This window comes from Georgenia sp. SYP-B2076 (assembly GCF_003991205.1).
Lineage (GTDB): Bacteria > Actinomycetota > Actinomycetes > Actinomycetales > Actinomycetaceae > Georgenia.
Window position 1 is genome coordinate 1 of sequence record NZ_RXOZ01000011.1, and the last position, 54,984, is coordinate 54,984.

A 54,984-nucleotide genomic window follows, 5' to 3' on the forward strand; every position below is an offset into this window, starting at 1 on the left:
TTTCCACCACCCACGGGTGGGAAGGCCCCCAGCAGACCACTGGGTTGATAGGCCGGACGTGGAAGCGAGGACTAACGACTCGTGAAGCTGACCGGTACTAATTGGCCGACAACTTGCCACACACCACCAAGGTGGTAGGCATCAAAGAAAAGCTGCGTCCACTGTACGGTTCCCGAGATACGCCCCACACCCCTTCAAGAAGGGTTGGGCCGATATCTCCACAGAGTTACGGCGGTCATAGCGAGGGGGAAACGCCCGGTCCCATTCCGAACCCGGAAGCTAAGCCCCTCAGCGCCGATGGTACTGCACGGGAGACTGTGTGGGAGAGTAGGACACCGCCGAACACCCATCAACAGAAAGGCCCCCACCACCGGTGGGGGCCTTTCTGCATTCCCGGAACCCAAAACCCCCGAGCGGCGCCGACACACGACCGCCCGGCGGCGTCAAGACCCGACCGCCCCGCCCGTCAGAACTTGACCGCTCGGCGTGGTTAGGACTTGACCGCTCGGCGTTCTTAAGAGTTGGCTGGTCGGCTCCTCAACGCGGCGAGGGCGGGGGAGGCGTCGATGCCGTCCTGCTCGGCCACGAGCGCGAGCAGGGACTCCACCTCCTCGGCGCAGGCCGGGCAGCCGGCCACGTGGGCGCGCATCTCCGGGAACGCCGCGGTGCCGGGCTGGCTGAGAATCGCCTCGACGAAGTGGTCCATGCCGGCGAAGCAGTCCTCGCACGAGAGCCACGGTTCAGTGTCGAGGGTAAGGAGGCGAGCCGTCTCAGGGCTGAGCTGGCGGTGTGTCGCGGTCATCGCGCGCCGGTCCTGTTCTGCGTCGGGGAGAGGAAGCCGTCTGCGGCCAGGCGGGTCCTGAGCCTGCCGCGGGCGTCGTGCAGCGTCTTGTACAGAGCGCCGCGGGTGGTGCCCAGGCGGTCCGCGAGGACATCGATCGGGATGCCGTCGACGAGCAGAGCGACGGCGACGCGCCGCTGGTGAGCGGTGAGGACGTCATTCATGGCGGCGCGGATCGCGCGGGCGAGCTCGCGCGCCTCGGTGAGTTCGGCCGGCCCCGGGCCGGGATCGGCCCACCGGTCGGCGTCTTCCAGGCGGACGTCGCGATGCGCCCACGCGCGGCGGCGCATCTCGCTCGCGGCCTCGAGGATCGCGAACTTGTACGCCCAGGTCGTGAACCGGCTGCGCCCCTCGAAGGTGTCGAGCTTCGTCAGCAGGGCCGTGAGCGCCCCGTCAGCCGCGGCGGTGGCGATCTCGCCGAGGGCGTCACCGTTCGCGTCCGGGAGCATGGCGCGCATGCGCCGGACCTGGTGCCACGCGGCCCGGACCATGAGGGCGTGCAGCTGCCTGAGTGCGTCGTCCCGGGCGGCGCCGCGCAGGCGCAGCGCCTGGACCCAGTCGTCACCCGTGTGGGGACCGGTGTGTTCCGGGCCTTCCAACCCGAGCACGACGGCGTCTGCCTCACCGGGACCCGCGGCCCTCACCGCACCGGGACCCGGTAAGGATTCCGTCTCCGCCGACGCAAACCTTGGTGTCATGCCGCAGCGCCCCAGCCTCTCCCGGACCGCAGATCACAAAGGACAACTGAGATGAACCGTAGCCTTGCTCTCCCGAGGAAGCACCTGGTCACGACGGTCGGGCTGTTCCTCCTCGCAGTCCTCGTCGCCCTGGGCGCCTGGGGGTTGCCCCGCCTGAGCGCCGACGCCGCATCCCAGGCCCAGGATCTGCAGGTGTCGGCCCATGGCCACGGGCATGGCCACGGCCATGCGACCGTCCCGCGGACGGCCTCCCAGGTGGCCTTCCACGACCAGATGCGGAAGCTGTGGGAGGACCACGTCACGTGGACGCGGCTCGCGATCGTCACGTTCGCCGACGGCTCGCCGGCGTTCCCGGCGACCGCAGAACGGCTCCTACAGAACCAGGCTGACATCGGGGACGCGATCAAGCCGTACTACGGCACTGAGGCGGGCGACCAGCTCACTGCTCTCCTGCACGACCACATCACCATCGCGGTCGAGATCCTCCAGGCCGCCAAGGCGGGGGACACCGCCGGTCTCGCCGACGCCCGTGCGCGCTGGTCCGCCAACGGGGACGAGATCGGGAACTTCCTCGGGACGGCGAACCCTCGCTACTGGCCAGCCGCGGACATGCGAGCGTCGATGGCTACGCACCTCGAGCAGACCTTTGCGGAGGCGGCCGACGAGCTTGCCGGTAACTATCCCGCCAGTGTCACCGACTATGAGGCGGCGCATCTGCACATGCTGGACATGGCCGACACGCTCAGCAGCGGGATCATCGCGCAGTTCCCCAAGCAGTTCCGCTGATTCACGACCGCACGACGCACCTCCGTCCGGCCGGTCGCCACGGCGACCGGCCGGACCGACGCGTCCTCACCGCCGGTCCCCGGCCGCCGAAGTTCGCCGGTTTCCGGCAGTCGCCCGGCCCCGATCGGCCGGTATGCGCCCCACCGCCCGCCTCCGCCGTCGGCGCGGACGATCTTGAGCGGTTGTGTCGATGCCGGGTCAGCCCGATCGACGTACGGGTACGACCGCGTCCCGACCACGAGACGCCCTGACCCGAGGAGCACCGATGAGGAAGCTCGTGATGGCGGCGTTCGTCTCCCTGGACGGCATCGCGCAGGCGCCCGGCGGACCGGAGGAGGACCCCGAAGGGGGCTTCCAATACGGCGGCTGGCAGTTCCCGTTCGCGGACGACGAGCTGGGTGAGGTCACCGACAGATTGTTCGCTCGCACCGGGGCGTTCCTGCTCGGTCGCCGGACCTACGACATCTTCGCGGCGTACTGGCCCCAGGTCACCGACCCGAACGACCCGACCGCCTCGGCGCTCAACGCGCTGCCGAAGTACGTCGTCTCGACAACCCTCACGGACCCGGAGTGGCACAACACCACGGTGATCAGCGAAGACGTGCCCGGTGCCATCCGCGCGCTGAAGGAGGAGGACGGTGGGGACATCCTCATCTGGGGCAGCACCCAGCTGCTGCCCACCCTGCTGGCCCACGACCTCGTCGACGAGCTCGTCGTGGGCATCTACCCGGTGGTGCTCGGGCACGGTAAGCGGCTGTTCGCCGAGGGGACGTCGGCCCGCACGCTGCGACTGACGGACTCCACCCGGACCAGCTCCGGCGCGTTCTTCAACACCTACGAGCCCGTCGGTGACGTCAAGGTCGGCACGTTCGGCGTCGACGACGCGGGCGCCCAGACGGCGACGGCCGCGGACGCTCAAACCTGACGCACCGGGCGCCTCACCCCGACGGGTCGCCGTCCGGAGGGTGCCGCGGGCGGCCGTCCGGAGTGGGCCGACGGCGGTCTACCGGACGGCTCGGCATCGCCCGTCCCCGGGGGCGGGCGCAGTCGTCGCCGCGTAGCGTCGCCCCCGTGGACCCGGTCTCGGCGCTCAAGCGCGTGGCGTTCCTGCTCGAGCGCGAGCTCGCCGAGCCGCACCGGGTCAAGGCGTTCCGCAAGGCCGCCTGGCGGCTGGAGGCGCTGCCGGAGGGCGAGCTCGACCAGCGGATCGCCGCGGGCACGCTGGCCAAGCTGCCCGACGTGGGGCCCAGGACCGCCGCGGTCGCCACCGAGGCAGCGAACGGGCGGACGCCCGAGTACCTCGCCGAGATCGAGGCCCGCGCGGCGTTCCCGCTGGCGGGCGGCGGCGAGTCCGTCCGGGACTGGCTCCGGGGCGACCTCCACTCGCACTCGGACTGGTCCGACGGCGGCAGCCCGATCCGGGAGATGGCCGAGGCGGCCATCGATGCCGGTCACGACTACCTCGCCCTGACCGACCACTCGCCCAGCCTCACCGTCGCCCGCGGGCTGACGGCCGCCAGGCTGCGCACCCAGCTGGGCGTCGTCGCCGACCTCAACACCGAGCTCGCCCCGTTCCGCCTCCTCACCGGCATCGAGGTCGACATCCTCGAGGACGGTGAGCTGGACCAGGAGGACGACCTGCTCGCGGAGCTCGACGTCGTCGTCGCGTCCGTCCACTCCAAGCTGCGGATGGACGCGGCCACGATGACGCGGCGGATGGCCCGCGCGGTCGCGAACCCCCGTGTCGACGTCCTCGGGCACTGCACGGGCCGCCTCGTGACCGGCGGTCGCGGCACCCGGCCGGAGTCCCAGTTCGACGCCGAGCTCGTCTTCGAGGCGTGCCGGCGGTTCGACGTCGCGGTCGAGATCAACTCGAGGCCAGAGCGGCGCGACCCGCCGACGCGCCTGCTCGCGCTGGCGGACGAGATGGGCTGCCGGTTCTCCATCGACACCGACGCGCACGCGCCGGGCCAGCTCGACTTCCTGGACTACGGCTGCGCCCGCGCGCAGGCCCGGGGGCTGAGCCGGGAGCGGATCGTCAACGCCATGGACGTGGACGAGCTGCTGGCGTGGACGCGGTCCGGGTGACGCCCCGCCAGTGTCTTTCCGGCTGCCCCACGACCTCCGCGAGTAAGGCGGGTCTCCGCCGGTTTCTCGCCCACCAGAATTTCGGCCGAACCGTGGCTCTGCAACGACGGGCAGGACTAAGGTCCCAGGCCAATACGTGTCACGCACCGGAGGCAACCGTCATGGCATTCAAGGGTCCCCGCCGTATCAGGCCGTTCGTGCGCACCCGTGCGCAACGCGGGTGGGGGCTCCTAGGCGTAAGCATGCTCCTGACCTTCCTCCTCGCGGCCTCGGGCGTGGTGATTCCGTTGCTCGCCGCCGTGCTCGCAACCGCCATGGCGGTCGGGCTGCTGCTCGGCATCGCGCCGATGCTCACCGGGGCGCCCGCCGGTGCCGGGCCCGCCCGGCCTGTGTTCCTCGGACGGGTCCCGGCCTCGTGGGAGTACTACGAGACGTTCGGAAGGTAGGCGCCGACCCGGCCCGACGTCCTGCCCGTCAGGGCGTGCCGGTCAGGTTGCGCCCGTCACGTCGGGGTCGCCCGGTGCGCCGGCGGCACCGTGATGATGGGCAGGTCGCCGTCGGTCTCGATCGCGTCACCGCCCCCGTTGCGGCTGTGGTAGCCGGCGGAGAAGTCGCGGACCAGGTGCACCGTCGCGTCCGCCGAGGTCAGCGCGGACACGACGACGTCGCGCTCCTCGTCAGTGTTCTCGGCGATCTTGTGCGTGATCTGGAACGTGAACAGGGACAGGCCGACCTTGCGGTCGAAGGTGGCGGCGCCGACGAGGTCGACCTCGAAGCCCCCGGGCAGCTTCCACCCCGGCGGGCAGGCCCAGAACCGGGCGTGGTGCCGCTGCGCGGGACTGCCCTTCACCTCCTTCTCGAACGCCAGGGTCTGCTTACCACCGAAGAGGAAGAGCGGGCTGACCGGGGCCGCCGGGTAGCTGCGGCGGAACACCGACGCCACCGCGATGCGCATCGCGCTGTGGAACGTCACCGGGTCCGCGGCGCTCCACCCCGCCGAGAGCATCGCCGAGGTGAGCGCCTCCGGCGTGCCGATCACCGCGAGGTTGATGGGATCGCCCAGCAGCCCGTCGACGGTGCGGGCACGTCCGATGAAGTAGCTGGGGACGTAGATCCGGGTGAGCAGGCGGTTCAGGCGGGGGAGCAGCACGTAGGCGGCGAGCACCCAGATGACGAGAAACAGCCAGGGCTGGCGGGCGTCGTCGGCCACCTCCGTGACGATGAGGTCGTAGACGGCCCAGCCCACCAGCACCGTCGTGAGCAGGAAGAACAGCCGGTGGAGCACCAGCACGACGGTGGCTGCCACCCGCCGGTACCCGCGCGGAGGGCCCTTCGGCCCGGGACCGCCCGCGCCGGTCGAGCTGACACCCCCGCGCTGACCGCCCATCACCACATCATGACGGCTGGCACCGCGGCCGGCCGAGCGATGGACGCCGCCCGAGGACGACGCCGTTGCGCACCGGCCGGCATCTTCGCCACCCTGGGACCGTGAGCCAGCACGGCGCAGCTCCGGCGGGCGCGCCCCGCGTCCCCGGCCTGGCGAGGCGCCCGCGGTCGGGTCTCCTCGAGCGGGAGACGAGCGAGTTCGACCGCGGGCTGTCCTTCTTCGACGCGATCTACGCGTTCGCGATCACGCTGCTCATCACGAACGTCGACGTCCCGCCGGACGCGACGTGGGAGGACCCGGGCGCGCTGGTCGCCACCGGCGTGCTGCACCAGCTCGGCGGCTTCGTGCTGGGCTTCATCGTGATCGCCCTCTTCTGGCGCGTCAACGTCACGCTCGTCAAGCGCATCACGGCGATGGACCCCGCTACCACCACCGCGAACCTCGTGGCGGCCGCCTTCGTCATCCTCATCCCGTTCACGACCCAGGGCATGAGCGACCCCACGGCGGCCGCGTACGGCCTGCCGACGGCGATCTACGCCGCCAACATCGCGCTCGCGTCCTTGGCGCAGCTCGCCATGTACGAGGTGGCGAGGCGCCGCGGTGTCGAGGTGAGGCCCACGACGCGCCGCGAGAACGTCGCACACGTCCTCGACAGTCTCGCGACGCCGCTGATCTTCCTGGCGTCCATCCCGGTCGCGCTGGCCTGGGGCGGGTACGTCGGGAAGCTCAGCTGGCTCGTCCTGCTCCTCGTCGCACCCCTCGCCGAGCACCTCGCCTGGAGGGGCGTGCCGGCCCCGGGCCCGGCGACAGGCCCACCTGACGCCCTTGACAACCCCACATGACCGGGCTTGGATCAACGCTAGTCAACATTCGTTGTGGGGACGTGCGCGGTCCCTCGGACAAGGGCCCCATGTACGCACCGGAGCGGCATCAGGAAATCCTGCAGACGGCCCGCGCCCAGGGCAGGGTCGACGTCGCGGGCCTGGCCAAGGCGTTCGCCGTCACCACCGAGACCGTCCGGCGCGACCTCACCGCGCTGGAGCGCCGCGGCGTGCTGCGCCGTGTGCACGGCGGGGCGATCCCGGTCGAGCGGCTGAGCGTCGAGCCGGACGTCGCCCGGCGCGAGGGGCACGCCGCCGCGGAGAAGCGGCGCATCGCCCTCGCCGCCCTCGAGGAGGTGCCCGAGGGCGGCTCGCTCATCCTGGACGCCGGCACCACCACGGCCCGCCTGGCCGAGATGCTGCCCACCGATCGCGAGCTCACCGTCGTCACGCACTCCATCCCGATCGCCGCGCTCCTCGTCACGCGGCCCAACATCCACCTCCACCTGCTCGGCGGGTCCGTCCGCCCCCGGACGCTGGCGGCGGTGGGGGACTGGACCATCGCCCAGCTCGCCGACGTCTTCGCAGACGTGGTGTTCATGGGGACCAACGGCATCAGCGTCGAGCGGGGCCTGACCACGCCCGACCGTGCCGAGGCGAGCGTGAAGAAGGCCCTCATCGCCTCCGCCCGCCGCACCGTCGTCCTGGCCGACCACAGCAAGTTCGGCCGGGAGGAGTTCGCGCTCGTCGCCCCGCTCACGGCGGTCGACACGATCATCACCGACGACGGCCTCGACGCCGAGCTGGCGGCCGAGGTGGAGAACGCCGGCCCGCGGGTGGTGCTGGTGTGACCCCCTGGCCGCCGAGAGGTCAAGTACTCGCAGCCGGGCCCACGACGGCCCTGGCCGGCGCGCCGTCGCACCGGCCAGGGCCGCGGGGCGCCATGCCCCACCGGGGCTTGGGTGCGCGCCCCGGGTTACCGGACTAGGGCCGCAGCGGGTCGTCCCGGTCGGCGTCGGTCAGCGACGCGTCGGTGCCCCCTGCGTCGAGGTCGTCGCGCGGCACCAACGGCGTGGTCGTCTCGACGAACGTGCCCCCCGCCGGCACGTCCGGCGTCGCAGGCACATCGGCGACCGGCGTCGTCCCGGCCGGCGTCGCGTTGACCGGGGGCGTGACGACGTCCGACTCCACGACCACCGTCTCTGTCTCCAGCGGCATGCCGGCGACCGGCGTCGCCTCCTCGCTCTCGTCGGACCCGCTCTTCTTGGCCCCGGCGACGGCGGCTGCGGCTCCCGCGGCGGCCAGCCCGACGGCCGCGGCGGCGACCTTGCCCGAGACGCCCGCCTTGCCCTTGTCGCCGCGGGAGGCGGCGGCGTCGTCGACGCCCGGCGTGCCGACGGCGGCCCCCTCGCCCACGGACCCGCGCCACGCGCCGGTGGCGTAGCCCTCGGACTCGATGAACGCCTTGAACCGGTCCAGGTCCTTCTCGGCCTGGTTCTCGACGACGTTGAGCTTGTCGCCGACCTTCTCGACAAGGCCCTCGGGCTCGTACTCCAGGCTCAGGTGCACGGAGGTCTGGCCCCCGCCCACGTCCTCGAACGTCACCGCGCCGGCGTTGGTCGCGCCCTCGGTGGCGGCCCAGGCGACCTTGCGGTCGCGGACCTGCTCGAGGATCTTCGCCTCCCACTGGCGCTTGACCCCGGCGATCTCGGCGACCCACTGCAGACGGTCGTCGCTCAGCTGCGTGACGCTCTTGACGCCGCCCATGAACTGGGGGAAGTCCTCGAACTGTGTCCACTGGTTGTAGGCCGTGCTGACAGGGACGTTCACCAGGATGGACTTCTCGACCTTCGTGGTCATGACAGCTCCTCACGGGATGTGGACGACGAGGCGGAAGACGTCCTCGTCGGTGGCCCTCTCAAGGATGGTTGATGTCGCGTCGATCCGCCTGCGGACGGGGGAAGCCCCTGGTCAGCGTGGGGGCGACGGCGAACGACGGGCAGCCGCTAGGTTGGCCGAGGAGAGCCGTGCACCACGAGCAAGGATGCTGATGCAGACCATCGATTTCCCCCCCGACCACCTCGCGCAGGTCCGCGCCGGCACGAAGACGACGACGGTGCGCTACCGGGAGGACATCGCGCCAGGCCGGGTGACGCTCGTCTTCGTCGGCAAGGAGACCACGTCGAAGGTCGCCGCGACGGTCACCCGGATCCTGCCGGGTCGGCTCAGCGACCTGACCGACGCCGACGCGGAGGCCGCCGGCTTCGCGGACCGCGCGGAGCTGGTGGAGCAGCTCACCACCGTGCACTACCCCGGGATGCCCGAAGACGCCGAGATCGCCGTGGTGCACTTCGAGGTCTGAGGCCGTTCGGCTGCGCGCACGGCCGCCGCCGTCGGATCATGGGAGACACGGCGGCTCACGGCGGAGGGAACGACGACGATGTCGACATTCGAGGGCAAGGTCGCGATCGTCACGGGCGGGGGCTCGGGCCTCGGCGAGGCGATCAGCAAGGAGCTGGCGGCCAAGGGCGCCGGCGTCGTCGTCACGGACATCAACCTGGGTGCGGCCGAGCGGGTGGCCGCAGAGATCGCCGCCGCGGGAGGCACCGCCGACGCGATCGAGCAGGACACCGCCCGGGCGCAGGACTCCGAGAAGGTCGTCCGCCACGCGGTCGACACCTACGGTCATCTGCACCTGGCCGTCAACAACGCCGGCATCGGCGGCCCGCAGGCGCCCGTCGGCGAGACGGACCTGGCGGCGTGGGACAAGGTCATCTCCATCAACCTCTCGGGCGTGCTCTACGGCATGCGCTACCAGATCCCCGAGATGCTGAAGGCCGGCGGAGAGAACTGCGCCATCGTCAACATGTCGTCCATCCACGGCGTGGTGGCCGCCCTCGGCAACGGCGCCTACACCGCCGCGAAGCACGGCGTGATCGGCCTGACGAAGAACGCCGCCGCCGAGTACGGCCCGGAGGGCCTGCGCATCAACGCCGTGGGCCCGGGCTACATCGACACCCCGCTCCTCCAGAGCCTCCCGCCCGAGTTCCTCGGCGCCCTCATGGCCAAGCACCCGCTCGGGCGGCTGGGCACGGCGGAGGAGGTCGCGCACCTGGTCTGCTTCCTCCTCTCCGACGAGGCGTCGTTCATCACCGGCAGCTACCACCTCATCGACGGCGGCTACACCTCGGTGTGAAAAAGGCTCCAATCCCGTCCCCTACTTGTGCCACGATGGTGCCGCCGGGGGGATGGACGAGGAGTCGACGGGCGGGCCGTGAGCACCAACGTGGTAACCGAGCGGGCCAGGCAGGGTGATCCCGCACGCGAGGACGTGCTCCACGCCCAGGGGCTGGTGCGCCGCTACGGCGACCTCACCGCCGTCGACGGTGTCTCCTTCCACATCGCCGCGGGCGAGACCTACGGCCTCCTCGGGCCCAACGGGGCCGGGAAGACCACGACGATCTCGATGGTCGCCGGCCTGGTTCCCGCCGACGCCGGCACGGTCACCGTGGCCGGGTCGCCCATGGGGCCGGGCCAGGTGGACGTCAAGCGCCACATCGGCCTCGTGCCCCAGGACCTGGCGATCTACCCCGAGCTCTCGGCCCGGGAGAACCTCGCGTTCTTCGGCCGGCTCCAGGGCCTGCGGGGCGCCGGCCTGACGCGGCGCGTCGACGAGGTCCTCGACCTCATCGCCCTCGCCGACCGCGCGAAGGACGCCACGAAGGAGTTCTCCGGCGGGATGAAGCGCCGCCTCAACATCGGCATCGGCCTGCTGCACCAGCCCACCCTGCTGATCCTCGACGAGCCGACCGTCGGCGTGGACCCGCAGTCGCGCAACGCGATCCTGGAGTCCGTCGAGGCCCTCTCGGTCGAGGGCATGGCGGTGCTGTACACGACGCACTACATGGAGGAGGCCGAGCGCCTCTGCGACCGCATCGCCATTATCGACTCCGGCCGCATCCAGGCCGAGGGGACCCGCGACGAGCTCATCACGCTCACCGGCGGCGTGGACCACATCCGCCTCGCCGGCTCGGGTGAGACGGCGGCCGCTGCGGCGGCGGTGCGCGCGCTTCCCGCGGTCGAACGGGTCGACGCCGACCGTCACACCCTGGCCCTGACCGTGCGCGACGCGCCCACCGCCGTGGCCGCCATCGTCACCACCGCCACGGCCGCCGGGATGACCCTCAGCGACGTCGAGATCACCCGGCCGGACCTGGAGTCGGTCTTCCTGCACCTGACCGGCAAGGCGCTGCGGGACTGATGATGCGCCAGCTGTGGACCATGACGGCCTCCGACCTGCGCCAACGCGTCCGGGACAGGTCGGTCCTCATCTTCGGCCTCGTCGTGCCGCTGGCGCTGATGGCCGTCTTCAGCCTCACGCTCGGCTCGGACGACCTCGAGCTCCGGCCCGTCACCGTCGCGGCGTCCGCCCCGGCCGACGACGCGCTCGCCTCGGCGCTGGTCGCCGTGCTCGGCGAGGTCGACGGGCTCGACGTCACCGTCCAGGAGGTCGCCGCCGACCAGGCGCGGGAGCGCGCCCGGTCCGGGCAGGCCGAGCTGGCCGTCGTCATCCCCGAGGGATTCAGCGACAAGGTGATGCGCGGCGACGGCGCCGTCGTGGACGTGACGGAGGGCGACGGTGCCGGCATCGAGACCGACATCCTCCTCTCGGTCATGCAGGGGGTGCTGGACCAGTTCTCCGCCGGGGCGGTCACCGCGGCCGCCGGATCGGCGGCGGGCGTCACCGCGGACCGGCTCGGCGCCCTCGCGGAGGAGGCGGCCACCGGCGGCCCGGCCCTCACCCTGACCGAGGGACGCGCCGCCACCGAGCAGCTCGGCGCGACGGCCTCCCTCGTGGCCGGGCAGGCCGGCCTGTTCCTGCTGTTCACGGTCGGCTTCGGGGTCCTCGGGCTGCTGGCCGAGCGCGAGCAGGGCACCCTGGCGCGGCTGCGGTCGATGCCGATGCGGCCCGGGCTGATCGTGGGCGCCAAGGGCCTGGTCAGCTACATCCTCGGCGTGGTCGCCACCGGCGTGCTGCTGACCGTCGGCTCGCTGTTCTTCGACGTCTCGTTCGGTTCGCCCCTCGCGGTCGCCGTGCTCGTGCTGTGCGCCGTGGCGGCCGCGACCTCCCTGATGTTCGTCATCGCCCGGGTGGCCCGCACCGCCGAGCAGGCGGGCATGGTCCAGTCGATCCTCGCGATCACGCTCGGGGTGGCCGGCGGGGCCTTCTTCCCCCTCGCGGCCACCGGCCTGGCCGGCCGGCTGCTGGACCTCAACCCGATCGCCGCCTTCACCCGCGGCCTGGGCATCACCGCGGGTGGCGGCGGGCTCGCCGACATCGGGCCGCCCGTGGTGATCATGCTCGGCTTCGCGGTGGTCGTCCTGGCCCTCTCGCGGCTCGCGCCGGACCGGGGCCGGGACCTGTGAGGGCGGCGCTCGCGATCGCCGGCGTGGAGCTGCGCCGCTTCCTGCGCGACCGTTCCACCATCTTCTTCGTCTTCATCTTCCCGCTGCTCCTCGTCCTGGTGATCGGCGCGCAGTTCGGCGGCGACGGCGGCCAGGGCCGGGTGGCCGTCGCCGGGGCGGACGGCGCCCTGCGCGCCGCCGTCGTGAGCGAGCTCGAGGACGACGGCGTCGCCGTCACCCTCGCGGGCGCCGAGGCCCTGCGCGAGCAGGTGGCCCGCGGCCGCACGGACGTCGGCCTGCTCATCTCCCCGGCCGCGGCGGCCGCGTTCGACGCGGGCGACGACGCCCGGCTGGACGTGGTCCCCGGCGCCCAGCAAGGCGCGAGGGCGACGCTCCAGAGGGTCCAGACCGCCATCGCGCGCATCACCGCGGAACGGGGCCAGCTCGAGGCCCTGACCGGGGCGGGCGTGCCGGAGCCCCGGGCCAGGGCCGCGTTGGCGGACGCCTCGTCCGCGGCGACGCCGCCGAGCCTCGCGGTCACCGACGTCGACCGGGTCGCCCAGGAGCTCTCCGGGCTGGGCCAGTTCGACCTCGGCGCCGCCGGACAGACCCTGCTGTTCGTCTTCCTCTCCTCCCTGACGGGCTCGGCCACCCTCATCCAGGCGCGCCGCCTCGGCGTCATGGCGCGCACGCTGGCCGCCCCGGTCTCCGCCGGGCAGGCCGTCGCCGGGCAGGCGCTGGGGCGGTTCACCATCGCCATGTTCCAGGGCGGCTACATCATGGTCGCCACCGCGGTGCTGTTCGGCGTCAGCTGGGGCAACATCTGGCTGTCGCTGCTGGTGCTCGCCGCCTTCGCCGCCGTCGCCGCCGGCGCCGCGATGGTGATCGGCTCGCTGGTGGACAACGACGGGGCCGCGACCGGCGTCGGTGTCGGCCTCGGTCTCGTGCTCGCGGCCCTCGGTGGGTCGATGCTGCCCCTCGAGCTCTTCCCGGACACCCTGCGCGCCGTCGCCCACGTCACCCCGCACGCCTGGGCCTACGACGCCTTCGCCCAGATCCAGCGCCATGAGGGCGCCCTGGTCGACGTCCTCCCGCAGCTCGGCGTGCTGGCGGCCATGGCCGTGGCGCTCCTGGCGCTCGGCGCGTGGGTGCTCCGCCGCAGCCTCACGCGCGCGTTGTAGCGCCGACGGCACCCGCCGCAGGGCTTCGCCGTGACCGATGTCACAGGGCACCGCTAGGGTGTCCACCATCGGTGTTCCGAGCGAGTGCGTCTCCGATGGAGGAGCCATGAAGCGATCGATGCGCGTACGCCGGGCCGTCGCAGGAGCTCTGGTGGTGGGCCTGGCCCTGGTCGGGTGCAGCACGGGGAACGAGACGCCGACGGCGACCACCGGCAGTGCGGGCGGCAGCACGGGGGGCAGCGCCGGGAAGGCGGACTGCACGGTCGGCATGACGCAGATCAACCAGACCGCCGTCTTCTTCACGCAGATGAACGAGGGCGCGACCCAGGCGGCGAAGGACGCCGGGTGCGACCTCAGCATCGCGAACGCCAACAACGACTCCGCCAAACAGAACAGCGACATCGAGACCTTCGTGTCGCAGGGCGTCACGGGGCTGATCGTCGTCGCGATCGACGTCAACGGCGTCCTGCCCGCCGTCAAGGCGGCCCGTGACAAGGGCATCAAGGTCGTCGCCATCGACGCGAAGCTGGAGGAGGGGAGCGTCGACACGTTCGTCGGGGTCGACAACGCCAAGGCGGGGGAGGCCATCGGCAAGTGGGTGGTCGACAACGGCCTGGCCGCCGGCAAGAGCTACGGGGTGGTCGACGCCAAGAACTCCTTCATCCAGAACCAGCGCGAGGACGCCTTCCGCAAGACGGTCGACGCCGCCGGGGCGACGTACACGCAGAGCGTCAACGGTGACAACGTCCAGGAGAAGGCCGCGGCCGCGGCCCAGAACCTCGTGACGGCACAGCCGAACCTCGACTGGATCTACACCACCGGGGAGCCCGCCACGGTCGGCGCGGCGGCGGCGCTCAAGGGCAACACCGTCACGAAGATCGTCGGCTGGGACCTCACCAAGGAGGTCATCGGCGCGATCGACTCCGGGCTGGCGGTCGCCGTCGTCCAGCAGAACCCGAAGCAGGAGGGCGTGGAGGCGGTCCAGGAGCTGAAGAGCCTGATCGACGGCGGCACGGCGAAGGGCTTCATCGACGTGCCGATCACGATCGTCACGAAGGACAACGTCGAGCCGTTCCGGTCGGTCTTCCCCTGACGGAGGTCGCCGTGGCACAGACCGAGGGCGCCGGCGCGGCGCGCGCACCGGCCTACCGCGTCGAGATGCGCGATATCCGCAAGCGGTTCGGCGCGCTCGACGTCCTGAAGGGAGTCAACCTCGCGGTCGCGCCCGGCGAGGTGATCGGCCTCGTCGGGGACAACGGTGCCGGGAAGTCGACCCTGATGAAGATGCTCGCCGGCGCGGTGCGGCCGGACTCGGGGCGGATCCTCATCGACGGCGAGGAGATGTCGGACTCCGCCCCGCGCGCGGCCCGCCTGCACGGGATCGAGATGGTCTATCAGGACCTGGCGCTGTGCAACGACCTGGACGTCGCCGCCAACCTCTTCCTCGGCCGGGAGATGTACCACCCCGGCAGCCGGCGCCTGGACCACGCCGGCATGCACGCGAGCGCCTCCGAGCACCTCCAGCGGCTCCACATCCGCGTCACCAAGACCCGGCAGGAGGTGGGCACGCTCTCCGGGGGGCAGCGGCAGGCGATCGCGATCGCCCGCGCCGTGACCTTCGACCCCAAGGTGCTCGTGCTCGACGAGCCCACGGCCGCCCTGGCCGCGAAGGAGGTCGAGACGGTCCTCCAGCTCATCGCGGACGTCTCCGCCCGCGGGGTGAGCGTCGTGCTCATCACCCACCGCCTCCAGGACCTCTTCGAGGTGGCGGACCGCTTCGTCGTGCTCTACGAGGGGATCGTGTGGCGGGAGATGCCCCCCGCCGAGACCGACCTCGCCGGCCTCGTCACCGCGATGATGGGCAAGTGATGGCCGCCACCGGCCCGCCCGCCGCCGGCCCGCCGGCCGCCGGCCCGCCCGCCGCCGGCCCGCCCGCCCCCGCGCCCGCCGCGAGCGCCCCGCGCCGGCCGTCCGGGCGCACCGGCGCCGGCGGCGAGTTCCTCACCAACCACTTCGGCGTGGTCTCCATCCTCGTGGTCTTCCTGGCCCTGTTCGTGTTCTTCAGCGTCCGGGCCGACGCGTTCCTGACCCCGGACAACCTGGTGAACGTGCTCCGCCAGATCGCCCCCACGGTGATCGTGGCGATGGCGATGACCTTCGTCATCACGACCGGTGCGATCGACCTCAGCGTCGGCTCCATCGTGGGCCTGACGGCGGCGGTCCTGGCCATCATGGCGCGCACGGGCAACCCGTTGCTCGCCCTCGTCGTCACGCTCGCGATCGGCGCGGGCATCGGCCTGGTCAACGGCGCGCTGACCGCGTACGGCCGGTTGCCGTCCTTCATCGTCACCCTCGCCGCGCTCACGGCCGTGCGCGGCGTCGCCCTGCTGATCACCCAGGGGTACAGCACCCCCATCACGTCCACGGCGCTCCTCCCGCTCGGGCAGGGCACCCTGCTCGGGCTGTACACGCCCACGTGGATCGCCATCGCCGCAATCGCGGGGTGCTGGTACGTCTTCACCCAGACCCGGTTCGGGCGCTACGTCGTCGCCCTGGGCTCCAACGCCGAGTCGCTGCGCCGGTCGGGCGTGAACGTCCGGCGGGTCCAGATGTGGGCCCTCGCGATGAGCGGGCTGTTCGCCGCCGTCGCGGGCGTCGCCACAGCCACCCGCCTGGCCAGCGGCTCCTCGAACTCCGGGACGGGCTTCGAGCTCGAGGTCATCACCGCGGTGGTGCTCGGCGGCACGAGCCTCATGGGCGGCCGGGGCTCCATCATCGGCTCCGCGATCGGCGCGATGACCCTCGGCGTGATCTCCAACGGGCTCGTGCTGCTCCACGTCGACGTCTACTGGGTGCCGATCACCCAGGGCATCATCCTGGTCATCGCCATCATCCTGAACAGCAGGCTGTTCTCCTCCGTCTTCGGCCGGCGCACATGACGGCGGTGATGACGGTCCGCGGGCCGGTCGACAGCTCCGCGCTCGGACCGACCCTGACGCACGAGCACATCTTGGGCGACGTGATGTCCTGGTGGCAGCGCTCCACCTCGCCGGGGCTCGACCCGGACGTCTTCGCCGAGCAGCCGGTCTCCCCGCCGCTGCTCTGGGACCTCAAGCACGACCCGTTCGGGAACAAGGACAACTGCCGCCTCGACGACGTCGACGTCGCCGTCGAGGAGGTCCGGCGGTTCGCCGCACTGGGCGGGTCGACCATCCTGGAGGCCACCGGCCTGGGGATCGGCCGCAACCTCGCCGGACTCCGGGAGGTCAGCGAGCGCACCGGCGTGCACATCGTCGCCGGCACGGGCTTCTACCTCGAGGCCGCCCAGCCGGCGGCGCTCGCCGACCTCGACGAGACCGCCGTCGCCGACCTCATCCTCCGGGACATCGCCGAGGGCGAGGCCGGGATCCGCCCGGGCTTCATCGGCGAGATCGGCGTGGGCCAGGGCTTCACCCCCGCCGAGCAGAAGAGCCTCGCCGCGGCGTGCCTCGCCCAGCGCGAGGCGCTGCTGCCCCTGCAGATCCACCTGCCCGCCTGGTTCCGGCTCGGGGGAGAGGTCCTCGACTTCGTCGAGGCGCGGGGCGTCGAGCCCGCCCACGTGGTGCTGTGCCACATGGGCCCCTCCGGCGACGATCCCGGCTACCAGCAGGACCTCATGCGCCGGGGGGCGTGGGTGCAGTACGACATGATCGGGGCCGAGCTGTTCTACGCCGACCAGAACGCGCAGTGCCCCTCGGACGAGGACAACGCCCGGCACATCGCCCGCCTCGTCGGGGACGGGTGGGGCGACCGGCTGCTCCTGTCCTCCGACGTCTTCCTCAAGAGCCTGCTGCGCCGGTACGGCGGCCCTGGCTACGCCCACATCCTGCAGTACTTCGTCCCCCGCCTGGAGCGGTGGGGGATCGGTCCGGAGACCGTGAACCGCCTCCTCGTCGACAATCCCAGGTCCGTGTTCGAGAGCCTCTAGGAGCAGACATGGCGCGCGTCCTCCTCGCCGGTGAGTCGTGGATCTCCCAGGCGACGCACTTCAAGGGCTTCGACAGCTTCACGAGCGTGACCTTCGAGACCGGGGCCGACGAGTTCATCGCGGCGGCGGGACGGGAGGGGATCCGCGTCGAGCAGATGTACGCCCACGACGTCCCGCAGCGTTTCCCCCGCACAGTGGAGGCCATGGCGCCGTTCGACGTCATCATCCTCTCCGACATCGGGTACAACTCCTTCGTCCTCCCCTCGCAGACGTGGCTCCACGGGCAGGCGTCCGACAACCCCCTCACCGCCCTCTGCGAGTGGGTCCGGGCCGGCGGGGGGCTCATGATGGCCGGCGGGTACCTGAGCTTCCAAGGGTTCCAGGCGCGCGCCAACTTCGCCCGCAGCCCGCTCGCCGACGTCCTGCCGGTCTCGATGCTCGACTGCGACGACCGGGTCGAGGTGCCCCAGGGCGCCGGGCCCGTCGTCACGCTCCCGGACCACGACATCGGCCGGCGCTGGCCCGGCGGCGCCCCGCCGCTGCTCGGCTACAACAAGGTGGAGGCGAAGCCGGGGGCCGACGTCGTCGCCACCGTGAACGGCGACGTGCTCATCGCCACCGCCCAGGTCGGGCAAGGGCGGACGCTGGTGTGGACCTCCGACATCGGCCCGCACTGGTGCCCGGAGGACTTCCTCCGCTGGCCCGGGTTCGACGGCGTCGTCGGGGGCATGCTCCGTTGGCTCGGCGCGACGGAGTGAGGGCCGTGGACCGGCCGATCCCCGTCGTCCTGGACTGCGACCCGGGTCACGACGACGCCATCGCGATCCTCCTGGCCGTGCAGTCGCCGAGGATCGATCTGCGCGCCGTGACGACGACGTTCGGCAACTGCGCCGTCGAGGACGCGACCCGCAACGCGTTGCGGGTGCTCGAGTTGGCGGGCGCCCCGCAGGTGCCCGTCGCCGTCGGCGCCGCGGGCCCGCTCACCGGCGCCGCCGAGCTCGGGAACTACGTCCACGGGCGCAGCGGCCTCGACGGCCCGGACCTGCCCGAACCCGTCACCCGGCCCGTGACCCAGTCGGCGGTCGACCTCATGGGCGAGGTGCTCACCGCCGCGGAGGAGCCGGTCACCCTCGTCGCGACCGGGCCGATCACGAATGTCGCCCGCCTGCTCCAGGGCGCGCCCGGGGTCCGGGACCGGATCCGTGAGGTGATCTTCATGGGCGGGTCGACCGAGCGCGGCAACCACACCCCCACGGCGGAGTTCAACGCCTACAGCGACCCCGAGGCGCTGGAGGTCGTGCTCGAGGCCGGGGTGCGGCCGCGGATGGTTGGCCTTAACCTCACCCACCAGGCCCTGGCCACCGCGGACGTGGTGGACCGCCTGCGCGCCATGGACCACCGCCTCGGCCGGGTCGCGGCGGGGTGGATGGGGTTCTTCGGCTCCTCGTACCGCCAGGTCTGGCAGTTCGACTCGCCACCCGTGCACGACCCGTGCACCCTCGCCGCGCTCATCGACCCGCACCTCGTCCGCTGGCAGGAGGCCTTCGTGGCGGTCGAGACGGCGGGGAGGTGGACCCGGGGCACGACGGTCGTCGACCTCTTCGGCCGCCTCGGCCGGCCCGCGAACGCGGAGGTCGCCATGACCCTGGACGTGCGCGGGTACTGGGAGCTGGTGCTGGGCAGCATCGACGCCCTCGGCAGGCAGGAGCGGCCGGGGGAGGCGAGCGCCTGAGCTCAGGCCAGGTCGACAGCTCAGGCCAGGTCGACAGCTCAGGCCAGGTCGGGAGCTCAGGCCATGTCGAGGTCCGCGGCGAGGAGGTGCAGGGCCACCCCGGTGCCCATCACGCTCTCGTCGAAGAGCACCTCGGCCGAGTGGTTGAACGCCCGTGACCCGGGGACGTTGGCGCCGAGGTAGACCATGGCCCCCGGCCACCTGTGCAGGAAGTACGCGAAGTCCTCGATCACCATCGACGGCGCCGCCATCTCGCGGACGTGCCCCTGGAGCGGGGAGGCGGCGAGCCGCGCGAGCAGCCGGTCCAGGTAGGGCCCGTCCGAGACGACGGCCGGATAGCCCTCGGTGACGGTGAGCGTGCCGGTGACCCGGGCCCGGTCGGCCGCCGCGGCCGTCACCTGCTCCATCCCCGCGAGGAGCCGTCGTCGTTGTTTGGGGCCGAGCGTGCGGATCGTGCCCCGGACCGAGCCGTCGGTGGGGATCACGTTGACCGAGGCGCCGGAGAGGACCTCCGTCGCGGTGGCGACGACGTGCTCCTTCGCCGCCAGGGTCTCGGTGAGCTGCCGCAGGCCGGTGATGAAGAACGCCGCCGCGTCCACGGGGCTGCCGGTCAGGTCCGGGGCGCTGGCATGGCCACCGGATCCGTGGAAGGCGACCCGGAACCAGTCACCCGTGGCCATGAAGGTGCCGTGCCGGTAGTTGATCGAGTGCGCGGGCTGCACCGCGTTGACGTGGAGCGCGAACGCGGTGGCGTGGTCCGCCGCGCGGAGGTTCGCGTGCCGCAGCGTCGCCACCGCGCCCCGGTCCGCCTCCTCACCGGGCTGGAAGGCAAGGACCACGTCGTGCCGCGGCGGCCGCTGGGTGAGCGTGCGGGCGACCCCGAGGAGCACGGCCATGTGCAGGTCGTGACCGCACGCGTGCATGGCGCCCGGGCGCAGCGAGGCGAAGGGCAGCCCCGTGGCCTCCTCCAGCGGGAGGGCGTCCATGTCCGCGCGCAGCACCCTCGTGGTCCCGGTGCCGCCGTGCCCGGGGACCCGGACGGTCAGGCCCGCCGCGGTGCGGACCTCCGGGTTCAGGCCGAGGAGCCGGAGCTCGGCCTCGAGGTAGGCGTGCGTGTCAGGAAGGACCAGCCCGACCTCCGGATTTTGGTGGAGGTGGCGCCGCCGCCGGACCATCCAGGGGAGCAGGTCCTCGTCGACGGGCGACGGGGTCGGGTCGACGGGCGACGGGGTCGGGGCCATCGGCGCTCCTGGGTGTGTACGTTGGTGATCCTTGCCCACGATAGGCGCGGTCGCGCCCGGGGGCCGCGGTGGGGCGGTCGACGCGGCGGGTCGTGGCAGGGCGGTCGCCGCGGGCGGACGGACAGGCAGGACGAGCGGAAGACGGGACGAGCATGTCGTTGAGGGTGTTGTTCATCGGTGGGTCCGGCGTCATCAGCTCGGCGTGCGCCCACCGCGCCGTCGAGGAGGGCATGGAGGTCTACGTCCTCAACCGGGGCGAGTCCTCGCTCCGCCCCCTCCCGCCAGGTGCGCACGTGCTCCACGCGGACGCGCACGATCCCGCGGCCGTCCGCGCCGCCCTGGGCGACCTGACCTTCGACGTCGTCGCCGACTTCGTCGCGTTCGCGCCCGAGGACGTCCGCGCGGCGGTCGAGCTTTTCACCGGCAAGGTCGGCCAGTACGTCTTCATCAGCTCGGCGTCGGCCTACCAGACGCCGCCCGGCCGGCTGCCCGTGACCGAGTCGATGCCCCTGCGCAACCCCTTCTGGGCGTACTCGCGCGGGAAGATCGCCGGCGAGGACGTCCTCGTCCGGGAGTATCGCGACCACGGGTTCCCGGGGACGATCGTGCGCCCGTCCCACACCTACGACCGGACGAAGGTCCCGCTGCTGGGCGGCTGGACCGCGGTGGACCGGATGCGCCGCGGGCTCGAGGTGGTCGTGCCCGGCGACGGCACGTCCCTGTGGACGCTGACCCACCACACGGACTTCGCCGCGGGCTTCGTGGGGCTGCTGGGCGCCACGGCCGCGATCGGCGAGGCATTCCACATCACCTCCCACGAGGTGCTCACCTGGAACCAGATCTTCACCCTGGTCGCCGACGCCGCGGGCGCCACGCCCCGGCTCGTCCATGTGCCCTCCGATGCCGTCGCCGCCGCGGACGCCGAGCTGGGCGCCTCGCTGCTCGGCGACAAGGCGCACTCGATGGTCTTCGACAACGCCAAGATCCGCGGCATCGTCCCCGGCTTCGCCGCGCACGTCCCCTTCTCGCAGGGGGCCCGCGAGATCACGGCCTGGTACGACGCCGACCCCGCCCGCCGCGTGGTCGACCAGCGCCTCGACCGGCTCTTCGACTCGCTCGTCGAGGCGTACCGCCCCCGGGCGCTCTGACCGGGGTCCCCGCGTCTTCCGAGGCGCTCACGCCCCCGCACGCACCTCCTGCAGCACCCGCCACGCCGTCCGGTCCACGGCCGCGAAGTCGCCGGTGACGGCCCGGAACATGTTGCGCTGCGGACGCGACGGCCCCCGCACGGGCCGGACGTGGTGCTCGTACGTGTTGACCGCCTGCAGGACCGCGTGGGCCGTCCCGCCCCAGGGCTCGACCCGCCGGTCGTGCACGTACAGACCCGCCATCGCCTCGCGCTTCTTCTCCGCGAACCGGGTCGCGCGGGTCCCGAGCCGCTCGCCGCGGGCGTCCTCCATCGGGATCCACGCGTCGAGGAACCGGCTCCACGTGCGGTGGTCGACCTCGATCGCGCAGAGCGCGGCGACCTCCGCGGCGAAGGACTCGGCGGTGGTGTGGACGAGCGAGAGCGCCTCGCGGGCCGACCCGAGCCGGAGCCGCGACCCCCGCGAGTGCCGGATCTTGAGGTCCTGCCCCTCCTCGAGCAGGGCCGCGTTACGGGTGTTGTCGCACACGACGTCGGTGACCGTGCGCTTGTAGGTCGTGGCCAGCGACCCGTCGAGCGTCGTCGTCGCGAGCAGGTTGGGCCGGAACTCCACCCCCTCAGGGGTCGTGACCGACTCCGGCACGCTGATCTCGACCCACGCGATCGCACCGTCCCGCAGGAGCCCGGCCGAGCTGATGGACAACGAGTCGTCGAGGATGTTGCCCAGCGAGGTGAGCAGGTAGTCGGCGTACTGGTGCGGGACGTACGCGTCGGTGAAGACCCCCAGCACGCTGCCGTCGCTGCGGTCGGAACGGACGATGGCCTGGCGGCCCTCGACCCGCTCCCACCTCATGGGCGTGCCGTCGCGGCTCAGGTGCGTCATCGTGCGCTTGTCGGCGGCCCGTTCGATCGCGAACGGCCACGACTCCGCCTGCCAGGCGAACAGGCGCCGCGTGACGTCCGCGACGGGGATCGGCCCGGGGTAGTGGTTGGGCTCCGCGCCCTGGAACTCGGCCCGGTAGTGCCAGGCCGTCCCCCGGTGCGCAGTGTTCCCGATGAGGATCTGGGTGTTGAGCGTCTCTAGGGTCTCTTTGGACATCGGTGTCGCCTCCTTGACGGAAGCAAACCGCCTGCCGCCCACACCGCGCCCCACACCTGGGGACAACCGGGACATGCGGGCGGCCGTGGAGCCGGCGCGACGGCCGGGTACCCTCCCCACCAGGCCCGGAGCACGGGGCCCCGGCCCCGCGGACGGTCCAGCCACGGCGCGCTCCCGGTGCCGGCGGCGTCGCCCCCCAGGTCGGTCGCTCGCTAGGGTGCCCGGACAGGCGAAGGAGGACGGATGACGTCGACGACGGACGTGTGGACCGGTGGGCGGGTCTCCCCGCGCGCGACCTGCGTGCTGTGCCCGAACACGGGGATGATGACCCTCGACGGCACGAACACCTGGGTGCTGCGCGAGCCGGGGGCGGGCGAGGTCGTCGTCGTCGACCCGGGGCCGCCCGACGAGAGCCACCTCGCCGAGGTGCTCGCGACGGCCGGGCAGGACGGCGGGAGGGTCGCGCTGGTCCTGCTCACCCATCACCACGCCGACCACACCGGCTCGGCGGACAGGTTCGCCGAGCTCACCGGGGCGCCCGTCCGCGGCGCCGGCCGGGGGGCGCCCTGGCAGGACGGCGAACGCCTCAGCGTCGGCGGGCTCGACCTCGACGTCCTGGTCACCCCGGGCCACACCCCGGACTCCGTGAGCTTCCTCCTGCCAGCCGACCGTCTGCTGCTCACCGGCGACACCCTGCTGGGCCGCGGCTCCACGATCATCCCGTGGCCGGACGGCGACGTCGGCCGCTATCTCGAGAGCCTGGACCGGCTCGCCGGCCTGGTCCGGGGCGGCCGGGCCCGGCAGGTGGCGCCCGGCCACGGGCCTGTGCTGGCAGACCCGGGCGCCGCGCTGGCCGAGGCCCACGCGCACCGGCTGCGCCGGCTCGAGGAGATCCGCGCGGTCGTGGACACCGGCACCACCCGGCTCGACGACGTCGTCGCGGCCGTGTACGGCCCCGTCGAGGGCCACCGGCTTTGGGCGTCCCGCTCGATCGTCAGGTCGCAGCTGGCGTACCTCGGCGTGGACGTCGGCGAGTAGCCGGTGGCCCCCGCCCGGCCCGCGGCGGCGCCGGTGGTCAACCGCTTCGGCGGCGACGTCGACGTCGATGACACGCCCGCCGACCCCATGGCGCTCGCCCGGTTGTGGGTGGGTGACCTGGTGGGGGAGGAGCGTCCGCTCATGACGCTGTCCACCATCGACGCGGACGGGTTCCCGGACTCGCGGCATGTGATGCTCAGCGACGTCGCGGAGGTGTTCTGCTTCTATACCGACGCCCGCTCCCGCAAGGCCGCCGAGCTGGTGGCCTGCCCCCGGGTGGCGCTGGCCGTGGTGTGGCGCGGCGAGCTCCGCCAGCTGGTCGTGCAGGGCAGCGTGAGCCCCGCGGACGACGAGGCGGCCGCCGGTGCCTTCGGCGCCCAGAGTCGGTACCTTCAGCTCCTCGCGTGGCACAACGACGACGCGCTGGCCGCCCGCCCGGCCGAGCTGCGCCGTCGTTCCTGGGCACGTTTCGACGCGGCGCACCCGGAGGGCACGCTGGCGCCCCCACCGTGGTGGCGCGGCTACCGGGTCACGCCCCACCGCCTCGTCTTCTGGCGGGGCGACGCGCAAGGGCCGAGCAACCGGCTGGGTTATGCGCGCTCGGCTGAGGGCGTCTGGGTCACGGAGAGGCTCGCCGGGTGATCCCGGGGCGTGAGACGTCACATCCTTGCCGTGAGTAAGTGACGTCTCACCGAGGGGACTCTCGCACGCTTAGGGGGCGGGGGTTAGGCGAGCATCTCCCGGACCAGCGGCGCGACCCGGGTGCCGTAGAGCTCGATGCTGGTCATGAGCTTCTCGTGCGGCAGGGTGCCGGTGGAGTACTTCAGGTCGAACCGGGAGAGCCCCAGCACCCGGGCCGCGCCGGCGATCTTGGCGGCCACCGTCTCCGGTGACCCGACGAAGAGCGCGCCGTCCGGGCCGGCGTCGTGCTCGAACTGGCCCCGGCTGACCGGCCCCCACCCGCGCTCGCGGCCGATGCGCTCCTGCATCGCCGCGTGGTGGGGCCACATCTCCTCGCGGGCCTGCTCGTCGGTGGCGGCGACGTAGCCGGGGGAGTGGGCCCCGATGGGCTGGGCCGGCTGGCCGAGCTGGTCGAGGGCCCGGTGGTAGAGGTCCACGAGGGGCGCGAAACGCGCGGGCGCCCCGCCGATGATGGCGAGCATGAGCGGCAGGCCGTGGCGTGCCGCGCGCACCACCGACTGCGGGCTGCCGCCCACCCCGACCCAGGTGCGCAGGGCGCCGGACGCGGTGTACGGGTAGACCTTCTGGTCGTGCAGCGCGGCGCGGGTCTTCCCCGACCAGGTCACCTCGCCCTCGGTCCGCAGCCGCGCGAAGAGGTCGAGCTTCTCCTCGAAGAGCACCTCGTAGTCCTCGAGGTCGTAGCCGAACAGCGGGAACGACTCGATGAAGGACCCGCGCCCGAGGATCACCTCGGCGCGGCCGTCCGAGACGGCGTCCAGGGTCGCGAAGCGCTGGAAGACGCGCACCGGGTCGTCGGAGCTGAGGACGGTGACGGCGGAGCCGAGGTGGATGGTGCGCGTCCGCCCGGCGACCGCGGCCAGGACCACGTCGGGCGCGGAGACGGCGAAGTCGGGCCGGTGGTGCTCGCCGATGCCGATGAAGCTCAGGCCGACCTGGTCGGCCAGCACCGCCTGCTCGACGACGTTGCGGATCACGACCGGGTGGGACAGCGGGAGCCCGTCGGCGTCGACCGTGACGTCGCCGAAGGTGTCAAGCCCGAGCTCAAGAGTGTGTGCCACGTGGGTGCCCTTCGGTTCTTGCGGGTGGGGTGGTGAACTGCTCGAGGGAACCGGCCGCGAGCAAGCGCTATTCCGCCCGGCCGGGCGGCGTGGGCTGGTTCCGGAAACCGCCCCCGGGATAGGGTGACCTGGATACTTGAAACGGCAACCACAGCGGTGGGCTGCCGGACCCTGGGAGACACGTGGCGAACAAGCAGCAGACCAAGGAACGTGCCGCCAGGATCGCGGCGATGCGCGCCGAGCAGCAGCGCAAGGACCGCCGGCGGAAGCTCTGGATCTTCGGGGTCGTGGCGCTCGTCTGCCTGGGCCTGATCGCCGCGGTGGCCGTGCCACTGATCGGCCAGGCCGAGCGCCGCGCCGAGGCCCGGGCGCAGGACGCCGAGATCGCGAAGCTGGCGGAAGGGCCCATCGAGGGCGTGCAGGACTTCCCCGGCCTCACGGCGAACCACGTCACCGGTGCCGTCGACTACCCGATGTCGCCGCCGGTCGGCGGCGACCACAACGCGGTCTGGCAGAACTGCGGCATCTACGACGGGCCGGTGGCGAACGAGAACGCCGTCCACTCGCTCGAGCACGGCGCCGTGTGGATCACCTACTCACCGGACCTGCCCGCCGACCAGCTCGCCCTCCTCAGGGACAAGATCGAGAACCAGAACTATGGGTTGCTCACCCCCTACGAGGGCCTCGAGTCCCCGATCGTCATGAACGCCTGGGGCTCGCAGCTCGCGCTGGAGGACGCCGAGGACCCGCGCGTGGACGTGTTCCTCAAGAAGTACCTCCAGGGCAAGCAGACCCCGGAGCCGGGCGCCGCCTGCTTCGGCGGCACCGGGACGCCGGCCGCCTGAGCGTGAGCACCCAGGAGCACGACGCCGGCAGCCGCGGTAGCACCGCGGGCGCCCGGTACACCGCGGGAACCCCGGGAGCCCCGGGCGCCGCGGGCCCCCGGGCGCCCGGCGCTGCGCGGCCCGTCGTCGTCGCCGCGGCGGTGCTCGCGGCGCTCGCCGCCGCGGTCCTCGGCCTCATCGTCGGCTCACGCCTGGGCGGCGACGGCGACGTGCCCCCGCCCGAGGCGTCGGTCGACGTCGGGTTCGCGCGGGACATGCAGACCCACCACGTCCAGGCGGTGCAGATGTCGTCACTCGTGCGCGACCGCTCCGACGACCCGGCCGTGCGAAGCGTCGCGCTGGACATCATGCTGACCCAGCAGCAGCAGGCGGGGCAGATGTTCGGGTGGCTGGAGCAGTGGGGCTACCCGCAGTCCGACCCGGGCCCGCAGATGGCCTGGATGGCCGACCACTCGAGCCACACCGCCGTCCCGGCCGGCGGCCTCATGCCGGGCATGGCCACCCGGGCCCAGCTGAACCAGCTCGCCGCGTCCTCCGGCACCGACGCCGAACGACGCTTCCTCGAGCTGATGATCACCCACCACGAGGCGGGCGTGACCATGGCCGAGTACGCGGCGGACAACGCCGACGAGGACGTGGTCCGGCATCTCGCCCTGATGATCGTGCGGTCACAGAGCGCCGAGCTGAACGTGCTGCACGACCTGCTCGACGCCCGCGGAGGCCCCACAGCGGGGTAGGCCACTCCGGCGGGGGGCCCCTTGGCACGCCCCGCGCCGAGGAGGACACTGCTCGCAGCCGGCGCATCGCCGGCGCGGCGTCCCTGCGCCGGGACGCGCGTGGCGGGGAGGGAGCGGCCCGATGGCCATCGACCAGCTCCTTCTCGGCCGCCCGGCCCGCCCGGTGATGGCCGGGGCCTGATGGTTACCCGTGCCGCGGCCGCGGCGGGCGGCGTCGGGGTCACCGCCGGCGCCGTGGTCCTCGCCGAGGTGCTGACCCGGCTGGCACGGACCGGCCCGGGCCCGGTCGAGGCGGTGGCCGAGACCTTCATCGACTTCACCCCTGGCTGGCTCAAGGAGCTCGCCATCGACCTGTTCGGCACCCGGGACAAGCTGGCGCTGGGGGTCGGCATCGCCGTCGTCATGCTCGCGCTCGCGGTCGTCGCGGGCCTGGAGGAGCGGCGACGGCGCTGGTCGGGCGCCGGGGTGGTCGTCGTCCTGGGTGTCGTGGCCGCGGCGGCCACCGCCTACCGGCCCGACGGCGGCCTCCTGGCCACCTGGCCCGTGCTCGCGTGCGCCGTCATCGGGGCGCTGGTCCTCGCCGCGGTCCTGGCCCCGCCGGAGCCGCTGGACGCGGCCCGCGCCATGGCCGAGCGCCGCACGCTCGACCGCCGCAGCCTGCTCAAGGGGGCCGGGCTCCTCACGGCGGGCACCCTCGTCGGCGCGGGCGTCGCGCGCGTGACGACGGCGGGCCGCGCCCCGGCCGCCGCGCCCCTGACGCTGCCGGCCCCGGCGGCGACGGCGCCGCCCGTCCCCGCCGGGGCGGACCTGAAGATCCCCGGCGTGGCGCCCTACCGCACGCCCAACGCCGACTTCTACCGGATCGACACCGCCTTCGTCCTCCCCCGGGTGGACGCCGCCACCTGGCAGCTGCGCGTGCACGGGCTGGTGGACCAGGAGGTGGTCCTGAACCTCGACGAGCTCCTGGCCCAGCCGCTCACGCAGGCGTGGGTGACGCTGTGCTGCGTCTCGAACGAGGTGGGCGGGGACCTCGTGAGCAACGCCCTGTGGCTCGGGCTGCCCGTGCGCGACGTGCTCCGCCGCGCCGGCCCGCGGGCCGGCGCCGACATGGTCCTCTCGCGCAGCGTGGACGGCTTCACGGCCTCGACCCCGCTGGCGGTCCTCACGGACGAGCGCAACGCCCTGCTCGCCGTCGGGATGAACGGCACCCAGCTGCCGCCCGAGCACGGCTACCCCGTGCGCCTGGTGGTGCCCGGCCTGTACGGCTACGTCTCCGCCACGAAGTGGGTCAGCGAGCTCAAGGTGACGCGGTTCGCCGACGAGACGGCGTACTGGACCGACCGCGGGTGGTCCGCGCACGGGCCGGTCAAGATCTCCTCGCGCATCGACGTCCCCCGCGGGCGCCGCCAGCTCGCTCCGGGAGACCTCGTCGTCGCCGGCGTGGCGTGGGCGCAGCACACCGGCATCGCGGGCGTGGAGGTCCGGGTCGACGGCGGGGCGTGGCAGTCCGCCGAGCTCGCCGATGAGGTCAGCGTCGACACCTGGCGGCAGTGGGTGTGGCACTGGGCGGCCGACGCGGGGGAGCACGCCCTGGAGGTGCGGGCGACCGGCCGGGACGGGACCGTGCAGACCGGCGAGCGTGCCGGCGTCGTGCCGGACGGCGCCACGGGGTGGCACCGCGTGGACGTCCGGGTCGGGTGAGGGCCCGCCGTCGGAGGGGGCCGCCGGTCCGCCGTCGGAGGGGCCGCGGCCAGGGCCGCCGTCAGGACTGCGTGGTCTCCGACTTCGGGGCGGTGCCGCCCTGCGGCGCCTCCGCCGTCATGACCCTGGTCAGCTCCGCCTGCTGCGCCGCCGACGGCTGCCCCCAGCCCGGCCCGTAGCCGACGATGTCCCGCAGCGGCCGGCCGAACTGGTTGCCGTGGAGGATCTCGATGTCGTCGACGTCGATCAGGCCCGGGTGCAGCACCCCGCACGACTCCGCGACCTTGAGCAGGTCCCGGTTCAGCGTGCGGATGTAGCTGGCCAGGCGCACGGACTTCAGCTCCGGATCGAGCCCGCGGGCCAGCCACGCGTTCTGCGTGGCGACCCCGGTCGGGCAGCGGTCGGTGTGGCAGCGCTGCGCCTGGATGCACCCGATCGCCAGCATCGCCTCGCGGGCGATGTTGACCAGGTCGCACCCGAGGGCGAAGGCGACGATGGCGTTGTCGGCGAGCCCGAGCTTCCCCGCCCCGATGAAGACGATGTCGTCCGTCAGCCCGGCCTCGGCGAAGACGCCGTACACGCGGGGGAAGGCCACCCGGAACGGCAGCGACACCGAGTCGGTGAACGTCAGAGGGGCGGCGCCGGTCCCGCCCTCGCCGCCGTCGATGGTGATGAAGTCGACGCCGCGCGTCCTGTCGGCCATCTGCGCGGCGAGGTCGTGCCAGAACTGCATGTCGCCGACGGCGGACTTGATGCCCACCGGGAGGCCCGTCTCGTCGGCGAGGAGCTCGACCCAGTCGAGCAGGCTGTCGACGTCGTGGAACTCGGCGTGGCGTGACGGGCTGATGCAGTCCTCGCCCTGCCGGATGCCCCGGATCTTGGCGATCTCCGCGGAGACCTTGGCCGCCGGCAGCACCCCGCCGAGCCCGGGCTTGGCGCCCTGGCTCAGCTTGATCTCGATGGCGCGCACCGGCGCGGACGCGACCAGGGCCTTGAGGCGCTCGAGGTCGAACGCGCCGTCCTCGTCCCGGCACCCGAAGTACGCGGTGCCGATCTGGAACACCAGGTCCCCGCCCTGGCGGTGGTACGGCGACAGCCCACCCTCGCCCGTGTTGTGCGTCGCGCCGACCAGGGCCACGCCGGCGTTGATCGCCTGGATGGCCTGCGGGGAGAGGGACCCGAAGCTCATCGCCGAGACGTTGACGATAGATTGCGGCCGGAACGCCTTGGCCCGGCCGCGGGCCCCGCCGAGGACCTTGGCGCAGGGCATGGTCACGTTCTCCCCGGCGGCCGGGTGCGACGGTGGCACGACCGCGGAGAACGTGCGGTGCTTGATGATCGGGTAGCCCTCGGTGTGCTCGACGTCGTTGTCGGTGCCGAAGCCGAAGTAGTTGTTCTCCTTCTTGGAGGACGCGTAGACCCACCGCCGCTGGTCCCGGCTGAACGGCCGCTCCTCGTCGTTGCCGGCGACGACGTACTGCCGCAGCTCGGGGCCGATGGACTCGATCGCGTAGCGGGCGTGTCCGATGATGGGGAAGTTGCGCACGAGCGCGTGCTGGCGCTGCAGCAGGTCCCGCGCGGCGAGGCCGGCGACACCGACGACCGGGATGAGGGCACGAGACCACTTCATGCTCCGAAGTGTGCCCCCGCCCGGCGATTCCCACGACCGGTGGCCGGTCACCGGCCCGTCACCGGCCCGTCACCGGCCGGTCACCGGCTGGTGGAGCGCTGGTACTGCCACGTCGCCAACGGCACGAAGATCAGGAGGATCACCCCCGCCCACAGCACCGTGTACAGCTCAGGGTTCTGCAGGGCCCACGACGTGGGCGCCGGCGCGAGCGGGTTGGGGTCCGCGTTGCCGAACAGGTCCCGGGCAGCCTGGGTGACCGCTGAGACGGGGTTCCACTCGGCGAAGGCCTGCAGGGGACCGGGCAGGGAGGCCAGGGGGACGAACGTGTTGGCGACAAAGGTCAGCGGGAAGATGACGATGAACGCGGCGTTGTTGACCACCTCGGGGGTGGGCACGAGCATCCCGATCCACGCCATCACCCATGAGATCGCGTAGGAGAAGAGCAGGAGCAGGACGAACCCGAGCAGCGCCTCGCCGAGCGAGGTGCGGATCCGCCACCCCACGACGAGCCCCGTCAGCCCCATGACCACGAGGACGAGGACGTTGTTCACGACGTCGGAGAGGGTGCGCCCGACGAGGACCGCCGAGCCCGACATGGGCAGGGACCGGAACCGGTCGATGATGCCCTTCTTGATGTCGTCGGCCAGGCCCGCGCCGGTGATGGTGGCGCCGAAGACCACGGTCTGCGCGAAGATCCCGGCGATGAGGAACTCCCGGTAGCCCGCGCCGCCGCCGGCCTGGTCGATGGCGCCACCGAAGACGTAGGCGAAGAGCAGGACGAACATGATGGGCTGGATCGTGGTGAAGACCAGCAGGTCCGGGACCCGCTTGATCTTGATGAGGTTGCGCTTGGCGACGACGTAGCCGTCGTTGACGGCGCGCAGCACGGTCATCGGGCCCTCTCTCTGGTGTGTGGGCGGTGCCCGTCGGCCGAGGGCGCGGCGGCGCCGTCCTCGGCCGCGTGGCCGGTCAGGGCGAGGAAGACGTCGTCGAGGGTGGGACGGCGGATGCCGATGTCGTCCACGGAGATCCCCGCGTCGTCGAGCTGGTGGAGGGCGTCGACGAGCGGTCCGGTCCCGCCCGACGTCGGCACGACGAGCAGGCGGGTGCGCTCGTCCTCGGTGGTGGCCCCGACCGCGAGGGAGTCGAGCAGCTCGCGCGCCGCGCGGAGCTGGGTGGCGTCGGAGACCACGACCTCCAGCCGCTCGCCGCCCACCTGGGCCTTGAGCTGGTCCGCGGTGCCGCGCGCGATGCTGCGCCCGTGGTCGATGACGACGATCTCGTCGGCGAGCAGGTCCGCTTCCTCGAGGTACTGGGTGGTCAGCAGCACCGTGGTGCCGCCGCCCACCAGAGTCTGGATGACCTCCCACATCTCGGTGCGCGAGCGGGGGTCCAGCCCGGTGGTGGGCTCGTCGAGGAACAGCACGGGCGGGTCGGCCACGAGCGCGCCGGCCAGGTCGAGGCGGCGGCGCATGCCGCCCGAGTAGGTCTTGGCCGGGCGGTCCCCGGCGTCGTCGAGCCGGAACTGGCGCAGCAGCTCCCGCGCGCGCTCGCGGCTGCGCCGTCGGCCCAGGTGGTAGAGCTGGCCGATCATGTCGAGGTTCTCGAAGCCGGTGAGGTACTCGTCGACGGCGGCGTACTGGCCGGAGAGGCCGATGCGCTCGCGGACGGCGCGCGGCTGGGTGAGCACGTCGGCGCCGGCGACCTCGGCGGTCCCGGCGTCGGGGCGCAACAACGTGGTGAGGATCCGGATGCAGGTGGTCTTGCCGGCGCCGTTGGGCCCGAGCAGGCCGAGGACCGTGCCGGCCTCGACCTCGAGGTCGACGTCGTCGAGGGCCACGACGTCCCCGTACCGCTTCGTCAGACCGGTGGCGCGGATCGCGTAGGTCATGGTCGCAGACGCTACGCGAGCCCGGTGACATCAACCAGGAGTTTTCGGGCGCCGCCCGCCGTGCCCCACCCACTGGGGGGTTGTTCGCCATGACCCACCGGCGTGTACTGGGACGAGGCAGCATCTGTGACGACGGTGAGACGGGGCGAGCTGCCATGGCCGAGGTTCCGGGGTGGGCGCTGACCGGCGACTGGTTCGACGTCTGCAGCTGCGACGTCCCGTGCCCGTGCACGTTCGCGCAGCCGCCGAGCCGCAACCGGTGCGAGGGCGTGCTCGCCTGGCACGTGCGCGAGGGGCACTACGGCGACGTCGCCCTGGACGGGCTGAACCTCATCGCCGTGAGTGCGTTCGAGGGCAACATCTGGGCCGGCGCCAAGTGCGCGATGGGGATGTACGTGGACGAGCGCGCGGACGAGGCCCAGCGCGACGCCATGCTGACCATCTTCGGCGGGCGGGCCGGCGGGTGGCCGGCGGGCTTCGCGGAGCTCATCGGGGACATGCGGGGCCTGGAGTACGCGTCCGTGCGCGTCGAGGTCGCCGAGGACCTGTCACGCTGGCGGGCGGAGGTGCCCGGCCACGTCACCGCGGAGGCCGAGGCGCTCACCGGACCCACGGCGGCGCCGGGCGCGCGTGTCCAGCTGTTCAACGCGCCCGGCGCCGAGGTCGGCCCCGGCGGGCCCGCGACGTGGGGCGTGGGGACCGCGGCCCGGGTGGACGCGCCGGCCTTCTCCTTCGCGTTCGAGTGGGGCGGTCGCTCGAGCAAGCACTTCCCGTTCCGCTGGAGCGGACCGGACGCGTGAGCGACGCTCCGCTGCCGGCGACGGGCGCAACGTCGGTCCGGGGCGACCCGCTGGCGACGCTGTCCCGGCGGATCGTCGTCGTGGTCGCGTGCTGGCTGGTGGCCTGCGCGGCGCTCGCCTGGCTGCTGGTGGCTCGCCAGTCCGGCGCGATGGACGGCATGGTCAGCGGCCTCGCGCAGGTGGGTACCGCAATGCCCATGCCCGTCGCGGCACCGCTCTTCCTGGCCATGTGGGTCGGGATGATGGTCGCGATGATGTTCCCGACCGTGGTCCCGCTCGTAGCGGCGCACCGCATGGTGGTGCGCCGCCGCGGGGAGGGCGTCGTGCCGACCCTGGCGCTCGTGGCCGGCTACCTGCTCGTCTGGGCGGTGGCGGGGCTGGTGCCGCTGGCCGCGCTCGTGGCCTTCCGGGCGATCGCGGTCCCTGCGGAGGGGGCGACCTGGCTGCCCCTCGTGGCGGGTGCGACGCTGATCGTCGCCGGTCTCTACCAGTTCAGCCGGTGGAAGACGATCTGCCTGGGCGCCTGCCGGAGCCCGTTCGCGTTCCTCGTCCAGCACGACTTCGGTGGCGGCACGCGCGCCGCGCTCCGGGCCGGCGTCGCGCAGGGCGCCTACTGCCTGGGGTGCTGCTGGGCCCTGATGGCGGTGCTGCTCGTCGTCGGCCTGATGAACCTCGTGTGGATGGCCGGGCTGGCGCTGGTCTTCCTCGCCGAGAAGGTCTGGCGGCGCGGCTGGGCCCTGCCCCGCGTGGTCGGGACCGCCCTCGTCGTCATCGGGCTCGCCGTGATGGCCTACCCGCCGCTGCTCCACCTCATCGCGGGCGTCGCCGAGGGGGGCATGAGCCCGGCGATGTAGCCCCGCCCGGGCGCCGGCGTCCGCCCGGGCTATGGTGGGCGCGGCTGCTGACGAAGGGACGCCGAATGACGGATCTGGGGTCACAGGAGCGCGGCTCCGCGGTGCGGGCACCGGGCGGTGCGGAGGAGGTCGTGCTGCTCGACGACCACGGCCGGCCCGTCGGCACGGCCGACAAGGCGGCCGTCCACACCGCCGCCACGCCCCTGCACCTGGCGTTCTCCTGCCACGTCTTCGACTCCGCCGGGCGCGTCCTCGTCACCCGGCGGGCCCTGACCAAGCTGACCTGGCCGGGCGTGTGGACCAACTCCTTCTGCGGGCACCCGGCACCGGGCGAGGCCAGCGAGGACGCCGTCCGGCGCCGGGGCCGCTTCGAGCTCCGCATCGACGTGGGCGAGCCGGCGGTCGTGCTGCCGGACTTCCGGTACCGCGCGGTCGACGCCTCCGGCATCGTGGAGAACGAGGTGTGCCCGGTCTACACGGCCTGGTTCGACGGCGACCCGGCGCCCGGCGCCGACGAGGTGGCCGAGCACCGGTGGGTCGCGCCCGCCGACCTGCTGGCCGCGGTGACGGCCGCGCCGTGGGCGTTCAGCCCGTGGCTCGTGCTCCAGCTCGCCGACCCGCGGCTGGCCCAGCTCTTCACGGCCGGGCGCTGAGCGGCCGCCGCGTCCCGGGTGCGGGAGCGCGGCGGCCTCTCGTCATGCCGTGCCGGCGGTTCCGTGCCGCGCAGGTCGGCGCGCAAGCGCGGACCTGCGCGGCACGAGCCGGCTACTCGTCGTAGGCGAGCCCGAAGCCGAAGGTGTAGTCGTCACCGACGGCGTTGGTGTAGGCGTAGTCGAAGCTCTCGGCGTAGCCGGGCACGTCGGAGGCGTTCGCCTCCACCGCGGCCTGGTCGGCCGGGAGCGTGACCGGGAGCCCGCCGGTCGGGTTGAAGTGCCCGCGCACGACCTCCCACAGCGCCTCGGTCTTGACGTCGAACGTGGCGATGACCGACGCCGCGCCCGGCTCGATGTCCTCGATGACCCAGGGGAGCACGGTGTTGACGGCCAGGATGGTCGGGACCGCGGCCTCGATCTGCTGGATGCGGGCGACGTCCACCCCCGTGTCGGCGTCGAGCTCGACGGACTTCGCCGACCCGTCGGGCAGCTCGAAGCTGTTCGGCCGGACCAGGACGAGGGCGTCGGTCGCCGCCTCCGGGGTGTCGACGATCTGGATCGACGGGTCGGCCGCGCGGATGACGCGCTTCAGAGCCGCAGTCTGGTCGGCGGCGCCCGAGCGGGTGAAGACCTCGACGTACAGCCGGGTCCCGGCGAGGGCGCCGTCGGCCAGCGGCAGCTGGGCGGAGTCGTTGCGCAGCAGCGTCACGGACTTCAGGTGCGCCGCGTCCGCGACCGCCTGGGACGCGGTGGAGCTGGCGACGGCCTGGGCGCCCGCCGGGTCGACGTACGGGTTCTCGAACAGGCCGAGGGTGAAGATCTCCTCGAGCAGCGCCCGCACGTGGGGGTCGAGGTCGGACTCGGCCAGCAGGCGCTGCTCGACGGCGTTGATGAGCCCCGTCGGGTCGTTGTAGTCGGAGAAGAGCGCGATGCCGGCGTCGACGGCCTTGGCGTAGCGCTGCTCGAGGCTGAGCGCCTGGATCGCCGCACCCCACGCCGTCGTCGTCAGGATGCCGCTGTCGCTGTTGACGTACCCGGTGAAGCCCAGCTCGCCCTTGAGCAGGCCGTCGATGATCGCCTTGTTGTAGGCGCCCGCCACCTCCTCGAACTGCTGGTCCTCGGAGTACCACAGGTGCTTGGGGAGCTGGTCCGCGCTGAGCTCGTTGTTGGGCACGTTGTAGTACGACATCACCGAGCTGGCGCCGGCGTCGATCGCCGCCTGGAAGGGCGGCAGCTGGTACTCGTACAGGCTGCCCGCGGTCGGGTAGACCGCCCACTGGCCCTGCTCGTTGTGAGGGTCGAGCCCGCGCAGCACCGCGCCGTCACCGGGGAAGTGCTTGATCGTCTGTGCGACCGACTCGCCGCCCAGCGTCTTGCCCTGGAACCCCAGGACGAGCTCGCGGGCGATCTCCGCGTTGAGGTCCGGGCTCTCCCCGAACGTCCCCGAGACCCGGTTCCACCGTGGCTCGGTGGCTGTCTCGATCTGGTAGCCGTAGATCTTGTGGATGCCCGCGGCGCGCCACTCCTCGCGGGCGATCTCGGCGAACCCGCGGACGACGCCGGGGTCCTGCGTTGCCGCGAGCCCCAGGCTGCCCGGCCACAGGGAGAACTGCCCGGTGGCCTCGCTGATGCCGAACTGCTGGTCAGGGTTGACGTGGTTGCGCGGGTTGGAGGTGAAGACCACCGGGATGCCCAGGCGGGAGGCCTCGGCGATCTCCTGGTAGTCGTTCGCGCGGTCCGCGAGCTGGTAGGCGGTGGGGTTGTCCCGGATGACGAGGTAGCGGATGTTGCGGTCCTCGACGTACCCGACGGTGGGCCCGTACGGGTCGTCCACCACCGTCCCGGCCGGCGCGCCGCGCCGCTCCGAGGTGATGTGCATGAGGCCGGCCTTCTCCTCGAGCGTCATCCGGGAGACCAGGTCCTTGGCCCGCTCCGTGGGTGACTTGCGCCAGTCCTCGTAGGCGTCGAGCTTGCCGTTGGCGTTGAGGTCGCGGAACTCGCGCTGGCCCTTCTTGATGACGGGCTTCACCCGGGCCTCGACGTCCGGGGAGTTCTTCCCTCCCGCGTTGGAGTGGGCGGGCGGGTTGCCCCCGGCGCTCGAGTGCGCGGGCGGGGCGGCGAAGGCGCCGCCGGCCAGCGCCAACGTGAGCGGGACGGCGACGGTGGCGGCGGCGATGCCCCGACGGCGGGCACGTGTGCTGCGAGTGCTCATCTGGTGGTCTCCCTCGACCTGCTGCTGAACCAACGAGGCTTTGTTGCCTCTGCTCTCCGTTATATGGGTCGCGCGCAGGGCGTGGGTGAGGCCAGCGAGGCCAGTAGGTGCCAGTGCAGGTACGTGCCACCCTTCCGCCCGCGGCGGAGGATCCGGTGGCGTGCCGGGCCCGCTCGCTCCGGGCGGGCACGCCCCGGGCGGCTGCGCTGGCGGGGGCACGGGTCTTGGCCGGTCCTATTGTCGTTCCATGGATGTCACGCGACTCGGCCGCTCCGGGCTCACCGTCTCTGTCGTCGGCCTGGGCTGCAACAACCTCGGCAGGGCGGGCACAGCGAGCGAGACGGCGGAGGGCGCCTCCGCCGTCGTCGGTGCCGCCCTGGACGTCGGGATCACCCTGTTCGACACGGCCGACACCTACGGCAAGGTGCCCGGCCTCAGCGAGGAGCTGCTGGGCAAGGCGCTGGGGAAGCGGCGCGGTGACGCCGTCGTCGCCACGAAGTTCGGGATGGACATGAGGGGCGCCAACGGGCGCGACTTCGGGGCGCGCGGCTCACGCCGGTACATCGTCACCGCCGCCGAGGCCTCCCTGCGCCGCCTCGGCACGGACTGGATCGACCTCTACCAGTACCACACGCCCGACCCGCTCACCCCGGTCGAGGAGACGCTCGCCGCGCTCGACGACCTCGTGACGGCCGGGAAGGTGCGCTACGTCGGTCACTCCAACCGCGCCGGCTGGCAGATCGCCGACGCCGAGCACGTCGCCCGCGAGGGCGGGTTCACGCCGTTCGTCTCCGCCCAGAACCACTACAACCTCCTGGACCGCCGCGCCGAGCTCGAGGTCATCCCGGCGGCGGAGGCGTACGGGCTCGGCGTCCTGCCGTACTTCCCGCTCGCCAACGGGCTCCTCACGGGCAAGTACGGACGCGGCACGGCGCCCCAGGGGAGCCGGCTGACGCACAGCCGCCAAAACCTGCTGCAGGACGCCGACTTCGAACAGCTCGGGCGGTTCGGCGCCTTCGCCCGCGAGCGGAGGCTGAGCGAGGTGCAGGTGGCGTTCTCCTGGCTGCTGGCACAGCCCGCCGTCGCCAGCGTGATCGCCGGGTCCACCAGGCCGGAGCAGGTGACCCAGAACGCCGGCGCCGCCGGCTGGACGCCGACGGCGGAGGACCTCACCGAGCTCGACGAGATCTTCCCGAGGACGCCGAAGGTCGCCCTCTTCTGATCCGGCGGTCACCCTCTGTTCCGCGGTGCGTCCGTCGCCGGCACCGTCCTCACGACGGCGCCGGGCGCTCCCGCCTGGGCAGCCGGCTGACCACGATGTCGTAGGAGTCGTCGACCGCCTCGAGCAGCTCCTCGTCCGGGATGGCGCCGTCGATGCGGAGGCTGTTCCAGCCCGAGCGCCCGAGGTACGCCATCACGCGGGCGTCCTCCGGGTAGCGGAGGAGCCACTCGTCGGCCTCCTCCCGCGTGCGGCCGCACTTGAGGCCGATGGACGTGGCCGGCCGCGGGCCGAGGAACGCGAAGATCTTCGGGCCGACCTTGACGACGACGTCGTCCTCCCACGGCTGGTCCGGCCATGCGCCGGGCTTGGCCAGGCAGTGGCGCAGCAGCTCACCACGCTCCATGACGCCCCCGATCCACGTCTTTCGGTCTAGTCCTTACGCGGGACGCAGGAGCGCCACCAGGAAGTCGGAGTCCTGGGTGAAAGGACGCAGGTCCCACGTGGACAGCAGGAGGTCCGGCACCAGGCCGGCCGCGCCGGCGTCGGCGAGGAACTCGTCGTAGCCGTAGCCGCGGCCCGCACCGAAGCCGATGGCCGCCCGGCCGCCGTCGCGCAGGTGTGCGCGGAAGCGGCGCAGGACCTCGGCGCGGGTGCTGGGGGCCAGGAACGTCATGACGTTGCCGGCGCAGACGATCACGTCGAACCTCTCGGCAACGCCGCGGGCGGGCAGGTCGAGCTCGGCAAGGTCGCCCACGAGCCAGCGCGGCCCGGGGTGGTCCTGCTCGGCCGCCGCGATGAGCACGGGGTCGACGTCCACGCCGACTACCTCGTGGCCAGCCGCGGCCAGGAAGGCGCCCACACGGCCGGGGCCGCAGCCAGCGTCAAGGATGCGGGAGCCGCGCGCCGCCATCGCGTCGACGAGGCGCGCCTCGCCGGCCAGGTCCTTGCCGGAGGCGGCCATCGACCGGAAGCGCTGGATGTACCAGGCCGAGTGGTCGGGGTTCGCCTGGGACATCGTCATCCACGAGCTCTGCTCTGTCATCTCTCCATCATGCCCTGGCGGCACGTGCGCGATGTGGTCGCGGTCGGCATCAGGCCCGGCAGGCTCGACCGGGCCCGGGGTCGGCTCGGGAGGGACCTGCTCGGGGTCGGCGTCGGACCAAGATGCCTTACGTCACCGGCTCGTCTACGTCGACACTGTCGAACGCCGCCGCGGGACGCTCGTCGCCCGCGGACCCGACGTCCCAACCCTCGTCGCCCGCGGACCCGACGGCGAAACCCTCGTCGCGCCCTGGCTCGACGGTGAGGCCACGGCGGAAGAGGTTCGCGGGATCGTACCGACGCTTGATCTGGGCAAGACGCTCGTAGGTCGCACCGGGGTAGGCCTCGTGGGCGCGCTCCCGCGTCGTGTCGGAGGAGTACGCGCCGTACATCCCGGAGACGTGCGGGGAGAACACCGACCAGGCCGCGTCGAGGGCATCCTCGAGCTCCGGTGGCGTCCCGACGGACACGAACACCTCCTGGGTCCGGTGCGCGAAGGCCGTGGCTGTCGCGTCGACGTCGTTCATCGCGCCGCCGACGGAGCGCACCTCCATGACCGCCACCGTGCCGCTGTGGAGCAGGACGGCCAGCGCCTCGGCGTCTCCCTCGGTGACGTGCGAGATGAACCCGTTGCGGATCTTGGTGCGTTGCTGGCCCGCGTGCCGGCTGTCGCCCGGCGGGACGAGCGCACCATAGGGGGCGACCTGCGCCCGCTGATCGATGACGGGGGCGAGGCGGAGCATGGGCTCGAGGGCCGCAACGGCCGCGTCGACGTCGTCGTTCGCCCAGACATTGATGGCCTGGGCAGTGGCTCCCTGCCCGGCCTGGGCGGGCGAGACGAACATGAAGCTCGTCAGCTCGCGTGGCGCCGCGGCCATGTAGCGGGACCAGCGCAGCAGGAAGTCCGCGGTCGCCGTGGCGTCGTACGTGAAGGTCCCGACGACGACGTTGCCCAGCTCGAGCGCGTCGAGCTCAAGCGCGGTGACGATGCCCATGCTCGCCCCGGCACCACGCACGGCCCAGAACAGGTCTGGGTTGGTGGAGGCGTCTGCGCGCACCTGGGTCCCGTCCGCGAGAACGAGCTCCGCCGCCACGACATGATCGACCGTGAGCCCGTGCTCGCGGACGAGGTAGCCGATGCCGCCAGCGGTGGCCAGACCGCCCGCGCCGACGTCGCCGTAGTTGCCCGACGTCATCGCCCATCCGCGTGCGCCGAGCGTCTCGGCGATGTGTCCCCAGGTCGCTCCCGGCCCGACCCGGAACCGCCGGGTCTGCGGGTCGAGGATGTCGATGGCGTCCAGGCGAGAGACGTCGATGACGATGCCGCCGTCGTTGGTCGACAGCCCGGCGATGCCGTGGCCGCCCGACCGCACCGACAGGGGTACCTCCTGGGCGGACGCGAAGGTTACCGCGGCGGACACGTCGTCCGCGTCCTCGGCCATGATGACCAGGCCGGGCCTACCGACCGCCATGTACGTCGAGCGCACGTCGTCGAAGCCGGCGTCGCGCGGCGTGAACGTCTTGCCCGCAAGGAGCTCGGGGATGGCGGCGTAGTCGATCCCCGTGCCCATCGCCGCGTCGGCGTGTGCGGGGCTCGGGGGGCGCATCGCTCCGCCGCGGCCCGGGGCGGTGACGAGCGTCGGACGCGTGCCCTCGGGCGCCGGCCCGGTGGTCGCCCGCTCGGCGGCGACCAGATCGCGCACGGCGGGGGCGACCTCCTCGCCGAAGCGGGCGATCATCCCGGGGTCGTCTGTGCCGAGGATGTAACCGGAGAACCCGTAGCCCAGGGTGAGTGCGGCGAGCTGGTCGACCCACTCCTCGGGCGGTCCCTCGAACAGTCCGCGACCCGTGGGGCCGAACCGGCCGCCGATGTTGAGGATGCGGCGGATCGCGGCCGGATCGCGGCCGGCGTTGGCGGCGGCCTCGTCAATGATGGCGTTGCCGTCGGTCAAGGCCGTGAGCGTCTTCAGGTAGGCGATCGAGGGCAGCCATCCGTCGGCCCTGCGCCCGGTCAGGCGCAACATCCGCGGCTTGTACGCACCCAGCCAGATGCCGATGTCGTGCGCCGGGGCGGGGCCGCGCGCGGCGTCGCGCACGGAGTGGAACCGGCCCTCCACCGTGAGGGTTTGTCCCGCCGAGGGCGCCCAGATGCCGCGGATGATGTCGATGGCCTCGCCCAGGGCGTCCACGGCCTGCCCCGGTGCGAGGCGCGGCCCACCCATGGCCGCGATGCCGTCCCAGAACGCGCCCGCGCCCAGGCCCATCTCGAAGCGGCCGCCGCTGAGGAGGTCCAGGCTCGCCGCGGCCCGGGCCAGCACGGCGGGCGGGCGCAGCGGGAGGTTCAGGACGTTGGCGGAGACGTGGATGCGCTCGGTCTGGGCGGCGACGTAGCTCAGCAGCGTCCAGGTGTCGAGGAAGCCGGGCTGGTAGGGGTGGTCCTGGAAGGTGACCAGGTCCAGGCCTGCCCGCTCAGACTCCTTGGCGAGGGCGACGACCTGAGCGGGGTCGGCGTTGCCGGGGGTGAGGAACGAGCCGAAGATCAAGTCGTGTCCGTAGTCGGTCATGCATACCTCGATGTCAGCGAAGGGTGGTGCGTGCGCCGGAATGCGCCCGGAGGTGCCATGGGGTGCGCCGGCCCGCGCACCCGGCCGGCCCGGGCATACAGCTAGCGCACGGCGGGCGACAGCTGCTCGGCGGCCCGGGCGAGCAGGGCCTCGATCCCCGTCCGGTCGTGGCGGCCGTTGAAGATCGCCGTGCCCGGCTCGAGCGCGGCCCCGGCGGCGAGCGGGCCCGCGTCGACGCCGTCGAAGCCCAGCCGCTCGATGAGGTCGAGGACGACGGCGCGTGCGTCGGCGTCGTCCCCGGCGACGGCGAGCGCGCGCCGTCCCGGCGTGCCGGCGGGGGAGTGGTCGGTCTCGAGCTCGTGGTAGCCGATGTGGTTCAACGTCTTGACGAGGCGGGCGCCGGGCAGGAAGGCCTGGACGATCTCCGACGTGGACCTGGCGTCGTCGTGCAGCGCCGGCATCGCACCGTCGGTCTCGGCCCAGTAGTTCATGGCGTCGACGACGACCCTGCCCGCGAGCGCGTCGGGGTCGAGGGTGTCGAACTTGCGCAGGGGGATCGACAGGATGATGACGTCGGCGCCACGGACGGCGTCGGCCGCGGTGACGGCGAGGGCGCCCGGAGCCATGACCTCGACGATGAGGGCGATGTCGGCGGGGTCCCCGGAGGCGGCGACGAGCACGCGGTACCCGGCCCGCAGGGCCTGCCGGGCGACGGCGGTGCCGACGCGGCCGGCGCCGAGCACGCCGACCGTGGTGGGGGACGTGCTCTCGACGGGGGCGCTCATGCGCGGTTCCCGGCGGTCTCGGCGGCACCCGTCGGCAGGTCGGTGTCGGTCGGCAGGTCGGTGTCGGCCGGCAGGTCGGTGTCGGCCGGCAGGTCGGTGTCGGCCGGCAGGTCGGTGTCGGCCGGCAGGTCGGTGCCGGTCGGCAGCGCGGCGTCGACGAGGGACTTGACCTGCGTCCCGAGGAGCTCGATGGCGTGGAGGAACTCCCGCTGGGGGAGGTGCCCGATGTCCATCTGCAGGATCTGGCGCACGTGGCCCAGCTGGCCGTGCAGGGTGACGATCCGCTCGGCGATCTCCTCCGGGCTGCCGACGTAGAAGGCACCGGATGGGGCGGTGTCGCGGTCGTAGGCGCGCCGGTCCGGGCCGCTCCACCCGCGGGTGGGCGCGAGGGTCTGCATCATCGCGCCCCAGTGGGACCACCACAGCTCCTTGGCGGTGCGTGAGCTCTCGTGGAGGAAGCCGAGGTTGGCCACGGCGACCTTGATGGACTCCTCGGGCCGCGCGGCTTGGCGCGCGGCGGCGCGGTAGAGGTCGGCGAGGGGCGCGAAGCGTGCGGGCTGGCCGCCGATGATGCCGTAGGCGATCGGCAGCCCCTGCTGGCCCGCGCGCATGGAGGACGCCGGGCTGCCGCCGGTGGCGCGCCAGATCGGCAGGTGGCCGCGCTCAGGGCGGGGGACGACGACGGCGTCGGTGAGTGGGGCGCGGAAGCGGCCCTGCCACGAGATGGTCTCGTCCTCCCCGAGGGCGTTGAGCTGCATCAGCAGCGCCAGCTTCTCCTCGTAGAGGGCGTCGTAGTCCTCCAGGGCGTAGCCGAACAGCGGGAAGGACTCGATCGAGGAGCCCCGGCCGGCGGTGATCTCGGCGCGGCCGTTGCTCAGCGCGTCGATGGTGGCGTACTGCTGGAAGACCCGCACCGGGTCGTCCGTGCTCAGCACCGTCACGGACGAGCCGAGGCGGATGTGCTCGGTGGTGGCGGCGGCGCCGCCGAGGACTGCCGCCGCGGCCGACGCGGGCATCTCGCGGGTGTGGTGCTCCCCGATCCCGAAGTAGTCCAGGCCCACCTGGTCGGCCAGCTGGATCGCCTCGAGGAGGTTGCGCTGGGCGTCGGCCGTGCTGGCCCGCCGGCCGGTCGCCGGGTCCCGTTGGACGTCGCCGAAGCTGTAGATACCCAGTTCCATGCTCACTGCTCTTCTTCCGCCAGGTCGACGGGCGATGTGGCCGCCCCTTAGGTGCGCGGACGCGAACCGAAGTGTTCTGAGCGACAGATCATATGTGGCTCAGACAAGTGGGACAACATCGCGGCGGCGCCTAGGATTCCCCCATGGACGACACGCGCGCCACGACCGCCCCTCTCCCCGAGGCGGACGGTGACTTCGGCCGGCACCTTGGGGTCCTTCTGCGGGGGTACCAGGGCTCGGTGGCCGCGGTTCTGGGCGAGCTGCCGCACGGCCCGCGTGGGTACCAGGTGCTCTCCGCCGTCGTGCACGGCGACCAGCCCAACCAGCTCGCGCTGGCGGCGCACCTGGGCATCGACCGCACGGTGATGACCTACCTCATCGACGACCTTGTGGGGGCCGGTCTCGTCGAGCGGCAGCAGAACCCGAGCGACCGGCGGGCCCGCCGGATCGTCGCGACGGAGGTGGGCGCCCGCACGCTGCGCGCCCTGGAGCGGGACGTCCGCGAGGCGGAGGACCGGATGCTGGGCGCGCTCGAGCACGGCGAGCGCGAGACCTTCCGGGAGCTGCTGCGGCGCGTCGCCTGCGACGTCCGCGACATCGAGCCCGCCACCGACCCGTGCGACGTGGTCGCCGAGGTCGTGCCCGATCGCGGCGGCGGTACCAAGGCCGGCGAGGCCACCGGCGGCCGGCGGAGCCGGTAGGACACAGGACGCGCGCGGCGTCGGAGCCAGCCGGCTGGGTGGCGGAGACAGAGTCGCTGCGGGCCGGGCGGCGAAGGCCAGAGCCGGCCGGGCGTCCCAGGCCCGGCCGGCCGTGCTTTCGACAGCGTCAGTGCACGATCGCCCGCTCCGCCCCGGCGCCGGTCATCGAGCGGACCTCCATCTCGGCCTGCTTGACGGCGTCGTGCTCCTTTGAGGTGACCGATCCAAGCCAGCCGAGGAAGAACCCGAGCGGCACGGAGACGATCGCGGGGTTGGACAGCGGGAACCACGCGAAGTCGACGCCGGCGATCATGGCGGTCTCGCTGCCCGAGACCACGGGCGAGAAGGCGATCAGCACCAGCGCGCTGACCAGCCCGCCGTAGATGCTCCACACCGACCCGCGGGTGTTGAACCGCTTCCAGTACAGCGAGTACAGGATCGAGGGCAGGTTCGCGCTCGCCGCGATCGCGAAGGCGAGGGAGACGAGGAACGCGATGTTCTGCCCGTTGGCGAGGACCCCGCCGACGATCGAGATGGCGCCGATGGTCACCGCGGTGCGGCGCGCCACCTTGACCTCCTGCACCGGGTCGGCCTTGCCATCCTTGAGCACACCGTTGTAGACGTCGTGGGCGAAGCTCGCGGACGCGGTGATCGTCAGGCCGGCGACCACGGCGAGGATGGTCGCGAAGGCCACCGCGGCGATGACGCCCAGCAGGATCGTCCCGCCGAGCTCGTAGGCGAGGAGCGGGGCGGCCGAATTGGCCCCGCCCGGTGAGCCGAGGATGGCCTCGGCGCCGACCAGGTACGCCGCCCCGAAGCCGAGGATGAGGGTGAAGAGGTAGAACGCGCCGATGAGGACGATCGCCCACGTCACGGACCGGCGGGCCTCCTTGGCGGTGGGCACGGTGTAGAAGCGCATGAGCACGTGCGGCAGTCCCGCGGCACCGAAGACGAGGGCGATGGCCAGCGAGACGAACCCCAGCTTGGAAGTGTCCGAGGCCCCGTACTGGAGCATCGGCTCGAGGATCCGGTCACCCTCGGGGTGCACCGCGACGGCCTGGCCGAGCACCTTGGACAGGTTGATGCCGTTGAGCGCGAGCACCCACAGCGTCATCGCGCCCGCGCCGATGATCAGCAGGACGGCCTTGATGATCTGCACCCAGGTGGTGCCCTTCATGCCGCCGACGAGCACGTAGACGATCATCAGCGCGCCCACGACGGCGATCACGAGGCTCTGCCCGACCCTGCTCTCGATCCCGAGCAGCAGCGCGACGAGCCCGCCGGCGCCGGCCATCTGGGCGAGCAGGTAGAAGAACGACACGGCCAGGGTGGAGATCGCGGCGGCGGTGCGCACCGGGCGCTGCTGCATCCGGAAGCTCAGGACGTCGGCCATCGTGTACTTGCCGGTGTTGCGCAGCGGCTCGGCGACCAGCAGCAGGGCGACCAGCCAGGCGACGAGGAAGCCGATGGAGTACAGCAGGCCGTCGTAGCCGTAGATCGCCACGGCCCCGGCGATGCCGAGGAACGACGCGGCCGAGAGGTAGTCGCCCGCGATGGCGATCCCGTTCTGCCGCCCGGTGAAGGCCCGGCCGCCGTGGTAGAAGTCCCCGACCGACGTCGTCGTCCGGGAGACCCGGAAGACGATGACGAGGGTGACGACGACGAACGCCAGGAAGATGGCGATGTTGAGGTACGGGTTGCCGACGTCCATCAGACGCCTCCCTCCAGGTCGGTGCGCAGCTTCGCGGCGATGGGGTCCAGGCTGCGGTTGGCGTGGCGGATGTAGGCCCAGGTCAGGAGGAACGTCGTCGCGAACTGCGCCAGGCCCATGAGCAGCCCGACGTTGACGTACCCGATGACGCGGGTGGACATGAAGTCCTCGGCGTACGTCGAGAGGAGGACGTAGAGGAAGTACCAGAGGAGGAACGCGGCGGTCATCGGGAACGCGAACCGGCGGAACTTGCTCCGCAGGTCGGCGAACTCGGCGGACTTCTGCACGGCGATGAACTCCTCAGCCGTGGCCACCCGCAGCTCCGACGGGTTCGCCTCACCGAGCTCCGGCAGGGGCGTGTGATGCTGGGGCAGGTGTGCCTCGGGATCGGGTCCCCCTGGCTCATGGGACTCGGGATGTCTGGTGGTCATCGCGCATCTCCCAGGTGTGGGCGGGCTCACATCGGTGTGAACGCGCAATCTAGCAGCGGGCGTGGCTGTGCGTCGCGACGTGCGGGCGCGCGCAAGGTGCGCAGTAGCGGACACGGCATGACGTCACCTGGCATGCCGTGACCTGGGACGACGTCGCCCGGTCGGGTGGCTCGTCAGTGCGTGTCCAGCTCCCCCAGGGTCGGGAACGAGTCCTGGGCGCCGCGCCGGGTGACCGCGACGGCGGAGACCGCGGTGGCCTCGCGCACGGCCTGCTCGAGAGAGTCGCCCGCGGCCAGCCTCGTGGCGACGGCCCCGACGAAGGCGTCACCCGCACCGGTGGTGTCCACGGCGGTGACCCGGTGCGCAGGGACGTGCACCGGGGCCGCGGGCCGGCCGGCGTCGTCGCGCCCCAGGAGGACGGCGCCCTCGGCGCCGAGGGTCAGGACCACCGATCGGGGGCCCAGGGCAAGGAGCGTGCCGGCGACCCCGGCGGGGGCCGTGGGGGCGGCGCCGATCGGGGTGCCGGCGCCGACCGGGGGCGCGCCGTCGCCCTTGCCGCCCTGGGTGATGAGGTAGGCGGCCTCCGACTCGTTGACCACGAGCGGGTCTGCCACGGCGAGCACGTCGGCGCCCAGGGCGGCCGCCGGCGCCGCGTTGACCACCACGCGGGCGCCGCCCTCGTGCGCGCGCCGCGCGACGTGGGTGACCGTCTCGAGCGGGATCTCCAGCTGGAGGACGACGACGGCCGCCCCGGCCCACACGGCGCGCAGCGCGTCGACCTGAGCCGGGGTGACGTGCCGGTTCGCGCCCGGGGAGACGATGATCGAGTTCTCCCCGTCCGGGGTGACCATGATGATCGCGGTGCCGGTGGAGGCGTCGACGACGCGCAGGCCCGTCAGGTCCATGCCCGTACCCGCGAGGGAGGCGCGCAGGAGCCGCCCGCGGTCGTCCCCGCCGATGCAGCCCACGAAGGCGACCTGCCCGCCGAGCCTCGCGGCCGCGACCGCCTGGTTCGCTCCCTTGCCGCCGGGCGTGACGACGACGTCGGAGCCGAGGATGGTCTCGCCCGGCCCGGGGCGGTGGTCGATGTCGAGGACGACGTCGACGTTCGCCGATCCCACGACGACTACCCTGGCGTTGCTCATGTCACGCACCTCGTCGATCGCTCGGTCTCCCGTGGCCGGGCCCGTGCCCGTCGCCGTGCTCGCCCTACTCGGCCCGGAAGCCGTCGATCCGGAAGCGCAGCGTATGGCGTTCTCCGGGCTGGAGGACGACGAGGTCGACCGTGGAGTTGAAGGCGTCGGGCGGGCAGGTCATCGGCTCGACGGCGACGCCCCGGCGCCCGACGCGCTCGCCGGAGTAGATCTGCAGCCACGGCGCCCGTGCCGTCAGGCGCACGCCGAGGCCGCTGCCGGGGTCGTGGAAGCGGACCTCCCACCCGTCGGGCGGGAGCTCGCCGAAGGCGTGGTCGATCTGCCGGTCGCCGATCGTGCGGGCGTCCTGGAAGTCCAGGCCGGCCTGCGCCGTCGGGACGCCGCTGACCGGGAGGAGGCGCTCGTCGACGGTGAGGACCTGCCGGGCGGGGAACTGCAGGGTGCACGCGTCGACGGCGACCAGCCCGCAGGAGAGGTAGGGGTGCGAGGAGGAGCCGTACGGGGCCGCCGTGGCGCCCACGTTGGCGGAGCTGATGGCCACCTGCAGTCCCTCCGGGCCGAGCCGGTAGGTCACCTCGGAGCGGAGCTGGAAGGGATATCCGTACTGGGGGACGAGCATCGTGCTCAAGGTGACCTCGTCCGGCCCGGCGTCCACGACGTCCCAGTCCACCCAGCACGCCAGGCCGTGGAGCGCGGTGCGCGTCGCATGCTCGGTGATGGGTACCTCGTAGGTGGCGCCACCGAACTCGTAGCGCCCGTCGGCGATCCTGTTGGGCCAGGGCACCAGGGTCTTGCCGAGGTAGCCGGTGGGGATCTCCGCCTCGCTGGACGGGACCACGAGGTCCGTCCCGCGCCAGGTCAGCCGCGCCAGGCTCGCGCCCACCGAGAAGACCGTCGCCTCGTACTCGCCGGCAGCGAGGGTGAGGACCGTGCCGTTGGGGCTGGGCAGGTTCGCGCTCATCGTCCGCCTCCTCGCGTCGCGCAGCGGCCCGCCCGGTGCGGGACGGGGCCGGCGGCTCCCGGCTCACGCTACGGCGGATGCGCCCGGGTCGCCGGTCGAGGGCCGGTGGCGGGACCCGGCCGGCACCCCCTGTCCGACGACGGGCCCGGCGGCAGACCCGGCCTGTCGCCGCCCCCTTGTCCGTCTACCCGCCGGGCGGAACCCTGGACCCACCGTTCGAGGGAGGGACACGCGCGATGACGACGATCACCGACAGCTACATGCGGGAGATGCTGGAGAAGACGCGGCCGTACTCCGTGGTGATCCTGAGCAGGGGGCCGCGCTACGACAGCGACGACGCGCCTGCCGTCATCTGGGAGCACGGCCGGCGCAACTTCGCGCTGCGCGCCGAGGGGCACCTCGCCGTCGTCTGCGCGATCCGGGACGGCAGCGACCGGTGCGGCGTCGGGATCTTCACCACCGACGCCGAGAGGACCGCGGCGCTCATGGCGGACGACCCCGGCGTCCGGGCCGGCGTGTTCGTCTTCGAGGTGCACCCCTGCGTGGGCTTTCCGGGGTCGGCGCTGCCGGGCTGACACCCGCGTGCCACTCCCCGTCCGGGGCGGTCTCGTGTTGAATGGCGGCAACTCACCTAAGCACCGGAGGCTGCGATGAAGGTCGAGTCGCACATCGTCTCGTTGTCGTGGATCCCGTCGGACTCCACCGTGGACTGGATGCGCCGGGGCTTCGACGTCGGGCTCGCGCACTACGACGAGCCGCCGGTCGAGGCGCTCCCGGGTCTCGACCGCATCCAGCAGCTGCGGGCCGACGACCGTTTCCGGTTCGCCAACGTGCTCTCCGCCTGGGCGGAGTTCGACGGCGACGTCGCCACCTCCTGGGGCTACGGCGAGGACTCCGGCGTCGTCGTCGGCTCGACGACGGTGCGGCTGGGCGCCGTCGGTGCGACCTTCGGCGGCTACCCGCTGCCGGTGCTGCGTCAGGAGCCCGCCGTCGAGCCCGGCAGCGTGCACGTCACGCAGACCGCGGGCGGGCGCACCGGGGTGCCCCTGCCGCAGCGGGTGCGCAACACCTCCGCCGTGCTGTGGGAGGCGCCGATCGTCTGGACCACGCTGGCGCTGACCCTGCACGCGGACGGCTCCACTGACGTCGCCATGCCCGGTGCCAGCGCTTTCCCGCGTCACTGGGTCTACGGCCCGGACGGCGTGGTGGCCATGAAGACGGGGCTGACGGACCAGGAGGCGTGGATGACGCACTCGTTCGCGGCCCGCACGCCGTGGGGGGAGCGGGACTCGGAGGCGGTCGTCGCCGAGGCCGAAAGGGCGGTCGAGCGCCAGCTGAGCGAGGGCGTGATGCGTGCGGGCCACAGGCCCGAGATCAGGCGGCTACCGGTCGGTGCGGTCCTCGCCCGCGAAGGCGAGCCGTGTTCGGAGATCTGCCTCGTGCTCGACGGCGTCCTCACGGTCAGCGTGGACGGGAGCGAGATCGCCGAGGTCGGGCCGGGCGCGGTCCTGGGGGAGCGGGAGGTGCTCGACGACGGCTCCCGCACCTCCACCCTCGTGGCCCTGACGCCGGTGCGGCTCGCCGTCGCGGCCGCGGATGCCATCGACGTCGAGAAGCTGCGAGCGATGGCCGAGCTGTTCGGCCGCGAGGAGCGGCGCCCGGCGACCCAGGCGGCCGCGCCGGAGTGACCCGCGCCGACGGGCCCGGCGGGCGGTGTCGCCGCGGCGGCGAGCTGCCAGCCCGATGACAGGGGACCGCGCGCCGGGGCGGCGTGCGGACCCGGGCACGCTCCCGCTCGGGCTCATGCTCGTCCTGACGTTCTCCACTGGCGTGGTCGACGCCGTCGGCTATCTCGGGCTGGACAGGGTCTTCACCGGCAACATGACCGGGAACGTCGTCATCCTCGGGATGGCGCTCACCGGCGCGGACGACCTTCCCGTGCGCGGACCCCTCGTGGCGCTCGCGGCGTTCATGGTCGGCGCCGTCATCGCGGGCCGCGTGCTGCGGGGCGTGCCGAGCGGCTGGACCCACCGCACGACGGCGCTCCTGGCTGCCGTGGGCATGCTCATCCTCGCGGTCACGGTGCCGACCCTCGCCCTGGAGGACATGGGAGAGGTCTTCCCCGTCGTCGTCACCGCGGCGCTGGGCCTGGCCATGGGGATGCAGGCGGCCACCGCGCGCCACCTGTCCGTCAAGGACGTCACCACCGTCGTCGTCACCTCCACGATCGCCGGGCTGGCGGCGGACTCCATGCTGGGTGGCGGGACGAACCAACCCTGGCGCCGCCGCGCGGGCGCCGTCGTCCTCATCGGCGCAGGTGCGGCGACCGGGGCGCTCGCGCTGCGGGTCCACCTGGGGCTGGGCATGCTGCTCGCCGTGGTCCTCAGCCTCGGTGTGGCGGCGGTCGGGGGGCTCGCGCGGCCACGGTCGGGGGCCGCAGGCGACGAGGCGCAAGCGGGCGCCGGCACGGGCGCGTAGCGGCCAGTTTGGTGCAGCGTGGCCGCTCCGGGTGCCGCCTCGCCACCTCGCTGCCCGATCACGTCGCCGTTCCCACGTGGTGGCCGGGGACATGCGCGATGCTTGGCCCAGCCGGCCGCCACGCCCGGGAGGAGGGTGAGGACATGCGTCTCGTGCACCGTCCGGAGACGGACGTCATGGGGCTGCAGGTCGTCGCGGGCTTCGACCGCCTGCACGTCGTGGTGCCCGAGCTTTGGGACGCGATGTTCGCCCGGCGCGACGAGCTGCCGGCGCCCCCGGACGGCCGTTACGCGGAGGCGAGCGTGCAGCTCGGTGGCGGACGCTACCGGGAGACCGTGGGGGTCGCCCTCGTCCATCCGCCGAAGACCAGGTCCGTGGCGGTGCCGAGGGGCATGTCAGTGGCCCGGCTCGCCACCGGGCTCTTCGTCACCCACCGCCACGAGGGCGACGTCGGGGACATCGCGAGCGGCTTCCAGGCGATCTACGACTGGGCGGAGGGGCAGGATCTCGAGCTGGGCACGCTTAAGCTGGACATCGGTTACACCACCGACTGCACCGCCCAGGCGCACGACCTCTTCATCAACGTCCTCGGCTAACTCACCGCCGTCCGGCCGACCGACGTCGGCTGTCCAGCCGATCGACGCCCCGCGTCCGGCCGATCGACGTCGCGCGTCTCGCCGATCGACGCCCCGATGCGGGCGCCGGTGCGAGGGCTGCGCATTGGCTCGCCGAGTGGTACACCGGAACCGTGCGCGGCCCGCCGCCCGCGCCGCACCGGAAGGTGAAGGACATGTTTCTCGCGCGCAGCACCACCCGCCGGCCCGTCGCCCGAGTCCTCGCCACCGCTCTCGCCGTGTTCGCCCTCGCAGCGTGCGGCGGGTCGTCGCCCTCGCCGTCGCCGAGCACGGTGACCGACGGAGGGACCACCGGCGGCCCGACGCCGACGCCGTCGGCCCAGGGCTGCGCACCCGGCGGCGGCGCGGTGCCGGCCGGCGCGAGCTCGGCGCCCACGGTCGACCTCGATGGTGACGGGGCCGCCGACACGCTGTGGCTCTCCGCCGGGCTGCCGCGGACCCTCGGTGTCTCGACCGCCTCCGGCGCCGTGTTCTCGACGGAGTTCTCCAGCGGCGCGCCGCAGGCGGCCACGGCGCTGGCGCAACGGCTCGCCGACGGCACGGTCATCATCCTGCTCAACACCGGGCGCGCGGTCCCGCTCTACGCGGTGATCGACTGCGCGATCGTCCCCACCAAGAACGCCCAGGGCCAGCAGTACACCTTCGACCTCGGCTTCACGGGTTTCGGGACCGGCGTGGGGTGTGCCGACGTCGGATCGGGGCGCCAGCTCGTCGGGCTCAACGCCGTCACCCACGACAACGGCGCCACCTACGACGTCACTCGCACCCCGATCGACCTCGGCGACCGCGGGCGGACCGCCACCAACGGCACCCCGGCCGTGGTGGGCACGGCACTTCCCGCCGACGATCCGGCGGTCAGTGCCGCGCGCGCCGTCACGTGCGACGACGCGCCGCCACCGGTGACCGAGCCCGCCGGGTGAGGCAGGGGAGACCCGCGGCGCGGGCGGGGGAGACCGGCGGCGCGGGGGAGACCGGTGCGCGGCGGGGGAGAATGGCGTATGCGGTTCCTCAGGACAGGGCAACGATAGATGGTGACGGTCGCGGGTCTGGTGCTGGCGGCGGGCGGCGGACGCCGGATGGGCGGTCCCAAGGCGCTCGTGCGCGGCGACGACGGCACGGCGTGGCTCGCGCGTGCCACCACCCTGCTCGCCTCATCCGGCTGCGGCCCCGTGCTCGCCGCCCTGGGCGCGGAGGCTGAAGCCGCGGCCCGGCTGCTCCCGGAGGGGGACGGCGTCGTGGTCGTCCCGGTGCCCCGCTGGCGCGACGGGATGGGTGAGTCTCTGCGGCGCGGTCTCGAGGCCCTGGCGCGCGTCGCGCCGGACGCCTCGGCGGTGCTCGTGACCCTCGTGGACCTGCCGGACCTGCGCCCGGAGGCGGTGGCCCGGGTGCTGGGCAGCGCCCACGACGATCCCGACGACGGCGCCCTGCGGCAGGCGGCCTACGGGGGCAGGCCAGGCCATCCGGTGCTCATCGGGCGGCGGCACTGGGCGCCGCTGGCCGCACAGCTGAGCGGCGACGCCGGAGCCCGCGCGTACCTGCGCGCGCACGGTGCCGCCGTCGTGGACTGCACGGACATCGGCGGGGGCGACGACATCGACACGCCCGCGGCGCGCGGCGGAGCCGGCGGGGCCGTGGTCGATGCCGAACCATCGGGCCTCGGCGGCGAGGGCTGACTCCTGTCCCTCGGTGGGACGCCTCCAGCGCCCCGAACCGGTGAGCTCGCCGTGCCGGATCGTGTGCATCTCGGAACATCCGGACGTTGCCCTCCGTTGGTCATGACGTGACACGAAACAGAGACTCTGCTCCTCCTGATCACCGAGCGCTCGTGCGGATGTCCCCGGAGGGGGAGCAGCGCCGCGCCCGTACCGCGGTCCAGCACTCGGAGCCCGGCCCGCGCCTGGTCGAGACGCTCGAGCTCGTGGAGGCGTTCTCCGCCGTCGCCCGGTCCAGGGGTGACGTCTTCCGCACCATCGAGCGCCTGACCGACCTGCGCTACGGCGAGCTGGAGGCCCTGACGGCGGTGTCCGCGGGCGCGGATCACCACCGCGAGGTGGCACGCCGCACCGGTCAGGTGGACGCGGCCGCCGCGGCCACCGTGGAGGGGCTCGTGCGGCGTGGCATGCTCGCCCCGCACCACCACCCGGAGGCTCCGGACGAGTATTCGGAACCGACCCTGGTGCATCTCACCCCTGCGGGCGCCGTGGCCCTGCAGCAGGCAGAGGCTCTGCAGGTCAGGCTGCTCGACAGCGCCCTGAGCACCCTGGGCGACGAGGAGACGGAACGCCTGCGCGAGGCCGTGCACCACGTGGGCGACAGGCTGGAGCGTGCCGACGGCCCGCGCCACCCCGCCCTGCTCTCGAGCGTCGCCGACGCGTCCTAAGGACCGGACCCGGCTGCTTTCGCCTCGCTGCCCGCCGCGCGCTGGAGGAGGAGGGCGCGCTCACGCTGGTTCTGTGTCAGCGCGGCCGCGCGCAGGAACTCCGCATGCGCCTCCCCGTGTCGGCCCAGCCTGGCGAGGAGGTCTCCGCGCACGCTGGGCAGGAGGTGGTAGCCCGCCAGGGCAGGCTCGGACGTGAGCTCGTCGACCAGCGCCAGCCCGACCGCCGGTCCGGAGGCCATCGCCAGGGCCACCGCCCTGTTGAGCTCGACCACCGGGGAGGGCACCAGCCTCGCGAGCGTCCCGTAGAGCCCGGCGATGCGGGCCCAGTCGGTCTTCTCGGCCGTGCGGGCCCGCGCGTGGCACGCGGCGATGGCGGCCTGGAGGACGTACGGGCCCGGCGCACCCCCCAGGCGTTCGGCCCGTTCGAGGGCCGCGAGACCGCGGTTGATGAGAAGGCGGTCCCAGCGCGAACGATCCTGGTCGAGCAGGAGGACGGGCTCGCCCGCGGGTCCCGTCCTGGCCCGGATGCGCGAGGCCTGGATCTCCATGAGCGCCACGAGGCCCTGGACCTCCGGCTCGGTCGGTGCGAGCTGGGCGAGAACACGCCCCAGGCGCAACGCCTCGCCGCACAGCTCCGGCCGCGTCCAGCTCTCGCCCTCGGTGGCCGCGTACCCCTCGTTGAAGATCAGGTAGACGACCTCGAGCACGGAGGCGAGCCGCTCGGCGAGCTCGCCGGGGGCCGGGAGCTCGAAGGGCACCTCGGCCTCGGCGAGGGCGCGTTTGGCCCGGACGATCCGTTGTGCCACCGTCGACTCCGGCACGAGGTAGGCGCGGGCGATCTCCTTGGTGGTGAGCCCGCCGAGGAGGCGCAGCGTCAGCGCCACGCGCGCAGGGGTCGTGAGCACCGGGTGGCAGGCGATGAACATCAGCCTCAGCAGGTCGTCACCGACGTGGTCGTCGAGGGCCGCGACCGGGTCGGGGGCCGCGGCCTGCTCCGTCTCCAGGTCGCGGGCCAGCTGGGCGTACTTGGCCCGGAGGCGCTGGTCGCGGCGGATCCGGTCGATCGCCCGGTGCTTGGCGGTGCCCATGAGCCACGCCGCCGCGTTGCGCGGGACCCCCGAGGCGGGCCACTGCTCTAGCGCGGCCACCAGGGCGTCCTGCGCGAGGTCCTCCGCCAGCGGGACGTCACGCACGATCCGGCTCAGCCCGGCGACCAGCTTCCCGGACT

The 54,984-nt window shown here is 72.9% G+C and carries 56 protein-coding genes and 2 rRNA genes (1 of these 58 only partly in view); 37 read left to right on the forward strand and 21 right to left on the reverse strand.

The genetic code is table 11. The annotated features are described in order from the left end of the window. Together EJK16_RS04850 and rrf are read left to right on the forward strand one after the other, a co-directional pair. A 23S ribosomal RNA gene (locus EJK16_RS04850) occupies positions 1 to 121 on the forward strand; the annotation flags it as partial. Between the two features lie 106 nt (positions 122 to 227). Then, positions 228 to 344, forward strand: a 5S ribosomal RNA gene (gene rrf, locus EJK16_RS04855). A 170-nt stretch (positions 345 to 514) separates the two neighbouring features. On the opposite strand, the gene EJK16_RS04860 is transcribed toward rrf, so the two are convergent. Together EJK16_RS04860 and EJK16_RS04865 are read right to left on the reverse strand one after the other, a co-directional pair. Beyond that, on the reverse strand, positions 515 to 802 hold the full coding sequence (locus EJK16_RS04860) for a hypothetical protein (protein ID WP_205739600.1): 288 nt from the start codon (positions 800 to 802) through the stop codon (positions 515 to 517). After that, positions 799 to 1,449 (reverse strand): RNA polymerase sigma factor, encoded by a 651-nt coding sequence (locus EJK16_RS04865; RefSeq protein WP_240645781.1) that lies wholly within the window; start codon positions 1,447 to 1,449, stop codon positions 799 to 801. Before EJK16_RS04865 ends, EJK16_RS04860 begins: the two co-directional genes overlap by 4 nt. 141 nt (positions 1,450 to 1,590) lie before the next feature. On the opposite strand from EJK16_RS04865, the gene EJK16_RS04870 reads away from it, so the two are divergent. The 4 genes from EJK16_RS04870 (at position 1,591) to EJK16_RS04885 (ending at position 4,859) form a co-directional block, all read left to right on the forward strand. Continuing rightward, entirely contained in the window at positions 1,591 to 2,325 is a 735-nt protein-coding gene (locus EJK16_RS04870; protein WP_127126932.1) for a hypothetical protein, read from the forward strand. Positions 2,326 to 2,590: 265 nt separating this feature from the next. Continuing rightward, positions 2,591 to 3,250, forward strand: a complete 660-nt coding sequence (locus EJK16_RS04875; protein ID WP_127126934.1) for a dihydrofolate reductase family protein — start codon at positions 2,591 to 2,593, stop codon at positions 3,248 to 3,250. Positions 3,251 to 3,396: 146 nt separating this feature from the next. After that, positions 3,397 to 4,413 carry a PHP domain-containing protein gene (locus EJK16_RS04880; protein ID WP_127126936.1) on the forward strand — a complete coding sequence of 339 codons (1,017 nt, stop codon included), beginning with the start codon at positions 3,397 to 3,399 and terminating at the stop codon, positions 4,411 to 4,413. A 242-nt stretch (positions 4,414 to 4,655) separates the two neighbouring features. Then, on the forward strand, positions 4,656 to 4,859 hold the full coding sequence (locus EJK16_RS04885) for a hypothetical protein (RefSeq protein WP_127126938.1): 204 nt from the start codon (positions 4,656 to 4,658) through the stop codon (positions 4,857 to 4,859). 56 nt (positions 4,860 to 4,915) lie between these two features. On the opposite strand, the gene EJK16_RS04890 is transcribed toward EJK16_RS04885, so the two are convergent. Further along, positions 4,916 to 5,719 carry an LssY C-terminal domain-containing protein gene (locus EJK16_RS04890; RefSeq protein ID WP_370275948.1) on the reverse strand — a complete coding sequence of 268 codons (804 nt, stop codon included), beginning with the start codon at positions 5,717 to 5,719 and terminating at the stop codon, positions 4,916 to 4,918. A 182-nt stretch (positions 5,720 to 5,901) separates the two neighbouring features. On the opposite strand from EJK16_RS04890, the gene EJK16_RS04895 reads away from it, so the two are divergent. Further along, entirely contained in the window at positions 5,902 to 6,642 is a 741-nt protein-coding gene (locus EJK16_RS04895; RefSeq protein ID WP_205739601.1) for a TMEM175 family protein, read from the forward strand. A 68-nt stretch (positions 6,643 to 6,710) separates the two neighbouring features. Further along, the gene (locus tag EJK16_RS04900) at positions 6,711 to 7,472 is read left to right on the forward strand and encodes a DeoR/GlpR family DNA-binding transcription regulator (protein WP_127126942.1); all 762 of its coding nucleotides are present in this window, start codon (positions 6,711 to 6,713) and stop codon (positions 7,470 to 7,472) included. Between the two features lie 133 nt (positions 7,473 to 7,605). Here EJK16_RS04900 and EJK16_RS04905 read toward each other — a convergent pair whose 3' ends face one another. After that, positions 7,606 to 8,481: an SRPBCC family protein gene (locus EJK16_RS04905; protein ID WP_240645782.1), complete on the reverse strand. Its 876-nt coding sequence runs from the start codon at positions 8,479 to 8,481 to the stop codon at positions 7,606 to 7,608. A gap of 190 nt (positions 8,482 to 8,671) precedes the next feature. On the opposite strand from EJK16_RS04905, the gene EJK16_RS19470 reads away from it, so the two are divergent. The 11 genes from EJK16_RS19470 (at position 8,672) to EJK16_RS04960 (ending at position 18,907) form a co-directional block, all read left to right on the forward strand. After that, positions 8,672 to 8,983, forward strand: a complete 312-nt coding sequence (locus EJK16_RS19470; protein WP_164737198.1) for an ASCH domain-containing protein — start codon at positions 8,672 to 8,674, stop codon at positions 8,981 to 8,983. A 78-nt stretch (positions 8,984 to 9,061) separates the two neighbouring features. After that, complete coding sequence (locus tag EJK16_RS04915; RefSeq protein WP_127126946.1) at positions 9,062 to 9,817, forward strand: SDR family NAD(P)-dependent oxidoreductase; 756 nt, start codon at positions 9,062 to 9,064, stop codon at positions 9,815 to 9,817. A 78-nt stretch (positions 9,818 to 9,895) separates the two neighbouring features. Then, positions 9,896 to 10,882 carry an ABC transporter ATP-binding protein gene (locus EJK16_RS04920; protein ID WP_240645783.1) on the forward strand — a complete coding sequence of 329 codons (987 nt, stop codon included), beginning with the start codon at positions 9,896 to 9,898 and terminating at the stop codon, positions 10,880 to 10,882. Further along, positions 10,882 to 12,048, forward strand: a complete 1,167-nt coding sequence (locus tag EJK16_RS04925; RefSeq protein WP_240645784.1) for an ABC transporter permease — start codon at positions 10,882 to 10,884, stop codon at positions 12,046 to 12,048. Before EJK16_RS04920 ends, EJK16_RS04925 begins: the two co-directional genes overlap by 1 nt. Next, a complete protein-coding gene (locus EJK16_RS04930; RefSeq protein ID WP_127126948.1) occupies positions 12,045 to 13,208 on the forward strand; it encodes an ABC transporter permease in 1,164 nt (387 codons plus the stop codon). The genes EJK16_RS04925 and EJK16_RS04930 overlap by 4 nt, the downstream gene beginning before the upstream one ends. A gap of 106 nt (positions 13,209 to 13,314) precedes the next feature. Then, a complete protein-coding gene (locus EJK16_RS04935) occupies positions 13,315 to 14,301 on the forward strand; it encodes a substrate-binding domain-containing protein (RefSeq protein WP_127126950.1) in 987 nt (328 codons plus the stop codon). A gap of 11 nt (positions 14,302 to 14,312) precedes the next feature. Then, the gene (locus EJK16_RS04940; RefSeq protein ID WP_205739602.1) at positions 14,313 to 15,077 is read left to right on the forward strand and encodes an ATP-binding cassette domain-containing protein; all 765 of its coding nucleotides are present in this window, start codon (positions 14,313 to 14,315) and stop codon (positions 15,075 to 15,077) included. Further along, on the forward strand, positions 15,077 to 16,147 hold the full coding sequence (locus EJK16_RS04945) for an ABC transporter permease (protein WP_127126952.1): 1,071 nt from the start codon (positions 15,077 to 15,079) through the stop codon (positions 16,145 to 16,147). Before EJK16_RS04940 ends, EJK16_RS04945 begins: the two co-directional genes overlap by 1 nt. Positions 16,148 to 16,155: 8 nt before the next feature. Next, positions 16,156 to 17,175, forward strand: a complete 1,020-nt coding sequence (locus EJK16_RS04950) for a phosphotriesterase (protein ID WP_127126955.1) — start codon at positions 16,156 to 16,158, stop codon at positions 17,173 to 17,175. 8 nt (positions 17,176 to 17,183) lie between these two features. Next, on the forward strand, positions 17,184 to 17,933 hold the full coding sequence (locus tag EJK16_RS04955; protein ID WP_127126957.1) for a glutamine amidotransferase: 750 nt from the start codon (positions 17,184 to 17,186) through the stop codon (positions 17,931 to 17,933). 5 nt (positions 17,934 to 17,938) lie between these two features. Then, a complete protein-coding gene (locus EJK16_RS04960) occupies positions 17,939 to 18,907 on the forward strand; it encodes a nucleoside hydrolase (RefSeq protein ID WP_127126959.1) in 969 nt (322 codons plus the stop codon). Positions 18,908 to 18,963: 56 nt separating this feature from the next. Here the strand turns inward: EJK16_RS04960 and EJK16_RS04965 are convergent, their stop codons facing one another. Next, positions 18,964 to 20,148: a M20 family metallopeptidase gene (locus tag EJK16_RS04965; RefSeq protein WP_127126961.1), complete on the reverse strand. Its 1,185-nt coding sequence runs from the start codon at positions 20,146 to 20,148 to the stop codon at positions 18,964 to 18,966. Between the two features lie 152 nt (positions 20,149 to 20,300). On the opposite strand from EJK16_RS04965, the gene EJK16_RS04970 reads away from it, so the two are divergent. Beyond that, a complete protein-coding gene (locus EJK16_RS04970) occupies positions 20,301 to 21,296 on the forward strand; it encodes an NAD-dependent epimerase/dehydratase family protein (protein ID WP_127126963.1) in 996 nt (331 codons plus the stop codon). 27 nt (positions 21,297 to 21,323) lie between these two features. Here EJK16_RS04970 and EJK16_RS04975 read toward each other — a convergent pair whose 3' ends face one another. Continuing rightward, positions 21,324 to 22,394 (reverse strand): DUF932 domain-containing protein, encoded by a 1,071-nt coding sequence (locus tag EJK16_RS04975; RefSeq protein ID WP_127126965.1) that lies wholly within the window; start codon positions 22,392 to 22,394, stop codon positions 21,324 to 21,326. Between the two features lie 243 nt (positions 22,395 to 22,637). Here EJK16_RS04975 and EJK16_RS04980 point away from each other — a divergent pair, with 243 nt between their 5' ends. Both EJK16_RS04980 and EJK16_RS04985 read left to right on the forward strand, forming a co-directional pair. Beyond that, entirely contained in the window at positions 22,638 to 23,432 is a 795-nt protein-coding gene (locus EJK16_RS04980) for an MBL fold metallo-hydrolase (protein WP_127126967.1), read from the forward strand. A 3-nt stretch (positions 23,433 to 23,435) separates the two neighbouring features. Continuing rightward, the gene (locus EJK16_RS04985) at positions 23,436 to 24,074 is read left to right on the forward strand and encodes a pyridoxal 5'-phosphate synthase (RefSeq protein ID WP_127126970.1); all 639 of its coding nucleotides are present in this window, start codon (positions 23,436 to 23,438) and stop codon (positions 24,072 to 24,074) included. 83 nt (positions 24,075 to 24,157) lie between these two features. Here the strand turns inward: EJK16_RS04985 and EJK16_RS04990 are convergent, their stop codons facing one another. Further along, positions 24,158 to 25,192 carry an LLM class flavin-dependent oxidoreductase gene (locus EJK16_RS04990; RefSeq protein ID WP_127126972.1) on the reverse strand — a complete coding sequence of 345 codons (1,035 nt, stop codon included), beginning with the start codon at positions 25,190 to 25,192 and terminating at the stop codon, positions 24,158 to 24,160. A gap of 182 nt (positions 25,193 to 25,374) precedes the next feature. Here EJK16_RS04990 and EJK16_RS04995 point away from each other — a divergent pair, with 182 nt between their 5' ends. The 3 genes from EJK16_RS04995 (at position 25,375) to EJK16_RS05005 (ending at position 28,475) form a co-directional block, all read left to right on the forward strand. Continuing rightward, a complete protein-coding gene (locus tag EJK16_RS04995; protein ID WP_240645785.1) occupies positions 25,375 to 26,037 on the forward strand; it encodes a DUF3105 domain-containing protein in 663 nt (220 codons plus the stop codon). Between the two features lie 2 nt (positions 26,038 to 26,039). Further along, a complete protein-coding gene (locus EJK16_RS05000; RefSeq protein WP_240645786.1) occupies positions 26,040 to 26,774 on the forward strand; it encodes a DUF305 domain-containing protein in 735 nt (244 codons plus the stop codon). Between the two features lie 180 nt (positions 26,775 to 26,954). Beyond that, the gene (locus EJK16_RS05005; protein WP_127126974.1) at positions 26,955 to 28,475 is read left to right on the forward strand and encodes a molybdopterin-dependent oxidoreductase; all 1,521 of its coding nucleotides are present in this window, start codon (positions 26,955 to 26,957) and stop codon (positions 28,473 to 28,475) included. Positions 28,476 to 28,536: 61 nt separating this feature from the next. Here the strand turns inward: EJK16_RS05005 and EJK16_RS05010 are convergent, their stop codons facing one another. The 3 genes from EJK16_RS05010 to EJK16_RS05020 form a co-directional block, all read right to left on the reverse strand. Further along, positions 28,537 to 30,105, reverse strand: a complete 1,569-nt coding sequence (locus EJK16_RS05010) for an FMN-binding glutamate synthase family protein (RefSeq protein ID WP_127126976.1) — start codon at positions 30,103 to 30,105, stop codon at positions 28,537 to 28,539. 80 nt (positions 30,106 to 30,185) lie between these two features. Next, the gene (locus tag EJK16_RS05015) at positions 30,186 to 30,998 is read right to left on the reverse strand and encodes an ABC transporter permease (RefSeq protein ID WP_127126978.1); all 813 of its coding nucleotides are present in this window, start codon (positions 30,996 to 30,998) and stop codon (positions 30,186 to 30,188) included. Beyond that, on the reverse strand, positions 30,995 to 31,996 hold the full coding sequence (locus tag EJK16_RS05020) for an ATP-binding cassette domain-containing protein (RefSeq protein WP_127126980.1): 1,002 nt from the start codon (positions 31,994 to 31,996) through the stop codon (positions 30,995 to 30,997). The genes EJK16_RS05015 and EJK16_RS05020 overlap by 4 nt, the downstream gene beginning before the upstream one ends. A gap of 155 nt (positions 31,997 to 32,151) precedes the next feature. On the opposite strand from EJK16_RS05020, the gene EJK16_RS05025 reads away from it, so the two are divergent. The 3 genes from EJK16_RS05025 (at position 32,152) to idi (ending at position 34,303) form a co-directional block, all read left to right on the forward strand. Further along, entirely contained in the window at positions 32,152 to 32,796 is a 645-nt protein-coding gene (locus tag EJK16_RS05025) for a DUF1326 domain-containing protein (protein ID WP_127126982.1), read from the forward strand. Then, positions 32,793 to 33,650 (forward strand): DUF2182 domain-containing protein, encoded by an 858-nt coding sequence (locus tag EJK16_RS05030; RefSeq protein WP_127126984.1) that lies wholly within the window; start codon positions 32,793 to 32,795, stop codon positions 33,648 to 33,650. The genes EJK16_RS05025 and EJK16_RS05030 overlap by 4 nt, the downstream gene beginning before the upstream one ends. A 65-nt stretch (positions 33,651 to 33,715) precedes the next feature. Beyond that, positions 33,716 to 34,303, forward strand: coding sequence for an isopentenyl-diphosphate Delta-isomerase (gene idi, locus EJK16_RS05035; RefSeq protein WP_127126986.1), 588 nt, complete (start codon positions 33,716 to 33,718; stop codon positions 34,301 to 34,303). 112 nt (positions 34,304 to 34,415) lie between these two features. On the opposite strand, the gene EJK16_RS05040 is transcribed toward idi, so the two are convergent. Then, positions 34,416 to 36,515: a glycoside hydrolase family 3 protein gene (locus EJK16_RS05040; RefSeq protein ID WP_127126988.1), complete on the reverse strand. Its 2,100-nt coding sequence runs from the start codon at positions 36,513 to 36,515 to the stop codon at positions 34,416 to 34,418. A gap of 247 nt (positions 36,516 to 36,762) precedes the next feature. On the opposite strand from EJK16_RS05040, the gene EJK16_RS05045 reads away from it, so the two are divergent. After that, entirely contained in the window at positions 36,763 to 37,737 is a 975-nt protein-coding gene (locus EJK16_RS05045; protein ID WP_127126990.1) for an aldo/keto reductase, read from the forward strand. 49 nt (positions 37,738 to 37,786) lie between these two features. Here the strand turns inward: EJK16_RS05045 and EJK16_RS05050 are convergent, their stop codons facing one another. The 5 genes from EJK16_RS05050 to EJK16_RS05070 all read right to left on the reverse strand — a co-directional run bounded on the left by EJK16_RS05050 (position 37,787) and on the right by EJK16_RS05070 (position 43,305). Continuing rightward, positions 37,787 to 38,140 (reverse strand): MmcQ/YjbR family DNA-binding protein, encoded by a 354-nt coding sequence (locus EJK16_RS05050; protein WP_127126992.1) that lies wholly within the window; start codon positions 38,138 to 38,140, stop codon positions 37,787 to 37,789. A gap of 33 nt (positions 38,141 to 38,173) precedes the next feature. Beyond that, complete coding sequence (locus tag EJK16_RS05055; RefSeq protein ID WP_127126994.1) at positions 38,174 to 38,779, reverse strand: bifunctional 2-polyprenyl-6-hydroxyphenol methylase/3-demethylubiquinol 3-O-methyltransferase UbiG; 606 nt, start codon at positions 38,777 to 38,779, stop codon at positions 38,174 to 38,176. A gap of 127 nt (positions 38,780 to 38,906) precedes the next feature. Then, positions 38,907 to 41,342, reverse strand: coding sequence for an LLM class flavin-dependent oxidoreductase (locus EJK16_RS05060; protein WP_127126996.1), 2,436 nt, complete (start codon positions 41,340 to 41,342; stop codon positions 38,907 to 38,909). Positions 41,343 to 41,443: 101 nt separating this feature from the next. After that, positions 41,444 to 42,127 (reverse strand): NADPH-dependent F420 reductase, encoded by a 684-nt coding sequence (locus tag EJK16_RS05065; RefSeq protein ID WP_127126998.1) that lies wholly within the window; start codon positions 42,125 to 42,127, stop codon positions 41,444 to 41,446. Further along, a complete protein-coding gene (locus tag EJK16_RS05070) occupies positions 42,124 to 43,305 on the reverse strand; it encodes an LLM class flavin-dependent oxidoreductase (protein WP_127127000.1) in 1,182 nt (393 codons plus the stop codon). The genes EJK16_RS05065 and EJK16_RS05070 overlap by 4 nt, the downstream gene beginning before the upstream one ends. A 143-nt stretch (positions 43,306 to 43,448) precedes the next feature. Here EJK16_RS05070 and EJK16_RS05075 point away from each other — a divergent pair, with 143 nt between their 5' ends. After that, positions 43,449 to 44,006, forward strand: a complete 558-nt coding sequence (locus EJK16_RS05075; RefSeq protein WP_127127002.1) for a MarR family winged helix-turn-helix transcriptional regulator — start codon at positions 43,449 to 43,451, stop codon at positions 44,004 to 44,006. 127 nt (positions 44,007 to 44,133) lie between these two features. Here the strand turns inward: EJK16_RS05075 and EJK16_RS05080 are convergent, their stop codons facing one another. The 4 genes from EJK16_RS05080 to EJK16_RS05095 form a co-directional block, all read right to left on the reverse strand. Then, on the reverse strand, positions 44,134 to 45,717 hold the full coding sequence (locus EJK16_RS05080; RefSeq protein ID WP_127127004.1) for a cation acetate symporter: 1,584 nt from the start codon (positions 45,715 to 45,717) through the stop codon (positions 44,134 to 44,136). Beyond that, the gene (locus tag EJK16_RS05085) at positions 45,717 to 46,148 is read right to left on the reverse strand and encodes a DUF485 domain-containing protein (protein WP_127127006.1); all 432 of its coding nucleotides are present in this window, start codon (positions 46,146 to 46,148) and stop codon (positions 45,717 to 45,719) included. The genes EJK16_RS05080 and EJK16_RS05085 overlap by 1 nt, the downstream gene beginning before the upstream one ends. 173 nt (positions 46,149 to 46,321) lie before the next feature. Next, on the reverse strand, positions 46,322 to 47,293 hold the full coding sequence (locus EJK16_RS05090) for a ribokinase (protein WP_127127008.1): 972 nt from the start codon (positions 47,291 to 47,293) through the stop codon (positions 46,322 to 46,324). 64 nt (positions 47,294 to 47,357) lie between these two features. Then, entirely contained in the window at positions 47,358 to 48,263 is a 906-nt protein-coding gene (locus EJK16_RS05095) for an aldose-1-epimerase (protein WP_127127010.1), read from the reverse strand. Between the two features lie 236 nt (positions 48,264 to 48,499). Between EJK16_RS05095 and EJK16_RS05100 the strand changes: the two genes are divergently transcribed. The 7 genes from EJK16_RS05100 (at position 48,500) to EJK16_RS05130 (ending at position 53,756) form a co-directional block, all read left to right on the forward strand. Continuing rightward, complete coding sequence (locus EJK16_RS05100) at positions 48,500 to 48,838, forward strand: hypothetical protein (protein ID WP_127127011.1); 339 nt, start codon at positions 48,500 to 48,502, stop codon at positions 48,836 to 48,838. A 75-nt stretch (positions 48,839 to 48,913) separates the two neighbouring features. Continuing rightward, positions 48,914 to 49,951, forward strand: a complete 1,038-nt coding sequence (locus EJK16_RS05105; RefSeq protein WP_127127012.1) for a cyclic nucleotide-binding domain-containing protein — start codon at positions 48,914 to 48,916, stop codon at positions 49,949 to 49,951. A gap of 55 nt (positions 49,952 to 50,006) precedes the next feature. Continuing rightward, positions 50,007 to 50,741: a YoaK family protein gene (locus tag EJK16_RS05110; protein ID WP_127127013.1), complete on the forward strand. Its 735-nt coding sequence runs from the start codon at positions 50,007 to 50,009 to the stop codon at positions 50,739 to 50,741. A 143-nt stretch (positions 50,742 to 50,884) separates the two neighbouring features. After that, positions 50,885 to 51,337: a hypothetical protein gene (locus EJK16_RS05115; RefSeq protein WP_127127014.1), complete on the forward strand. Its 453-nt coding sequence runs from the start codon at positions 50,885 to 50,887 to the stop codon at positions 51,335 to 51,337. Positions 51,338 to 51,531: 194 nt separating this feature from the next. Beyond that, entirely contained in the window at positions 51,532 to 52,296 is a 765-nt protein-coding gene (locus tag EJK16_RS05120; protein ID WP_127127016.1) for a hypothetical protein, read from the forward strand. 111 nt (positions 52,297 to 52,407) lie between these two features. After that, positions 52,408 to 53,049: an NTP transferase domain-containing protein gene (locus tag EJK16_RS05125; RefSeq protein WP_127127018.1), complete on the forward strand. Its 642-nt coding sequence runs from the start codon at positions 52,408 to 52,410 to the stop codon at positions 53,047 to 53,049. A gap of 152 nt (positions 53,050 to 53,201) precedes the next feature. Beyond that, entirely contained in the window at positions 53,202 to 53,756 is a 555-nt protein-coding gene (locus EJK16_RS05130; protein ID WP_164737200.1) for a hypothetical protein, read from the forward strand. Here the strand turns inward: EJK16_RS05130 and EJK16_RS05135 are convergent. Next, a protein-coding gene (locus EJK16_RS05135; protein ID WP_127127022.1) for an RNA polymerase sigma factor crosses the window boundary here: on the reverse strand, positions 53,753 to 54,984 show its 3' portion. 67 nt of this gene lie beyond the right edge of the window; 1,232 of the gene's 1,299 nt are visible here — the last part of the coding sequence; the start codon falls outside the window, past its right edge; it ends in the stop codon at positions 53,753 to 53,755. The two genes, EJK16_RS05130 and EJK16_RS05135, sit on opposite strands and share 4 nt — an antisense overlap.

Coding starts and splice junctions, on each gene's coding strand:
- EJK16_RS05075 (WP_127127002.1), top strand. CDS start 43,449: ATGGACGACACGCGCGCCACGACCGCCCCTCTCCCCGAGGCGGACGGT.
- EJK16_RS04925 (WP_240645784.1), top strand. CDS start 10,882: ATGATGCGCCAGCTGTGGACCATGACGGCCTCCGACCTGCGCCAACGC.
- EJK16_RS05070 (WP_127127000.1), bottom strand. CDS start 43,305: ATGGAACTGGGTATCTACAGCTTCGGCGACGTCCAACGGGACCCGGCG.
- EJK16_RS05045 (WP_127126990.1), top strand. CDS start 36,763: ATGGATGTCACGCGACTCGGCCGCTCCGGGCTCACCGTCTCTGTCGTC.
- EJK16_RS04905 (WP_240645782.1), bottom strand. CDS start 8,481: ATGACCACGAAGGTCGAGAAGTCCATCCTGGTGAACGTCCCTGTCAGC.
- EJK16_RS04945 (WP_127126952.1), top strand. CDS start 15,077: ATGGCCGCCACCGGCCCGCCCGCCGCCGGCCCGCCGGCCGCCGGCCCG.
- EJK16_RS04950 (WP_127126955.1), top strand. CDS start 16,156: ATGACGGTCCGCGGGCCGGTCGACAGCTCCGCGCTCGGACCGACCCTG.
- EJK16_RS05050 (WP_127126992.1), bottom strand. CDS start 38,140: ATGGAGCGTGGTGAGCTGCTGCGCCACTGCCTGGCCAAGCCCGGCGCA.
- EJK16_RS19470 (WP_164737198.1), top strand. CDS start 8,672: ATGCAGACCATCGATTTCCCCCCCGACCACCTCGCGCAGGTCCGCGCC.
- EJK16_RS04860 (WP_205739600.1), bottom strand. CDS start 802: ATGACCGCGACACACCGCCAGCTCAGCCCTGAGACGGCTCGCCTCCTT.
- EJK16_RS05110 (WP_127127013.1), top strand. CDS start 50,007: ATGACAGGGGACCGCGCGCCGGGGCGGCGTGCGGACCCGGGCACGCTC.
- EJK16_RS05060 (WP_127126996.1), bottom strand. CDS start 41,342: ATGACCGACTACGGACACGACTTGATCTTCGGCTCGTTCCTCACCCCC.
- EJK16_RS05100 (WP_127127011.1), top strand. CDS start 48,500: ATGACGACGATCACCGACAGCTACATGCGGGAGATGCTGGAGAAGACG.
- EJK16_RS05040 (WP_127126988.1), bottom strand. CDS start 36,515: ATGAGCACTCGCAGCACACGTGCCCGCCGTCGGGGCATCGCCGCCGCC.
- EJK16_RS05120 (WP_127127016.1), top strand. CDS start 51,532: ATGTTTCTCGCGCGCAGCACCACCCGCCGGCCCGTCGCCCGAGTCCTC.
- EJK16_RS05025 (WP_127126982.1), top strand. CDS start 32,152: ATGGCCGAGGTTCCGGGGTGGGCGCTGACCGGCGACTGGTTCGACGTC.
- EJK16_RS04870 (WP_127126932.1), top strand. CDS start 1,591: ATGAACCGTAGCCTTGCTCTCCCGAGGAAGCACCTGGTCACGACGGTC.
- EJK16_RS05010 (WP_127126976.1), bottom strand. CDS start 30,105: ATGAAGTGGTCTCGTGCCCTCATCCCGGTCGTCGGTGTCGCCGGCCTC.
- EJK16_RS04955 (WP_127126957.1), top strand. CDS start 17,184: ATGGCGCGCGTCCTCCTCGCCGGTGAGTCGTGGATCTCCCAGGCGACG.
- EJK16_RS04900 (WP_127126942.1), top strand. CDS start 6,711: ATGTACGCACCGGAGCGGCATCAGGAAATCCTGCAGACGGCCCGCGCC.
- EJK16_RS05065 (WP_127126998.1), bottom strand. CDS start 42,127: ATGAGCGCCCCCGTCGAGAGCACGTCCCCCACCACGGTCGGCGTGCTC.
- EJK16_RS04935 (WP_127126950.1), top strand. CDS start 13,315: ATGAAGCGATCGATGCGCGTACGCCGGGCCGTCGCAGGAGCTCTGGTG.
- EJK16_RS05090 (WP_127127008.1), bottom strand. CDS start 47,293: ATGAGCAACGCCAGGGTAGTCGTCGTGGGATCGGCGAACGTCGACGTC.
- EJK16_RS05105 (WP_127127012.1), top strand. CDS start 48,914: ATGAAGGTCGAGTCGCACATCGTCTCGTTGTCGTGGATCCCGTCGGAC.
- EJK16_RS04875 (WP_127126934.1), top strand. CDS start 2,591: ATGAGGAAGCTCGTGATGGCGGCGTTCGTCTCCCTGGACGGCATCGCG.
- EJK16_RS05020 (WP_127126980.1), bottom strand. CDS start 31,996: ATGACCTACGCGATCCGCGCCACCGGTCTGACGAAGCGGTACGGGGAC.
- EJK16_RS05015 (WP_127126978.1), bottom strand. CDS start 30,998: ATGACCGTGCTGCGCGCCGTCAACGACGGCTACGTCGTCGCCAAGCGC.
- EJK16_RS05095 (WP_127127010.1), bottom strand. CDS start 48,263: ATGAGCGCGAACCTGCCCAGCCCCAACGGCACGGTCCTCACCCTCGCT.
- EJK16_RS04915 (WP_127126946.1), top strand. CDS start 9,062: ATGTCGACATTCGAGGGCAAGGTCGCGATCGTCACGGGCGGGGGCTCG.
- EJK16_RS05005 (WP_127126974.1), top strand. CDS start 26,955: ATGGTTACCCGTGCCGCGGCCGCGGCGGGCGGCGTCGGGGTCACCGCC.
- EJK16_RS04980 (WP_127126967.1), top strand. CDS start 22,638: ATGACGTCGACGACGGACGTGTGGACCGGTGGGCGGGTCTCCCCGCGC.
- idi (WP_127126986.1), top strand. CDS start 33,716: ATGACGGATCTGGGGTCACAGGAGCGCGGCTCCGCGGTGCGGGCACCG.
- EJK16_RS05085 (WP_127127006.1), bottom strand. CDS start 46,148: ATGACCACCAGACATCCCGAGTCCCATGAGCCAGGGGGACCCGATCCC.
- EJK16_RS05055 (WP_127126994.1), bottom strand. CDS start 38,779: ATGACAGAGCAGAGCTCGTGGATGACGATGTCCCAGGCGAACCCCGAC.
- EJK16_RS04970 (WP_127126963.1), top strand. CDS start 20,301: ATGTCGTTGAGGGTGTTGTTCATCGGTGGGTCCGGCGTCATCAGCTCG.
- EJK16_RS04885 (WP_127126938.1), top strand. CDS start 4,656: ATGCTCCTGACCTTCCTCCTCGCGGCCTCGGGCGTGGTGATTCCGTTG.
- EJK16_RS05115 (WP_127127014.1), top strand. CDS start 50,885: ATGCGTCTCGTGCACCGTCCGGAGACGGACGTCATGGGGCTGCAGGTC.
- EJK16_RS04975 (WP_127126965.1), bottom strand. CDS start 22,394: ATGTCCAAAGAGACCCTAGAGACGCTCAACACCCAGATCCTCATCGGG.
- EJK16_RS05080 (WP_127127004.1), bottom strand. CDS start 45,717: ATGGACGTCGGCAACCCGTACCTCAACATCGCCATCTTCCTGGCGTTC.
- EJK16_RS04965 (WP_127126961.1), bottom strand. CDS start 20,148: ATGGCCCCGACCCCGTCGCCCGTCGACCCGACCCCGTCGCCCGTCGAC.